Raw genomic sequence first — 57,671 nt, 5'->3', positions numbered from 1 at the left:
TAACCTTGGTTTGTAGGCCGCCGTAAACCTCTTTGAACGACATTTTTTGAGGATTAGCACCAAGTTGCTCAAACTGCGCTACCAGTACATCTGAAGCTTGAACGCGGAACTTAAGTCCCTTTGCATCCTCTGGCATCAATAGCGGTTTATTGGCCGACATCTGTTTCATACCGTTATGCCAAAACTCCAAGCCCACTAGACCGCGACGCTTCATTGCATTTTTCAGCTTGTCGCCTGCCTCTGAGTTCTGGAATTTATCAACGGCAGCGACGTCTTCAAACAAGAAAGGAAGATCGAAAATACGATACTTTTTAGTGAATTTTTCAAACTTAGACAGCGATGGTGCAGCAAGCTGAACGTCACCGTTTAGAAGCGCCTCAAGCACCTTGTCATCATCATAAAGGGTTGAGTTAGGGAAGACTTGCATACATGCCTTACCATTCATTTCAGTGTTCACCCTTTCCTCAAGCAATGATGCGGCAATGCCCTTAGGGTGCTTATCTGTGTTGGTTACATGACTGAACTTAATAACGATCTCGCCATCATCACAGTTAGCGCTGGCATTGAAGCTCAGTAACGCTAGAGCAGAAACAGAAAGTAGAGTGAGGGGTTTAAACATGGTGTATCTCCTTGATGGTCAATCTGCCCCTTCTATGGGTGCAGTTTGCCGACTAGAGAGCAAACACCGTGCCAGAAATGTTATATTTCTGTTAATTGCAATAATTTCAACACGTTACTAAATCCCTCAATTTATCGGCACTTGTGAACATGAGTAAAATGGGTGGAAAATGACACACTGAAAACCAGAAAAGGTTTACATAACCACCCATTGGAGCACCAGGGAAATAGCGCAGATTAAGTAAGATTTAACCTAGCGTTAGCCGTTAAAATTTGTGTTTAAGACCACGCCAAGATGGACGGTTGAAAACGTAGAGTAGGACAAGAATGTGTTCTTGCGATCAATATAATTTAGAGTGAGTCCGCCTCTAACGCCAAGATAGTTGTTGATCTTCAATACCACCGATCCAGAGGTAGAAACGCCCGAGCCTGAGCGCGTTTCTTTTCTCCAGATGAGATTACGCTCACCGTGATAATCAATACCGCCCAACTCAAACTGAAACGCAATCCTAGGCTCTTTGCTCAAGGGATGCTGAATGCCCACTCTATAGGTTTTCCACTCTTCGTCATCAGTCAGGTATTGATAATCAATTTTCTCAAAACTGGCGTAAAGCGTGTTGCTACCGAACACCTCTGTAATGCCAAGTTGACCGCCAACGCCACTGATACCCGCGCCGACCAAAGGTCCAGCGGTAATATGAGGAGAAAAGTGTACTTCTTTAGCGGATGTGGAAAAGGAAACGATAAGAAAGGGGATAGAAAGACAACGGATAAAATGCTTCATAGCTCGGATACTCTATGTAAGCGAAACATCCTTGTGACGCATAATGGAATTGAGCTATTCGCTCAAAATATGCGGGCTATGATAAAAGAGCACAGCACTTCACTCTAAGTAGCAATAGTAATAGCCTTAATAAGCATTAGTTATCGAAGTTGAGTGATATTTGTTCTTCCACTACTTGTTGAATAACTTGATATAGCCACTCAACAATGGGGCTCTTGCGGTGCCGTAGGTGATGGTAGCAATATAAAGGGTAGTAGCGATCTTGATCAGGAACTTGAACGTTTGGGTAAGCAATATCGTTATATCTATGTCTCGGGAAAAGGCTGGTTATTGGCATAAACATATCGGTTTGACTAATTACATCAACCAATGCGGCGCTCTCTTCAGCACGAAATCCTACGGTTAGTTTCATCCCATAACGTCCCATGACTTCCGCAGCAACCACTTTTTTGTCATTCCAACCGGGGATGATTTGTGAGGCTATTGGATAGTCTGCTAGCTGTTGGAAAACTTTTTGTTCTCTAAGTAAAGGATGTCCCTTTCTAACAGCAACACCGGCTGTCAACATAGCGACTTGATGGCGGTGGATACTCTTAGGATAAGCAATATCCCCATAATGAATCCCTATTAAAGTATCGCCGTTAGATAGTTCTTCTATCGTCTGACCAGACCAAGATACTATTGATAGTTCTGCATTCGGTGCTAACTCTTTAAATTTAAGAATTAAAGAACCCGATATCGCCATCATCGCTGGTGGCGAAAGAGCTATTTTTACTGACTGCGTGACTTCTTGTGGTGAAAAAGAATCAAGATACGACAACCCGCTAAACAATACTTCTAGGTTTGGAGCCACAACATCATATAGCCGCTCAGCGTAACCTGAAGCCGCAAGCCCACCCGTCACTTTCACAAACAACGGATCATCAAAATGATGGCGAAGTTTCTTTAGAGACTGACTCACCGCAGGCTGGGTAACATGCAGTCTTTCTGCCGCGCGGCGGGTGTTCTTCTCTTGAAACAGCACCACAAACACACGCAATAAATTAAGATCTAGATTTGCCACTAAGTCTTTTGCCATAGTCCCACCTAATAAGCATCACTTATCAATAATAACACAGTTATTGCTGTTTTCTCGGTTTCTAAAAACAGACGAAATAAGCATTGACTTAAAGTTAACTTTAACTATTAAGCTTGTGGCAAATGGACTTTCAAGGAACAACAATGAACAGAAAATTCTTACCACACCTAAGCGGATTATTCTGGGATGGGATATCGTCAGGCTTAGTCATGATGGCTCTGCCATGGTTTCTTCTGCAACAAGGCGACATGGGACTTTTTGTTGCTCTGACTACCCTAGCCTGCACACTGTCATCCTTTTTCTTAACCCCAATATTTGCCACCTTCATTGATCGCTATTCTCGCAAAGCTATCTTAATGCTGGTGCAAGGCATTCAGGTAGCCACGGCCTTGATCCTGCTTATGTTTACCCAAGAGCAGGCTATCTCCGTCTGGGTTTTGGCCTTTGCCCAGCTGGTATTCTGGTTAACCAACGATCTTGCCTGGTGCACCAACAACGCCTTTACCCAAGAGAATTACCAAAAGCATGAGTACGCCTCCTACTCCAGTTACCAAGAGATTGTATTCCAAGCCACTTCACTAGGAGCGGGTTCATTAGGTATTGTCTTTCTAGAGCTTTGGGGAATGGCTCAGTTTGCGACCTTTGCCGCAGTCGCCTCCACACTGTCACTGCTTAGCTTTTCGATTACCACCTATCATCGTCGCCCTAGAGTAGAATCCTCGCCTTCGTTTTCATCACAACTAATTGAAAGTAAAGAAGTATTTTCTCAGCAACCAAGATTCTATGCATTCTTAGCACTCTCTTGTCTTGGGTACCCAGCGCTCACCTATCTCTCTAAGTTGATTCCAATACACTTTAGCGAACAAGGCATTTCAGCCTCTTGGTTTGCAAGCTGGAGCCTGAGCTATGGCCTTGGGGCATTGATGTGCGGCTTTTTCGTCAAGGTATTGCTTAGCAAATTTGCCACGGAGAAGGCGATGATGGCGTGTCTATTCAGCGTTGGATTGCTCATATTAGCGATGGCACTGTCACCTTCACCGAAGATGATAGTGGGATTGACCTTGTTAGTTGGCTTCTTCTCTAGCTACAATCGCATCGCGCGAACCTACAAGATGAACCTGGAAGTAGATAACAACTATCGTGGTCGAATTGATGGCGGCCTTAAGCTTTTCTCTACCTTTTCACAGAGTATTAGCTACGTCATGATCGCAATACTCAGCTACTACAATGCGATTAGCCTAGGCTTCATGATATTGTCTATCGTATTGATTATTGCCAGCCTTGCCATGCATAGAATTTATCTCAGGCAAGGGCATCTGCAGTTATCAAACGCCTGCTAAACACTGACCTATATTACGGACTACGGAATGAAAAATAACGAGCAATATTACGACAAATCCTTCTCCAAGCAGACGTTTGCTTATGAAGAGTTCAGTAATATTGAATTTGAGGAATGTGAGTTTGTAGACTGCGACTTTTCTGAAGCCAAGCTTTCTAATTGCCGTTTCATTAATTGCTCGTTTGTTCGCTGTAACCTTAGCCTTATCAAGATCCCTAACAGCCGTTGGTACCAGGTCTCTTTTAACGATAGTAAATTAGTCGGCATAGACTGGACGACAGCCCATTGGCCTAGCTTCCATGCCGATTGCGAACTGTCCTTCAAACACTGCATCCTCAACGACTGCTCTTGGTTTGGTCTTACCCTCCAAGAACTGACCATCACAGAATGCAAACTGCATGACGCAGACTTCCGAGAGGGAGACTTTTCCCAATCAAGTATGACCTACTGTGACTTTAGACACAGCCTATTTATGCGCACCAACCTAGAACAAGTAGACTTCACCGAGTCTTCAAACCTTGGCATCGACTTGAACAATAACCGCTTATCTGGCGCTAAATTCTCTCGCTTTGAGGCGTTGAATTTACTTGAAAGTCTTAATATTGAGTTGGTGGATTGAGCGAAGGGGGGCTAAGATGCGGGATTGGCAGACATTCAACAAATGATGCTTCTAACTCGCTTATGCCCGTGCGACCTGAAGTCGTATGAAACGTTGTTCACCACGATAAGAGTGAACCGTCTGTATCACCAGACGACCCTAGGATCCTGAATAAAGTAGCGGATCTGACAATGTAACGAAACTAGGCCTATAGGCTGAGTGGGAACAAAATCGTGAGAGGATGTTCCTCCTGAAAACCACAATTCGGGTAAGTGCTAGGGAGTCAATATGATGAACGTATGTGAATCCATTAAAGGTGCGTTATACGATGAAGCAGCGGAAGTGGTTAATACGCTGTGGCCAAAACGGCAACGAGAGTCGGAAAGGAGTTGGGCATTGGCCTTTCGTGATCGGAGTACTCTCCGCACTAGAGTGGGCATCTAAGTTGACATTTTACGTAACATACGGAACAGGGTAAGCCTGTATCGCTCCCTATGGGGAAAGCCTTTGTAGCCGATAGTGATGCAGGTAAAGGAGGTCGGAGAAAGCAAAGGCTGTATTGTAATGATGCAGATACAGACTGGTGTCTGTCACGAAAGTGAGCCCACTTCCGACTGGTCTTCCATTGCGAGAAAGTTTGAAGAACTTTATTTAAGGAGAATCGCAAATGATGATTTCTAAAGAGATTAGTGCCTCTCCTGACAGCGCCCTATGGCAGTCTATCGACTGGAAAGCCGTTGAATCGCATGTATTAAAGCTTCAGATGCGTATCGCAAAGGCAACTAGAGAAGGTAAATACGGCAAAGCGAAAGCCTTGCAGTGGATACTAACTCATTCTCGCTCAGCCAAACTTCTTGCGGTTAAGCGAGTATCTCAAAATAAAGGCAGTAAAACGCCTGGAATAGATGGTGTCATCTGGAACACAGATGCACGCCGCATAAAAGCAGTTAATCAATTGAGTAGAAAGGCGTACAAAGCCCAACCGCTCAAGCGTATCTACATCCCCAAAAAGAATGGCAAGCTTAGACCGCTGGGAATTCCATGTATGATAGACAGAGCGCAACAAGCCCTCCACCTTCTTGCATTAGAGCCTATATCGGAAACGCTTGCCGACCCTAACAGCTATGGATTTAGGCCAAATCGTAGTACTGCCGATGCAGTTGGGCAGTGCTTCAAATGTTTGGCATTAAAGAAATCAGCCAAATGGGTACTTGAAGGGGATATCAAAGCCTGTTTCGACAAGATCGGTCATCAATGGCTTCTTGATAACATCGCTGTTGATAAGAGAATGTTGGAACAATGGCTACAGTCTGGCTTTATGGACAAAGGTCTGTTCTATCGCACCGACGAGGGAACACCACAAGGTGGAATTATATCACCAACCTTGATGCTAATGACTCTTGCAGGACTTGAGCAGCACATTAAGTCTACGGCCCTTAAAAAGGGTACTAGAGCCAATTTCATTGGATACGCCGACGATTTCGTCGTCACTTGCGCTTCAAAGGAAGTGCTGGAGAACGATATCAAACCGTTGATTGCTGACTTCTTAGCGGTTAGAGGCTTAGCATTATCCGAAGAGAAAACGCACATTACTCATATCAACGATGGCTTTGATTTTCTTGGGTTCAACCTTAGGAAGTACAAAGGGAAACTGCTCATTAAACCGAGTAAATCCAATACGTTGATGTTCTTAAGTAATCTGCGTGAACTCGTCAAAAAGCACGTAACCCTCCCAGTCAACGATCTTATCAAACTGATAAATCCGAAACTCAGAGGATGGTCGAACTACTATCGACACTGCGTAGCAAAACAGGTCTTCGGATATGTAGGTCACAAGCTATTTCATACGTTATGGCACTGGGCCAAAAGGCGTCATCCAACAAAGTCTAAAACTTGGATCGCCCTAAAATACTTCATCAACCGAAAAGGCCAATGGCATTTTCACGGTTGGCAGAAGGTCATGGATATGGATTGCCAGTTCAATCTCTTCCAAATAGCTAAAGTGCCGATAGAAAGACATGTGAAAATCCGAAGTGCTGCAACGCCATTTGACCCTCAATACCAAGAATACTTGGCAAAGAGAAAGTCTAAAAGGCTAGCTCGTAACTCTTGGAACGAACCTACTTCGACTGCTTTATAAGTTGCTGGGTATCAAACGATGCCTTCGTGGAGGCTTGAGCCTAGTGCAGTGAAAGTTGCACGCTGGGTTCTTAGAGGGGCGGCACTTGGTAACAGGTGTCGTCTACTCGACCATTCCTTGCTGGCTCTCCTAATAGAGTAACTCCCAACAATTCTTTTTATCATACTTTTTTTAATGGATAAGCAAAAGGCAAGGCTAAAGCCTTTTCGTTCCCTTTAATGCAACTGATGGTATAGCGGTTAGTTTTCTATAAAAGATCGACCGCATTCAAAGTAATGCTTCTCGAATGATGGTAAACATATTGATTAATATAGATTTGCTGCTTTTTTGAATAACGTTAAATTAATTAGGAGATCATATGCCTCAATCTGAAGTCGTGGTATTAGCTAATTCTATTAAGCATGGTCAACATTGTGTCGCTGGAAAGTGTGTTAATACGGGTAGATGGATAAGACCAGTTTCAAATTTACAAGGTGGAGAGTTAAGCCATCAACAAGCTAGAATACAAAACCCACATGGTACTTTTAGTGTTAAGCCTCTTCAAAAAGCTCGTATAGGAATTGCGCAACATGCACCTCTTCCTCACCAGCCTGAAAATTATTTGATTGATGGCACTGTTTGGGTTCAAAATTATTCATTTGATGCTGGGCGGTTGAATACTCTACTAGACACTCCAGTGGATCTTTGGGGGGATGGTAATAGAGTTGTTCATGCTCAAATAACAGCAGGTTTTTATCAAGTGCCTCAATCACTGTATCTAGTTCAAGTAGAAAATTTAAGGCTGTATTATACAGATGATGATAAGCGGAGAGCCTCGTTCTCCTATGGCGGTATTGATTATGACCTTGCTGCTACAGATCCTCGGTTTGATGAGATTGCAAGGGATAATTTGCCAACTTCAGGCATACTATGTGTTAGCTTAGGTGAGCAATATCAGGGCTATTGCTACAAACTTGTAGCAACAATTTTTTGAGGTTTATTATGCATATTTACACAATAGGATTTACCCAAAAGAAAGCAGAGATGTTTTTTGGATACTTGAAAAACTCAGAAGTTAAAACTCTTATTGATGTGCGTCTTAATAACGTATCTCAACTGGCTGGCTTTGCGAAAAGAGATGATTTGAAGTTCTTTTTACGAGAGCTTTGCGGTGCGGAATATGTTCATATGCCTGAATTAGCTCCAACCAAAGAAATTCTTAACCCTTACAAAAAAGGCGATATGTCTTGGGAGTTATACGAAGACAAGTTCTTAAACTTAATGGCCAAACGTAATGTTGAGCGTTTAGTTAAGCCATCATTACTCGATCAAGGTTGCTTATTATGTAGTGAACACGAACCACATTTATGTCATAGGCGCTTAGTGGTAGAGTATTTAAATGAGTATACTGATTTGAACCTAAAAGTTAAGCACTTGTACTAATGGCGAAGATATTGATTTTATACCCTAAACTTTTTAACTGCTATTCAAAATTTGCAAGAAAAGTGGGTAAGATAACATCGAGTTTGGATGATGTGGAGTTGATTTATCCCCATGATCCAAATCAGTTAATAGAGGAATTTTGCGCAGAGAACGCTGGTATAGCAAGCTCTAATCTTTTATCTAACTGGTCATGTGATGACATTACACATGCGATAGTTTTTGATGATGGGGAAGAGTTTGTCTCTGAAGTTGAGTTATTGAAAACTGCTCAAATACCTCTTAGGTTCATACGTATTCATATTACAAGAGTTATTAACATAAAATCTGAAACAAAGTATCAAGCTGAAAGGAATAGTCCTCACTATGAATACATCGGTAGAAGATCATACTGGGGAAATCCCTACTCAATGTTTGAGGATGGTGATCGTGATGAAGTGATAAGAAAATTTAAGTATGACTTCGATTATGATAAATTTTTAAATGTTGACAAATCAAAGGTTTACTCTTTATCTGGCAAAAGATTAGGTTGTTTTTGTAAACCACAAGCTTGTCATGGTGATGTACTAGCTGATTTTTTGAACTCTTGGGATGACGGTAAATAAACTCTCATATTACCCCTTTCAAAGCCGATGTAAGAATGGGGTTTCATGTTTTATTGATATTTATTATATCCTTCCTTATCTATTTTTTTAACATCAATTTTTATGGTGTTATGGGGTCAGGTCTCGTCGTTTGCCATACGCACGTCCCGTAATCTAAACCACAAGGGTTAGAGTAAAGTCTCTAGCTCATTTCTGTCCAAAAATGAGTTACAACACATGGAGATGGGCCTAAACGGAACAGAGCCATCAACAATGCACCACAGATAAAAACAGCTAAAATTTTCAACGCCTTAAGCTTAGATTTCATTAACCTCCTGATTTTCCTCATGTTCAATTTGAGTTACTAATTCAGTCAACCCAACCTATAGTTTATGAAGTTCTATCTTCTTACTTTCAGACTGGAGAATATCAATATGCAAACAATCAAAGTTGCCTTAGCTCAAATTGCACCGGTTTGGTTTAACCGGGAGGCAACACTGGATAAAGTCATTTCTTATATGGAAGAGGCTGCACTGGAAAACTGTGATTTAGTGGCTTTTGGTGAAGCGCTCGTACCTGGCTATCCTTTTTGGCTCGAGAGAACTGGAGCGGCAAAGTTTAATGATGATCTTCAAAAAACTGTTCAGGCTGAATACTCAAAACAGGCGGTGCAGATAGAACGAGGCGATCTTGATCCTGTATGCCAGGCCGCAAAAGCTCATCAAGTTTCAATATATCTTGGGATCATTGAACGACCAGCTGATCGCAGCGGGCATAGCCTTTATTGCAGTTTGGTTTATATCAATCAAGAAGGGAGTATTCAATCGGTTCATAGAAAATTGATGCCTACTTATGAAGAAAGGCTAAGTTGGTCTCCCGGCGATGGCCATGGCCTTGTTACGCATAAACTAGGTGACTTTACCCTAGGTGGATTGAACTGTTGGGAAAACTGGATGCCACTTGCTCGAGCCACCCTCTATGCACAAGGTGAAGATCTTCACATTGCGACTTGGCCAGGAAACTTAGCAAACACGTTTGACCTTACTCCGGTTATTGCGAAAGAAGGACGCTCTTATGTTATGTCTGTGAGTGGGTTAATGCGCCCAGCGGATGTGAGTAAAGCCATTCCTCAACTTGAACACTTGAGTGAAAGCAGTGACGCATTCTTTGCCGATGGAGGTTCTTGTATCGCTAACCCAGATGGGACCTGGTTAATCGAACCGCAAACTGAAAAGGAAGGGCTTTTTGTTGCAGAATTAGACCATCAGTTTGTTCTTAAGGAGCGTCAAAACTTTGATCCCGCAGGGCATTACTCTCGCCCTGATGTCACTTGTTTATCTGTGGATCGAACTCGCCAGAGCACCGTTATATTTAAAGACTAGAGTTTCCAGTGTCGGTGTGAAGTTTGAACACATTGGGTTAGTCATTTTAAGGCGAGATCACCTCTACGATACTCACCCTCTCAACTCTTAGTGAAGCATTTCTCTAAATGCTTCACTAAGCAATCAGCTATTGGAAAGAGTTCCGGTTTGAATCGCCAGAGCTTCTGGATAGCCCCTATCTCGAGCCAGCTGTTTAGCTCGCACTTCAATTCTTTCAGGAGATAAAGCTGACAAGTTTGGGTGAGCGTGCTCGACACTGATATCCGATGCCATTGGTGTTTGCTCAGAGCTATGCAAACCTTGTAACTGCTCTTTAATTTTTCGTGCCGCTTGGAAAGCCGATGAGGCTTTTACCAACTCAATGCGCGCATAGTTGTTTTCGGTAAATGAGACGTCTGCTACGCGTAGCCTCGGATCATCCCCTGGAATTTGCTGAGCGCCAAAAAGCGGTTTCCCACCTACAGTCGCCTTGGTAAAGGTGGGAATATGCTGACTCATGTGCCCTATCGCGTTTTGGGTGCGCTGTTGAATCGCAGACTCTGGCCAACCATGAGTAATCTTTGCTTCAAGCTCTAGCGGTAACCTAGGCTGTGAGCTTGGTTCTTCGCTTGCAACTAAGCCATTATCAAACAAAGTAATGGATTCTGTCATACCGTGGACTTGAAAGTAGCCATTACTGTAGGGCGTTAGCTGCGCCATTCCTTGAGGCGTGCCTCGCTCGCCATGAAAAATCACCTCAGGCCAATGTATGCCACTGTTCTCCCAGTGCGTTATGAATGCGGATTTAAATTCCACTAAACGCTTTTGCGACTGGTTGGTTAGATCATCAATGGTGCCCGTTTTATAACCAGTGGAATTGACCAAATAGTCTACGACTAATTGTTGCTTATCACCCTGTTTTGGTTGATAAGTTAAATGCCACTGATTATTTACATAGCGTGCATCTTCTAAGCGACATCCTGTCATCAGGTGTGCTTTAGGGTGATGCTCTAAGGTCAGGGTGACACTGGCTGCCAGACGAAAAACACTAAGACCAAACTCTTGAACCACTAATACCGGGTATTTAAGATTATCTAGGTCCACATGCTGAGCGAAGGGAATCATCCAGTCGTCATGACTCGATGGATTTTGAGGTTGCTCACTCTCACGAAGCGCCACTAACTGTGCGCGACTGTATTGAGCGTAATAGTGTTCAGGCTCGCCTAACACACAATTCAATGGGTCTTGCTCGACCAAGTATTGATAGCTTTCTTGGATAACGGATAGACGAGGCAACAAGGATAGAGGATCGCTACTGTCAGTGAGTGGCGTTGCAATCACCGTTGGACGAGCATTAACTGCATTGGGAAAAAGGCGAACCGTCTCAATAGACTGCTTAAGTAGATCTACGCATTGCTGCTGAGAAATCTCACGATAAAGGTTGCCACCAGCATGCAGATGGCAGATAGGTGGACCATTGACTAAGCCATCACTTTGTTCAATCAAAGTGACTTCTATACCTTGTTCAGCGAGATGTAACGCTGCCGTAGAACCCGCGATTCCGCCACCAATTACAGCAACACGAAGCGGAGTTTGCCCTTGTTCAGCCACGACCTATCTATCCTTTATTCTTAATGCACACTAATTCGACTACTAGGCACGAATCAAATTTTTGCATACTCTACAGGCGATAGCGGATTATTGGAACCATGTCAGTGCGTTACATTGTAAAACATCTTAATGTATTTTCTGATATCTGCGCGAACGCCTTATTGATACAGGTCTTGGTAGTTTGGGATGTGGCTTTCCCATAGTGCTGGAGAGCCAATGTGTTGCTGAACATATTGGATAAACTCACTCACCAACAGGGTCTGTGTTCGGTGAGGATAGATAGCGTAGATCCCTGTCTCCATAGTGGAGAGCTTATGATCTGTCAGCAGTGGCACTAGCTTAGTGTCAGAGATAGGTTGGTCAAGATTAAACAAGTCGATGAGCGCATAGCCTAGGCCATCCTTTACCGCGCCCATCATAGTGCGCACGTCACTGATTTTATAATTCCCCTGCATCCTTAGCGTTACCATATTGGTCGAGTGCGCAGTCTCACTTATACGAATCCTATCTAGAGTCACACTGCCATTGCTGTACACCACGGCTGGTAACTCCAACAGCTGTTGTGGTGTTTTTGGCTCTCCGTATTGCTCGATAAACTGCTCTGAGGCCACCAACGCAAAATTGGTATTGGCAATCTTCTTCGCAATCAAATTGGACTCTCTGAGTTTGCTAATGCGAAACGCAAGATCAAAGTGATCAGCAATGATATCCACTCGCTTATCATCTAGAGAAAGGGTGACCTGAACGTCGGGGTATTGCTTCATAAATCGCGTCACTACCGGTTGCAGATACTCCTGCCCAAAGAAGATAGGTGAGGTAATACGCAGCGAGCCCTTAGGAACCGACTGATAGCTATCCGCGATGCTATGAATGTGCGCCAAGGTATCAAGCAGGGTATGGGTTTGCTCTAGGATCTCCTCACCCGCCGAGGTAATCGAGAACGAGCGTGTTGAGCGGTTAAGTAGCTGTACTCCAAGAGTCACTTCTAGCTTCTTGATCTGCTTCGACAGCGATGAGTTATCCATATCGTGCAGAGCAGCGGCCTTTGAAAACGAGCCTTGCTGCACCACGTCTCGAAACAGCGCCAGTTGTGTGGTCAGTGACATGCAGGCCCCTACCTAAAAAACTTCTTGTTTAAAAACAGAAGTATAACCCATCTTTGCTTGATACCGACACTGGACAACGTAGGCCAGCATTGTGTGGCTAAAAATAGTGCGAGATGGTCAAGTAGCGTTGCCTAATGTGCTCTATCAATAGCTTGACCTTGTTTGGCGGTTGCCTCGTAAAGGGATACACAGCGTAGATGCCTAACTTCTTTCCCACCAAATCAGGAAAAATGTCCACCAGCTGCCCGTTACGAAAATCATGATAAACCAAACACCTTGGCACATAGGCGATACCATGCCCTCCTAATGCAGACTTGCGCAGCGCAGTGGCATTGTTGGTAGAGAAACTTCCTGAGACCGTCACAATGTAGTTGCCCTTATCGCCCTTAAACTCCCACTCACTCGCACCTGTGGTTTGGTAGGCGTATTGCAGGCAGTTGTGCTGGGTAAGATCTATAGGCTTGATTGGCTTGCCATGCTTGGCTATGTAGGAGGGAGAGGCGCAAACCACCCATTGAGAATCAATGATATGGCGAGCAATCAAGCTTGAGTCTTCAAGATAGCCGGTGCGGATCACCAAGTCATATCCACCAGAGATCAGGTCCACAAATCGGTTATCTAAAGACATGTCCACTGATAGCCCTGGATGCAAATTGCAGAATTCAGCAATAGCATCGGCCAGAATCAAATCCCCCGAGATCGTGGGGACTGACATTTTAAGATGCCCAGAGATACTTTCTCCAAAACCGGAAACCGCGTCCTTTGCTTCTTGAGTGGCCTCGGTCACATTTTTTGCTTTATGCCACAAGGTCTTCCCCGCTTCCGTCAGACTCAATTTACGCGTTGTTCGATATAATAACTGCGCGCCTACATCCTCCTCCAACCTGGCAATTCGTTTGCTAACTACCGAATTTGTAAGGTTATTTTCCTCTGCCACCTTACTAAAGCTCCCCAGTTCTATGACCTGAGAAAATAGAATTAGATCATCTGCTCGCATCTTATTATGCCAATTTTGGAATTAATCATTTTCATTATTTCGCTATATCAATAAAAAAGAAAGGTCTAAATTCACACTCGCTTAACAAACCCATTACAAAAACACATTCCTGAGCTGGTGATGATGTACAGCCTAAATAAAACTAGAGTACGAGGATGTACCCATGAGTGAAACACTATTGGCCTTGTTGGCCTTCTCGCCAATCGTTGTGGCGGCGATATTACTGGTCGGCCTCAACTGGCCCGCTAAAAAAGCCATGCCCGTGGCATTTACTTTAACAGTGGTGATAGCGCTAGCGTTCTGGGACATGTCCGCAAACAGGGTGCTTGCTTCTATCTTCCAAGGCTTAGGCATTACAGTGTCGGTGCTTTGGATTGTCTTCGGTGCCATCTTCTTACTCAACACTCTAAAGCACACCGGAGCCATTACTGTTATTCGCAACGGCTTTACGGATATCTCCAGCGATCGCCGTATACAAGCCATCATCATTGCATGGTGTTTCGGCTCATTCATTGAGGGCGCGTCTGGCTTTGGTACGCCTGCGGCCATTGCCGCTCCTCTGCTTGTCGCAATTGGCTTTCCTGCTTTAGCTGCGGTCCTTATGGGGATGATGATCCAGTCTACGCCTGTGTCATTTGGCGCGGTTGGCACCCCTATCATCGTAGGTGTCAACAAAGGGCTAGATACGCACAACATAGGTGAGTCACTTATCGCTCACGGCTCGACTTGGGACGCCTACCTACAGCAAATCACCTCTAGCGTTGCTCTAATACACGCGGTAGTCGGCACGCTTATTCCAGTGTTGATGGCAATGATGCTTACCCGCTTCTTTGGCAAAAATAAGAGCTGGAAAGAGGGATTAGACATTCTGCCGTTTGCCCTATTTGCAGGCCTTGCATTTACCATTCCTTATGCATTAACCGGTGTATTTCTTGGCGCTGAATTCCCATCTTTGATTGGCGGTATGCTTGGACTCGCCATTGTGGTTACAGCAGCGAAAAAGGGCTTCTTAGTACCGAAAAAACAATGGGATTTTGAGAGTGAAGATAAATGGCCAGCAGAATGGTTAGGCTCTCTAAAGATTGAACTGAAGCAAAAGACCACTGGCGCGCCAATGAGCCTAACAAAGGCATGGGCACCTTATGTGATGCTAGCCGTGATCCTTGTGGCGAGTCGCGTTAGCCCTGAATTCAAGGGCATGTTAAAGAGCGTCAGCCTATCCTTCGGTAATATCCTTGGTGAGACAGGCGTGAGCACAGCGATTCAGCCGCTTTATCTTCCCGGTGGCATCTTAGTCTTGGTTGCCCTACTCGCGGTCATTCTACAATCTGGAAACCTAAAGCCATTAGCGAGCGCGTTTGGAGAATCAAGCAAAACACTGATAGGCGCGGGCTTTGTGTTGTTGTTTACCATCCCTATGGTGCGAATCTTTATTAACTCTGGCATTAACGGTGCCGACCTAGCCAGCATGCCGGTCACTACGGCAAATTTTGCCGCTGATATTGTCGGCTCAGCCTTCCCTATGCTTAGTGCTACCGTAGGTGCGCTGGGTGCCTTCATTGCAGGCTCTAATACCGTATCCAACATGATGTTTAGCCAATTTCAATTTGAGGTAGCCCAAACACTAACTATCTCTAGTGCGGTAGTCGTGGCATTGCAAGCGGTTGGCGCAGCGGCTGGCAACATGATAGCGATTCATAATGTGGTAGCGGCATCGGCTACGGTGGGCCTTTTGGGTCGCGAAGGTGCGACCTTGCGCAAGACCATTATTCCCACCATCTATTACCTTGTAATGACAGGGATTATTGGCCTCACTCTCATTTATGGATTTCACTTTACAGATGCACTCATGAAATGACTTTTATGAGCTAAAGTAAGTACTTAGCTAATAGTTTAGTTAAGTACTTACTCCATACGTATCGGCTTTACCGCTCATTTAATCTAAGCCGTCGACACCCAAATTTTGATACAAGAACAAAGACATAAAAGAGCTGACATATGATCATTTCCGCCTCTACCGATTACCGAGCTGCAGCAAAAAGAAAGCTACCTCCTTTTTTGTTTCATTACATTGACGGTGGCTCATATGACGAGCGAACCCTAAGAAATAACACCCAAGACCTAGGTGACGTCGCACTGAGACAGCGAGTGCTCAATAACATGTCTGAGCTCAGCCTTGAGACCGAGCTATTTGGAGAGAAGCTAGCAATGCCCATTGCCCTAGCTCCGGTTGGGCTAACGGGAATGTATGCGCGCCGAGGAGAAGTACAAGCGGCGAAAGCGGCCGAGAAAAAAGGCATCCCCTTTACCATGTCGACGGTGTCAGTGTGCCCAATCGAAGAGGTCGCGCCTGCCATCAATAGACCCATGTGGTTCCAACTCTACGTATTAAAAGATCGTGGCTTTATGAAAAACGTACTAGAGCGAGCCAAAGCCGCTGGGGTTAAAACGCTCGTCTTTACCGTTGATATGCCGGTGCCCGGTGCGCGCTACCGAGATATGCATTCCGGTATGAGTGGTCCTCACGCGAATCTACGCCGCATTGCACAATCTATGCTTCACCCTAGTTGGGCTCTTGATGTGGGGCTTTTGGGTAAACCTCATGATCTTGGCAATATCTCAACTTATAGAGGTGAGCCAACCAAGTTAGAAGATTACATTGGCTGGTTAGGCGCTAACTTTGACCCGTCAATTTCCTGGAAGGATCTTGAGTGGATCCGCGATAGCTGGGACGGCTCTATGATCATTAAAGGTATTCTCGATGAAGAGGATGCAAAGGATGCCGTACGTTTTGGTGCCGACGGAATTGTGGTTTCAAACCATGGCGGTCGTCAATTGGATGGCGTGCTATCGAGTGCTAAGGCTCTCCCCGCAATCGCTGATGCGGTAAAAGGCGACCTAAAGATCTTGGCGGATTCTGGTATTCGTACCGGTCTTGATGTGGTTCGCATGTTGGCGCTCGGCGCTGACTGTACCTTGCTGGGTCGCTCTTTCGTTTATGCACTGGCCGCTCAAGGTGGGCAAGGCGTCGAGAACCTACTCGATCTCTATAACAAAGAGATGCGCGTCGCCATGACGCTCACTGGCGCAAAGACCATCAGTGACCTCTCACAAGACTCGTTAGTTAAATCCATTTAATGGTTGCACACTATTTTGACTAGGACGCATTCAATGACCCAATTACTTTCCTCTGACTCTTTTCAACAGCTCGAAGCCTTGCTGGCATCAAAAATTGCGCCCGAACGCATCGTTACTCAGGAAGCCAAGCGCCTTGCCTATGGCACTGATGCCAGTTTTTATCGTTTGATTCCAAAGATAGTGCTGCAGCTGAAAGACCTAGATGAAGTAATTTTTGCCATCAATAGCTGTCGAGAGTTTGGCATTCACTGCACCTTTCGTGCGGCAGGTACGAGCTTGTCGGGTCAAGCATTGTCGGATTCCGTCTTAATTACCTTAACCGATGATTGGCGAGGGCATGAGATCGTTAACAATGGACAGCAGATTGTACTGCAACCTGGCGTTATAGGTGCCGATGCAAATAAATACCTCGCTCCTTACCAGAGAAAAATTGGGCCTGATCCTGCCTCCATCAACACCTGTAAAATAGGCGGTATCGCGGCTAACAATGCCAGTGGCATGTGTTGCGGTACTGCTCAGAACTCTTATAAAACCGTTGCCAGCATGAAGTTGGTGTTTAGTAATGGCACACAGCTTGATACAGGTAGCGCAGAAAGTATCGCCGCATTTAAATCAGCGAACCCAGAGCTGATTCAAGGCATCACTTCGTTGTGCGAGAGCGTATCAAACAACACCGAGCTATCAGAAAAGATCAAACACAAATACCGCCTCAAGAATACGACAGGTTATGCACTCAATGCTCTAGTGGATTATCACGACCCTATCGATGTTATTGAGCATTTGATGGTGGGATCAGAGGGAACCCTTGGCTTCATTTCAGAGATCACCTACAACACAGTAGCGGAGCACCCAAACAAGGCCTCAGCACTGCTTGTATTGCCGACCATTGAAGAAGCAAGCCTAGCCGTTACCACTTTATCAAAGTTGCCTGTCGCGGCTGTTGAGCTAATGGATGGGCGGGCACTTCGCTCTGTGGCAGATGAGCCAGGAATGCCCGGATTCATTAAGCATCTAGACTTAGATGCCACGGCTATCTTGATAGAGTCTCACGCCCATGACCAACAGCAACTTGATAAGCAGTGCTCGCAAGTCATGCAAGGCTTAGAGACTTATAACATCATAGAATCAGTACCCTTCACCAGCGAATCTGCAACCGTTGCGACCCTTTGGGGTATACGCAAGGGCATGTTCCCTGCGGTAGGTGCTGTGCGCGAAGTGGGAACGACCGTCATCATCGAAGATGTCGCCTTCCCTGTTGAAAACTTGGCTAATGGCATTCGCGACCTTCAATCCTTGTTCGATAAATACCACTACAGCGAAGCCATAATTTTTGGTCATGCACTAGAAGGCAACCTGCATTTTGTGTTTACTCAAGGCTTTGATTCTCAGTCGGAAATTGATCGCTATGGTCAGTTTATGGATGACGTAGCGGACCTTGTTGCAGTTAAATACCAAGGCTCATTGAAGGCTGAGCACGGCACGGGAAGGAACATGGCTCCGTATGTCGAGCTTGAATGGGGTAAGGAAGGCTATGCCTTGATGCAGCAGATTAAAGCCTTGTTTGATCCTAAAGGGCTCTTCAATCCTGGAGTCATCATCAATGACAACCCCCATTCGCACATAGAAAACCTAAAGCCGATGCCTGCCGCAGACTCCTTGGTTGATCGCTGTATCGAGTGTGGTTTTTGTGAACCTGTTTGCCCTTCAAGGACGCTGACCTTATCCCCACGACAACGCATCGTGTTGTATCGCGAGCTTCAGCGCAGAAGAAACGCCGGAGAGGATACTAGCGCCTCAGAGCTGGAAGAAACCTTTAATTACCAAGGCATAGATACCTGCGCAGCAACCGGACTTTGTGCAGACCGTTGCCCTGTTGGCATTAATACGGGCGACCTGATTAAGCAGCTACGTATCGAGAAGTATCAGAAATACACCTCTATCGCTAAATGGACAGCGGATCACTTTGCAACCACCAGCAAGCTGGCGAAAACCGGGCTCTCTGCTAATCAAGCCGCCTCAAAGCTGATGGGTGAGAAGGCCGTTGGCAAAATGACCAACGGACTTCGTAAGCTCACTAAGCAGGCCACACCGGTTTGGTTAAAAGAATACCCACAAGCAAATAAGTTTGATTTGGCAAGGGAAGCATTAACACAACAGACTTCAAACAAGAAAGTCATCTATATGCCCTCTTGCGCCAGCCGCAACATGGGGCAGCAAAATGACGCCCAAGACCAAAGGTCGCTCACTGAGGTGACGCTATCGCTATTAAACAAAGCGGGCTTCGAGATCGTTATTCCACAACAGCTTAATGAGCAATGCTGTGGCATGCCTTATGAAAGCAAGGGGATGAATGACCTTGCCCAAGAAAAATCTAACCAGCTCGAAGCTGTTCTTTGGCAGGCAAGTGAAGAAGGAAAATACCCAGTACTGATGGATACCAGCCCTTGTGCCAAGCGCAGTATTGAGCACTTCTCAAAGCCATTAGAAGTTCTTGAGCCCGCTGGGTTTGCGGAGGCTTATTTGCTTGAGCATCTAGACATCAACCCACTCAACGAACCTGTCATGCTACATGTCACCTGCAGCTCAAGACGAATGGGACTAGAACAGACCATGATGACACTAGCCAATGCCTGTACATCTAAGGTTATTGTACCCGAGCATATACAGTGTTGTGGCTGGGCAGGAGACAAAGGCTTCACCACCCCAGAGCTCAATGCGGCAGCGGTTCACCCACTTAAAGACCAAGTACCAAAGGATTGCACTAGAGGCTTCAGCAACAGCAGAACCTGTGAGATAGGGTTATCCCATCACAGCGGTGTTCCGTATCAATCCATTTTGTATTTGCTGGATGAGGTTTCAGTGGCGAAATAGGTGTATAGGCTGCCTTGTTGCGTGGCAGTAGCAATGACATTGGCCGTAGTCGTGAGGACGTCATACTAGAAGATACGAAGTATCTATCCAGTATCTTAGAGCCTGCGAAACCCTACCATAGGCACGCGCTAAGATTCTGAATCAAGTTCAGAATGACGGACTGTAGGGACTACACCCGCTCAGCTCTACCAACGTCACCAACGTCATACTGGAAGATACGAAGTATCTATCCAGTATCTTAGAGCCTGCGAAACCCAACCATAGGCACTCTCTAAGATTCTGAATCAAGTTCAGAATGACGGACTGTAGGGACTACACCCGCTCAGCTCTACTAACGTCACCAACGTCATACTGGAAGATACTCAGTATCTATCCAGTATCTTAGAGCCTACGGAACCCGACCAAGGGCACTCTCTAAGATTCTGAATCAAGTTCAGAATGACGGACTGTAGGGACTACACCCGCTCAGCTCTACTAACGTCACCAACGTCATACTGGAAGATACTCAGTATCTATCCAGTATCTTAGAGCCTACGGAACCCGACCAAGGGCACTCTCTAAGATTCTGAATCAAGTTCAGAATGACGGCCTTAGATACCATTACCCTCACAACAAACGGTGTCACCAGCGTCATACTGGAAGATACGTAGTATCTATCCAGTATCTTAGAACCTACGAAACCCAACCAAGGGCACTCTCTAAGATTCTGAATCAAGTTCAGAATGACGGCCTTTGACGCCATTACCTATGCAACGGACATCGTCATACTGGAAGATACGTAGTATCTATCCAGTATCTTAGAGCCTGCGAAACCCGACCATGGGCACTCTCTAAGATTCTGAATCAAGCTCAGAATGACGGCCTTTGACACCTTAACCCTCACAAAAAAAAGAGCCACATTCTCATGTGGCTCTTCAATTCATTGTCGATACAACCTTATCGGTTATTCGTCATCAAGGTCTACAAGCTTGGTGCTACCACCGTGTGCTTTTTCACGTAGTTTCTGAATGATGGCGTAGAAGCCTGGGATCAATAAGGTACCGGCTAGAAGTACACACAATAGACCGCCAACTAGAGAGATACCTAGTGAGTTCTGGCTGATGTGACCTGCACCTGCGGCAAACACTAGTGGGAAGATACCTAGGATGAATGACCAAGAGGTCATGTTCACCGCTCTAAAGCGAAGGATACCGCCCATAACGGCTGCTTTGTCGATCTCTAGATCGTTTTGCTCACGCTCATTCTTCGCAAATTCCACAATCAAGATTGCGTTCTTCGCGGCCAGTGCTATGAGTAGAACCAAGCCTATTTGCGCGTACAAGTTCAGAGGTATGCCTGCTAGGTTAAGCGCTAAGAACGAACCAAGAGTTGCGATCGGTACTACCAAGATGATCGCAATCGGAATAGTCCAACTCTCATACTGAGCCACCATGAATAGGTAGATAAAGATCAGAGCCAATGCAAACGCGTAGATTGCCTGGTTACCCGCTAGCTTCTCTTGGTATGCCATGCCAGTCCACTCGTACTGGTAGCCCTGTGGAAGCATTTCTGCTGCTACGCGCTCCATTGCTGCAATAGCATCACCACTAGAGAAGCCTGGTGCAGGTTGCCCCTGAATCACCGCAGAGCGATACATGTTATAACGCCATGCAACATCTGGCTCAAACACCTGTTCATGAGTGATCAAAGTACTTAACGGAACCATCGCGCCTTGGTTGCTGCGCACGAAGAAGCGACCTAGATCATCCATCGAACCACGGTATTCACTATCAGCCTGCATGGTCACCCTGAAGTTCTTACCTAGCATAGTGAAGTCATTCACGTACATTGAACCAAGGTTACCCTGAAGGGTTTGGAAGATATCCGTTAGAGATACACCAAGCTGTTTCGCTTTCTCACGATCAATGTCTACATAGTAGTGCGGCACATTGGCGCGGAAGGTACTGAAGGTATACGCAATCTCTGGCTGTTTATTGGCTTCTTGAATCACATCGTTCATCAATTGCGCCAAGTCCGTACGGCTACGACCTAGCGTATCCTCAAGTACAAACTCAAAACCAGACGCCGAACCCATGCCAGGAACCGCTGGAGGACCCATTGCGAATACTACTGCATCCGGGATCTTGTTCGCGGCAATACCATTGATACGGTTCGAAATAGCAAACGAAGAATGCTCACCATCTAACGCAGCACGCTCATCCCATGTCTTCAACTTGATAAACAGAGAAGCACCGTTAGAAGCCGCTGCGCCCGTCATAAACGCATAGCCCGTTGCGGCTGTAATGCCTTCAACGCCCGGCTCTTGTTCAATCAGCGCCACTAACTCATCAGTCACAGCCTCAGTACGAGACAGAGACGCGGAATCAGGAAGCTGCACGTTGACTAGCAAGATGCCCTTGTCTTCTTGAGGTACGAAGGCTGTTGAGGTGTTTTTACCAAAGTAGGTTACCGCTGCCACCGCTGCAATGAAGAACACGAACAACAAGATCGCTTTCTTCACCAAGAAGCCTGCAAGGCGACCATAGCCTGCTGTAACCTTGTCTAAGCCATTGTTAAATGCCTTGTACCAGTTAGAGGTGTTACCACCGCCTTGCTTCAGTACCAATGAACACAGTGCAGGAGATAGTGTCAATGCGTTGATCGACGAGATCACAACCGAGATACAGATAGTCAGTGCGAACTGGCGATACATGATCCCGGTGATACCAGGCAACATAGCCACTGGCAAGAATACCGCGAGCAATACCAAGGTAGAGGTGACAATCGGACCAGTTACCTCTTTCATCGCCATCAAGGTAGCCTTGCGCGGCGTGAGAGAAGGATCCTTACGCATCGTGGTATCAACGTTTTCGATAACCAGTATCGCATCATCCACCACGATACCGATGGCGAGTATGAGACCAAATAGGGTTACTGTATTGATGGTGAAACCGGTGATTTGCATAACCGCAAACGTACCGATAAGAGATACCGGAATCGCAACAACAGGAATCAAGGTTGCACGCGCACTACCCAAGAACAGATAGGTTACAGCGATTACCAACAAGATCGCTTCAATAAGGGTCTTTACTACCCCTTTGATGGATTCTTCAACGAAAATAGTAGTGTCGTAGCTGCTCTCGTACTCCATTCCCTCAGGGAAGTTAACGCTGAGGTTGTCCAGCATCTCCATTACTAAGCCGCCACTTTCAAGGGCGTTAGCATCAGATTGAAGATTCAAGATAACGATAGAAGCGTCTTGGCCACGGAACTGACCAGAGCCGTCGTAGAACTTCTTACCGAGTTCAACACGAGCCACATCTTTCAAGTAAACCGCTGAACCGTCTTGATTAGCGCGAAGCATGACATTTTCAAACTCTTCAACGCTCTCTAGTCGGCCTTTAGTTACCAAGTTAAAGGTAACATCTGTCGCCGCTTCATACGGTGGTGCGCCTACTTTACCTGCGGCTACCTGTATATTTTGCTCAGACAATGCGGCATAAACATCCGGCGTCGTTAGACCCAAGCTTGCTAGCTTCTCTGGATCTAGCCAAACACGCATTGAGAATTCACCACCACCTACAACGCTCACCTCACTGATGCCTTTAACACGCGCCAGCTGGTCTTTAACATTGAGATTGATGTAGTTGATCAAGAATTGATCGTCGTAGGTACCTTCAGGTGAATAGAAGTTCAATACCATCAACATATCAGGAGAGCGCTTCTTAACCGTCACACCCACAGAGCGAACTTCAGGAGGAAGCTTAGACTCTATCTGGGTGACACGGTTTTGCACGTTCACCTGTGCCATATCAGGGTCTGTACCAACCTCGAACGTCACGTTTAGGTTATACGAACCATCGTTAGCACTCTTTGAAGACATGTAAATCATGCCCTCTACGCCATTCACCGAGGTTTCTATTGGGTCGGCTATGGCCTGTTCAACAGTTTCGGCACTCGCACCTGTGTAGTAAGCCGTTACGCTTACCGAAGGTGGACTGATTCTCGGGTACTCAGACACAGGCAATACTGCTAGTGAAATCGCACCCGCCAGCGTCAAGATAATGGAGATAACCAGCGCAAACTTAGGGCGCTGGATAAAAAATCGACTCAACATACCGTTACTCCGACGCTTCTGGTTTCGCGTCAGCTATTTGCACAGCCAAGCCATTACGTACGCGCTGAAGCCCGCCAACGATAACCTTATCGGCCTCTCCAAGACCTGTTTTAACAATCACACCCTCTGGTGTTTGTACGCCTAGTTCAACATTACGTCTTTCTGCTACGTTGCCGTCGGTTACGATCATCACAAAATCACCGGCGATATCAGTCTGAACCGCACGACGTGGGATCACAACGGCAGGTTGGCTTTCTGTCGAGGCAATAACAACATTGATATGTTGTCCCGGTAATAAAGTATGCTTGCTGTTTGGCACTGATGCGCGCACAGCCAAGGTACCTGTGGTTAGGTCGATACGGTTACCCACGAAATCTAATGTGCCTTTCTCAGGGTGTTGCTGACCATCTTCAAGGTTCAGCGTTACCTCTACTTCACCACTACTAGACTCGCCGTCGCCTTCGTATTTATCGACGCCAAGTTGCAGACGCTCTCGCTCGCTCAACTGGAAAGAAGCATGCACAGGGTCAAGGCTAACTAAGGTCGTTAAAGTGCCAGAAGAAGCAGACAGCAAATCACCAATGCTCACCTTGGTATCGGCGATACGTCCAGAGAAAGGAGCAGTAATCTTGGTATATGATAGATTGACTTCTGCTAGTAACAATTGCGCCTTAGCCGCTTCAAGTTGCGCAGCCGCACCTAATTGCTCTGCTTGACGAGCGTCATACTCTGACTGTGAGATATTGCCCTTCGGTAATAGATTCTTCGCACGCTTATAATCGTTTTCTGCACGCTTTAAATTCGCGGTTGCCTGTGCAACAGAGGCTTTAGCACTCGCTACTTGAGCTTCAAACGACGAAGGTTCGATTGTATAAAGAAGCTGTCCTTTCTCTACTATTTGGCCTTCTTGGAAGTGGCGCTCTTTTAAGTAGCCAGTAACCTGTGCAGTAATGTCTACATCCTCGACCGCTTCTACGCGACCTACATAAGCCTTACTTGGCTGATGGGCAATAACTGCTGCCGGTTCCACAATTACAGTTGGTGCAGTTGCAGATTGCATAGGCTTCTGAGCCTCGCCACAACCAACTAAAAGCAAAGTGCTTGCCAAGCTCGCTGCCAGTAAAGATTTTTTCATTGAACAACCTTTTTCTAAATCAATAATCTTTTCGATATAGGACTTCATTTCAACATATCAAACAGATGAATAGTCGTTCAGTGTATTCGCGAAAATCAACGACCTTAACCTGTGATATGTAACCAATTGTTTCAAGTATGGTGTAATTTAGAAATCAGCACGAAAATTTAGAGCCCAAAACCTAAAAAAAGAAAAATAGAGGTCTTTTGATTTTTAGATTCAGTCAGATTGCAGCTCTTGAACCAACTCTAACCAGTCTTTTATCTCTTCTTTAAAGTGCTGCTTTTGTTCCGCAGAGGCGGTAGATATGATGGCTAATATACTTTGATTGGCTAATGCTCTGTTGCGCTCCAATTTGCCTGTGAGCTCATTTGAATAGCCTTGCTCTGGATTGTTGATAAGGGTTGTTAACTCTTTTTGATAAAAAAACGGGTCGTCTCTGCGTGCGAACATGGTCTTAATACGGTCTCGAGTTTCGATCCGATAGAGCCCCCAATCCTGGTGGGTTCGCTCTATGCTTGATGACCACTCATAAGCGATGTTTTTTTGCTCGATCGATAAAGTTCCCAACCACCTACGCAAATTTTTCTCAATTCGTTCCTTATAACGGGTTCTCGTCTCCCGCTCGCTCGTTTGAGAATATTTTTCAGAATACTCCTCATGCTGTTCGGTTAAATTCTGCAAAAACTCGTCGATCTGCTCTTTTGACATAGATCGAGACAACGAATACAGCTCGGGGGTTATCTCATTTGCAAGGCGTTTGATGTGTGTTCTAAACATCTGGTGCTGCTCAATCAAGAACTCTTCATCAATGAGTGATAGGTCTGCATCATAGAGGGATTGCAGTTGTGCTTCATAGCGCGGAAGCTCTTCAGTTTTGTGCCACTCGGTAAATTGCTTTAATTGAAGTTCGAGTATTTCTTCTTGATCGCCATCCAAGCTGACATAGTCTTCAATGAACTCCAAAACGGCCCAATCTAAATTGCGATACATAAGCTTGGCTGTACACGCTGTAAGGGTCAACAACAATGCGCTCACTAATAGTGTTTCCAGCCACTTATGTCTTTGCATTATCATACGGCTTAACTGCTGCATCGCGTGTCCTGCTCCTAATTCAACAACTATTGCTCTTTATACCGAGCATGTATCACTTAGATCTCTAATCTTCAGTATTATTTAGCCTTTAACATTGTGCTAGCTTGGGGCTCAAATAAGTCGTAAGCACAAAAAAACCACGCCGAGGCGTGGTCTTAAATTCAAGAATAGAGTTGGCCTATGGCACCCCGTGCCCTTTTGAAGCGATCCATACGCGGTACCATTGTTCATTGGTCATCGTTAGTTCAAGAGACTTAACGGCAGACTCAACGCGGTCAATCTTGCCTGAGCCAATAATCGCTAGTGGCTTAGAAGGTAATTTGCGAACCCAAGCATAAATCACCTGATCGATGCTGCTTGCACCTAGCTCTTCCTTCAAGGCTTCAAGCTCTTCTCTAACACGCACCGCTTGTTCACTAGTACCGCTAAAGATGCTACCACCACCTAAACAAGACCACGCCATTGGGCGAGTGCGCAATGTTTGCATCAGATCTAAGGTGCCGTCTTCAGTAACATCAAAGTTCAGTGGGTTTATCTCAACCTGATTGGTCACCAGTGGTGCGTCCAAACGAGATTGAAGCAATTCAAAGCCGCGAGGCGTAAAGTTCGACACGCCGAAATGTGAGACCTTCCCTGACGCTTTAAGATCAGCGAATGCATCAGCCACTTCGTCTGCGTCCATCAGCGCGTCGGCACGATGTAGCAGCAACACGTCGATGTTATCCACTTGCAAGTTACGCAATGAGTTTTCAACAGAAGCAACAATATGCTGCTTTGACGAGTTATAGTGATTGACCTTGCGCTCAGGTGTCTTATCACCACACAACATAATATTGCACTTAGTCACGATCTCAATCTGCTGACGAACGCTCTTATCCAGCGCCAACGCTTCACCAAACAAACGCTCACACTCATAGTTGCCATAGATATCCGCGTGATCAACCGTCGTTACACCGAGACCCACATGCTGCTTCAAGAAATCAAGGCGCTGCTGAGGGTTCATACCCCAATCACCAATACGCCAATAACCTTGAACAAGTTCGGATAAATTTGGCCCTTGAGGGGCTATAGATACTTTCTGTACCATGAAAAACTCCAAGAGGTAAGTTAAGTCCGTAGACCTTTGTTGCCCATCCTATTCGTAGAGCGGATTAGGCTCAATTGCAGAGTTTTCGATTGAGGGGTTTAAATGACAAAGTGTGAAGTATGCATCGAATTATTGTGGGCTTGGCACGTTTGGTGGGGATGATGTATGGGGTGCGTGCTCACCAAGATCCTAGATAGTTGCTTTGCAACTTCCAGGATGACGCTCTCAACCGTCATCCTAGAGTGCTCCTATCGAGAAATCAAGGCGCTGCTGAGGGTTCATACCCCAATCACCAATACGCCAATAACCTTGAACAAGTTCGGATAAATTTGGCCCTTGAGGGGCTATAGATACTTTCTGTACCATGAAAAACTCCAAGAGGTAAGTTAAGTCCGTAGACCTTTGTTGCCCATCCTATTCGTAGAGCGGATTAGGCTCAATTGCAGAGTTTTCGATTGAGGGGTTTAAATGACAAAGTGTGAAGTATGCATCGAATTATTGTGGGCTTGGCACGTTTGGTGGGGATGATGTATGGGGTGCGTGCTCACCAAGATCCTAGATAGTTGCTTTGCAACTTCCAGGATGACGCTCTCAACCGTCATCCTAGAGTGCTCCTATCGAGATGTATGGACTCCCTCTCCTTGAGGAGCTACGGTCTTAATCCGACTAAAGATTAGCCAAAGGAGCCCATACATGACTAAGCCTAATCTATTAGCTATTGATTTAGCAAAGAATGTATTCCAAGTTTGCAAACTCTGCCCTAACGGAAAAGTCATTTACAACCGCGAAGTCAGTCGAGCAAAACTCAAAGAAATTCTGATAAATGAAAAACAAGCCCTCGTGGCTATGGAAGCCTGTGGCAGTGCACACTACTGGGCTCGATTCGCAATTAGCGCAGGCCACATTGTAAAAGTCATCAACGCCAGAGCCGTAAAAGCATTTCAAACCAAGCAAAAGACAGATAGGAATGATGCTTTAGCCATTGGTGTTGCAGCACAGCAAGAGCACATCCATGGTACTCATATTCACTCAACTGAGGAGCAGGCACTTCAATCGTTAGAGCGTATGCGACACTTGGCTAAGGTTCAACTAGTCGCACAAAGTAACCAGATGCGAGGAGTATTAGCTGAGTTCGGAGTTATTCTACCGCAAGGCCTATCTAAGTTAAGAAAGGAAATCCCTTTCATCCTAGAAGATGCTGATAACTCTTTACCTGATAGTTTTAGAACGGCGCTACACAGGTCATGGTCACATTTATTGTGCCAAATTGAACACTTGCAAGAACTAGATAGGCAGCTCGAATCTTTGGTTAAGTCGCATCATATTTGCAAAAAGCTGATGAAGCTAGAAGGGGTCGGTCCGTTAGGGGCGCTAGGGTTAGCGTTACGATTAGGGCGAGGTGAAAACTTTTCTAATGGCCGAGAAGCATCCGCTAATATAGGGCTAACACCTAAACAGAACAGTTCCGGCGGGAAAGAGCGTATTGGACATATATCTAAGTACAGTGCGGATAAGCGACTTCGTTCAATTTTATTTCAAGGAGCGCTTTCCGTTATCACTCATGTATTAAACCGTCCAGCGACAACAAACAAAGAGCAGTGGTTACAAGCGCTAGTCGAACGGCGAGGAAAAAAGATCGCTGCAATTGCTTTAGCGAACAAAACCGTTCGAACCGCTTATGCTTTATTAAAGAATGATTCGGACTATCAGCCAATTAAATTGTCATGATAGACCGAGCATTGTCAACGAAGAGCGATGTAAGACAGGTAAGACCGACCAGTATGAGCTAGATAAGATTCGAGGCAGTAGACTTGCCGATATCGAGAAATAGCCTACTGGTGCGACTACATTTTAGGGCGAGGTAGCTCCTCAATAAAGCCCGTATATAAGTGCGCATCTATACTTGTTTTCCAAATTCTTTGTTGATTTACCGAGGGGGTCCATATAAGGATCTAATTGGTCCACCAGCGGTAAAGGTCTCCGATAAAACACCTCGGAGACGACGGTTTGAGTTGGGCTGTGTCGTTATTGGACATACTCCCGTTCATCTAGGTTCGTCAATAATTCAGCACGTACCTTGCCAAAGCGACAACGCAGCGACTTTACACCACAAGCCGTCATCCTCGAGTGCTCTTATCGAGGATCTAATTGGTCCACCCACTGAAAAGGTCTTCGATAAAAACACCTCGGAGACGACGGGGTGAGTTGATGTTGTTCCGTTGTTAGAGAGTTCGTGTGATAACATTGCGTGCACAGAACGTTGTCAGCTCAGCCACTCCTCATCGCTGATAAATAATCTCAATGGTGCTTCCATCACTGCGCCACTGTGCAAAACGTTTTTGGTCACCGCTTCGCCAATAAAGAACCCTTGATTGGGTCGCAGGATAGCGATTAATTAGCTGCAGTACTTCTCTATCCACCTCTGTTTCTGATTTGTTGATCAGCGCCAATTCAACATCGAGCGTCACGCCATCAATCACCACTTTCATTAATTGAAAGCCATCTTGTCGAAGCCCTAGTTGCAGGTTATTGAAATAGGTAAGGCTAAACTCACCATTTAGCTCTAAAACAGGTTCCTGGGCATGGTCAAAGGTTACCTCTGCGTACATCGGGGTATGATGAATTTTCACCTCATCGGTACAAAACAGCGGTTTATCGTCTTCTGCACAATCAAACCATTCACCGGACTGGCGAAAATCCGTCTCACTCCAGGGTGAGTACTGAGCTGAAATAAAGGGGTAGTACCAAGTAGGATTAGTCGCTGCTAATAACGGCCAAGACAAGAAGAAAAAACTAGCAAAAATAGATAACCGAAACAGACGCATAGATGTGAGCTTGATGGCATAAGTGGTGAGATACTATAGCAAAAAGTGAGGCGCAAATAATCCCTCAAACCGCCTCAACCTTTGCGCAGTTGATGATCTCGCTTACAAAATCTAACCACTTTAATTGAGCTCCATCCTAGCCTTGGTCATTCTAAGCCCAATCGATAAATCAGGGATTGAGTATTAATGACCATGAACAAAAGCCTAGCATGTTGCGCTGTATTATCAGCCATCACTCTCTCAAGTAGCCTTGCGTATGCAGACCCAAATGTCTCCATTGCCACCACAACCACCGCTAGAGATTATCCATTAAATGCGAGCGAGCCTCTCGTTGTCACGCTCAATAAAGACAGCTACGTATTTAAGGTCACCGGTATTGAGGGGGAGTGTGTTGCACCAGAAGAGCAACGTATTCGTTTTAATACTCCCCTTGGTTTGAACTGCAATGCAGAAACAGAACTGCCCATTAAGATCCGTTTTTCTGGCGATTACGCCATCGCCTATGACGACCAACAGCAAACGCTGTCCATAAAGCGTCAACCTAAGAAGTCCACTAAGAAAGCGTTCGTTCGCCCTCTTCCTAAGGTAGGCTGCGAAACCTATACCGACATGCCTGCCGTAATTAACGTCGCAGGCACCTTTGAAGATGGCACTGAGCTTAAAGAGACCTTTAGTGGGCAAACCGCAACAGTGAAAAATGGCACCGTTACTTTCAACCCTACTCGAGAGACTGGCGCTGTCATGCTCATCGAAAGGGTTACGACCAAATCTAAAGCCGATAAAGCGTTGGATTGGCGGAATGCCAATATCTACTTCGTCATGGTGGATAGATTTAACAATGGCGAGAAGAGTAACGATAACAGCTATGGTCGCCTTAAGGATGGCCAACAAGAAGTCGGCACTTTCCATGGCGGTGACCTAAAAGGTGTTATAGAAAAGCTGGATTACATTCAATCTCTAGGAACAGATGCTATTTGGCTATCGCCTATTGTTGAGCAAGTACACGGCTTTGTCGGCGGTGGCGACAAAGGCTCATTCCCATTTTATGCCTACCACGGGTATTGGGCGCGAGACTTTACCAAGATTGATCAAAACTTCGGCAACGATGAAGACTTAAAGACATTGGTTACCGAGGCACATAAGCGAGGCATTAAGGTCATGCTTGATGCCGTCATTAACCACCCAGGCTACGCTACGCTTGCGGATATTCAACACGATAACTTGCAAGTACTCACCCCTGACGCAAAAGGTAAAGACCTAACACAATGGAAGCCAGAGTCTGGTAAAAACTGGCACTCTTCCCATGATCTTGTCGACTACAAAAGTGAGAACTGGTCGCAGTGGTGGGGAGCCGATTGGGTTCGCTCTGGCTTACCTGGTTATGACAGCCCGGGAAGCAGCGATAAAACGCTCACCCTAGCAGGGCTACCTGACTTTAAAACCGAGTCGGATAAGGCGGTAACGCCACCACAATGGTTATTGGATAACCCTGGCACCCGAGTAGTTGAGAAAGACGATTATCGTGTGGCTGACTACTTGGTAGAGTGGCAAACCGACTGGGTTAAGCGCTTTGGCATTGATGCATTTCGTGTAGATACAGTGAAACACGTTGAGGGTGATGTGTGGCTAGACCTTAAGGCGAAAGCCAGTGAGAATCTCGCTCAATGGCAAAAAGAGAACAATCGACCTCAAGAGTCCTTTTGGATGATGGGTGAAGTATGGGCACACTCAGCGTATCGCTCGCCATATGCCGATGAAGGCTTTGATGCGTTGATTAACTTCGATATGCAAAAGCAGCTAGATCGTGGAGCCGTTTGTTTCTCTGATATGCGCAAGACCTACACAAACTACAGCACAGAGATCCAAGAAAATCAGGGCTATACCCCAGTAAGCTACATGTCTTCACATGATACTGAATTGTTCTTCGCTCGCTTTAAATCATTAGAGATGCAGCGCAATGCAGCCAATGCCCTATTGCTATCTCCTGGCGCAATTCAGATCTACTACGGTGATGAAGTGGCACGCGATATCGGCCCATACGCCGATGACTTCCACCAAGGTACGCGTTCCGATATGGTTTGGAAGCTAGATGCAGAGCGACAAGCACTTCTTGCACACTGGCAAACACTAGGCCAGTTCCGTCAACGTCACCCGGCAATTGGTGGCGGAGTACATAAAGACATCAAGCAAGATCGTGGCTATGGATTCTCTAGAACCTTAGAGGATGATGCTGTGCTTGTTTATTACTCTGGCAAGTAAACCCTGACCACCAAAAAAACTAAGCCCTGCACTCGCAGGGCTTAATTTCTATATTCTCATTACGGCAACTAAAAACCGCTCTCTTCAGCATCTTGCTTCTTGATCGCTTTATGGCCATCTTCTGACACGCCCTGCTTCCAGTAACTACTGATATAGATATCTTGCTTATCGATTTCTTTATCATTTCTGAAGTACTGTCTCAGTTCTCGCATAGAGTCGAAGTCTGTAGCGACCCAGACAAATGGATTTCCATCAAGCCATGTCTGTGCTTGGGCATGCTCGCTTAGTGAGCCTTCTGCGTGGATCCATATCGCTTGCATATTCGAAGGGAGTTCAATGGACTGAATATCCTCTTGCTCATGAACCTGAATGACAGCATAGCCCTTAGCATCAGAAGGAAGAGTGCGGGCCTTTGCAGATAGTGCCGGAAGGCCTGTCATATCCGCTACCATGAAGAACCAATCCGCCTCTAAATTAATATCAGCTATTGGGCCTGGCCCCATGATGCTAATTTCATCGCCGACCTTAGCGGTGTTAGCCCAGCGGGCCGCAAAACCACATTGTAAGTCGTGGGTAATATGGCGGACAAAGTCGACTTCAATAGTGCTTTCATCAGGGAAAAAGCGACGTATGGTATACGTTCGCATAACAGGTCTTTGCCCTTCCACCATAGCTGCAATCGTGTTGCCTTCAGAATCAAATAAGAACTTTATATAGCTCCCCTCACAATCTTCAGGAAACGCCGCTAACGCCTCACCCTTCAATCGAATTCTCTGCATATTGGGGGAGATTTGATCAGAACTGACTACAGTGACGCGCTTTGGTGATGGTTTTTTTCGGCTCATATTCACTACTCTGTTAACTACCTGATTCTTTTAGATTAGAGCTTGTTTTACAAAGAGGCGAGAAAGAATCGGTATCTAGATTAATCAATCGACACGCCCTCCCGCTTTTTGGGTCTATCAAACTCCCACTGGATTATCTAAATGATAACTATTTGTATTATTGATAACAAGAAAGATTATCTATATGACAACATCTTTTATCCATTTAACTTAACTCATTGAAATTATGTGATTAATTTTTCTGGCACGGCACTTGCTATATCTAAGACATCAATGAACTAATCATTTTGACAAGAGAGCAGCATGTACCAGATGTTTTTAGAAAACAGAACAGAAGAAGCTTTTATTGAAGAGCTGCATTGCAATGCAAGAGAGTGCTGCGAAGTAAGACACACCTATGCCATAGGTTATTTCATTGCGAGTGTGCTTAATCGCCTAAGTAATGCATGGGTGAGTTGCTCTACTAAGTCATAACAACTGAATACTTTTATATCTAATCACACAGGTGAAAATTATGAGCCATTTACGAATCCCAAAAGATTGGACCATACAACGCTCGACCCCTTTCTTTACTAAAGAAAACGTACCTCAAGCATTGTTAACCCACCACAATACGGCGGCAGAGGTGTTTGGACAGCTTTGTGTAATGGAAGGTAGCGTAACCTATTTTGGCTTTGCTGATGAGCATGCAACTGAGCCAGAATTAACGGTCGTTATTCATGCCGGACAGTTTGCTACTAGCCCACCACAATACTGGCATCGCATTGAAATGACAGATGATGCCCAATTCAATATCAATTTCTGGTCCAATGCAGACAAACGCGATCAGCCTATGTTCCACGCAAAAAAATCTTAACCTTAATTCATGAGAAAGGAGCAATGGCATTGTGAAAGCGCCATTGCTCTATTTTAATTAGCCAACAAACTTGGCCAGTTAACATCCGCATTAGCAACGTTTCTAGGGATGTCTTTTTGCCATTTGGCTTGAATGGATTTGTTGTAGTTTAGGTAAAGCTTATCGTCGTGAATATACCAAGCATTCGGGTCTATCTTGGCGGTGTATCCCTGACTCACAGCCCAAGCACAATAGCCGCCATATTGCGGTGCGTATTTCTCAGGATTCTCGATAAAGGCACTTTGGTTTTTACTTGAGGAAAAGTACCAAGTCGCATCATTCCATTCATACTGATATTGTTTGCTTCCCTCTACAGGTTTGCCCTCTGCAAAATAAGCAACGGGATCATAGCCCTGAATCGCCTTACCAAAGAAGTCACTATAAACGGGCTCAATCGCCAATGCTGGGCGGGTCAACGTAAACACCATAACTAGTGCACTTAGTAGTCGAAGCAAGCTCTTCAGTCTCATGATCATTCCCTATACGTTGTTATTGTCCTCAATATAGAAATGATAGATGAGCAGAAAATTTCAGCATGTTATTCAAGAGCGAGTAAATCAGATAAAAAAATACCTAGCCAAAGCTAGGGTCTGTTGACCTTTTGCGATTAAATTTTGCTCGACCAGAAGTCATTTAATCAAGGCGAGGGACTTGCCGCCTAGTCATCTAAGCAAAAGTCGCTCAACGATGAGTAAATGGGTTCTGGTCGAGCCCTTCGGGTAGCGCTTTGTTGGGCATTTCTACCGCGTTAGTCACTTTTCATGTGGAACCACCACACCTAAAAGCGACTGCCTTGTATTAATACCCAACAAATCGCTACAAAAATAACCTCAAAAGATCAACAGACCCTAGGTACTAAAGAAAGTTATTTGGTTACGAGCTTTAGATAGCCCAGCCACCTGCATAGAAGGCAACTAGAACGATAGTGATCAGCACGATACCTAGGTTTAGCTTCTTCCATTCTCCAGCGAACACGCGCCCTACAACCAAGCACAGGAAGCCAAGCATAATGCCCGTTACTATGTTACCTGTCAGTACGATGAACACGGCACAAACAAGACCGGCAAGTGCATCTACAGAGTCGTCGAAGTCTAGCTTGCGAACGTTGCCCAGCATTAGTAGGCCCACGTACATTAGCGCAGGCGCCGTTGCATAGGCAGGCACTAGGTAGCTAATTGGAGCCAAGAAAAGTAGGAATAAGAAAAGCACACCTACCACTACAGCGGTTAAACCCGTTTTACCGCCCGCTGCTGTACCTGCTGCTGACTCAATGTAAACCGCCGCAGGAGCGCCACCTACAGCGCCAGAAACGATACTTGAAACAGAATCCGAGGTCAGCGCTTTGCCACCATCGATAATGTTGCCGTCTTTATCAAGAAGGTTTGCTTGACCGGCTACCGCGCGAATCGTACCCGTCGCATCAAAGATAGCGGTCATCACCAAAGCAAGCACACTTGGCAAGACGATAGGGTTAAGTGCACCCATGATATCCATAGTGCCAATCAACGAGTTTTCACCGCCAATGCTTGGAAGGGCAAAGAAGCCTTGATATTGCACTGAAGGGTCAAAGATCAAACCAAATACCGAGATAGCGATAATGACTAGCAAGATACCACCAGGAACCTGACGCTTCTCTAGGCCAAAGATAGCCGCTAGACCTAGCATTGACATGATCACAGGGAAAGACGTGAATTCACCCAATGTTACCGGCAAGCCCTCTACTGGGTTCTTGATAACAAGGCCAACACCACTTGCTGCAATAAGAAGCAAAAACAAGCCGATGCCGATACCTGTACCGTGGGCGATACCAGCAGGTAGGTTCGTTAAGATCCACTGACGTACACCGGTAACCGTGATCGCAGTAAAGATAACACCCATTAAGAACACTGCGCCTAGAGCAACAGGAATAGAGATGCCCTGTCCTAGAACCAAGCTAAAAGCAGTAAAGGCGGTTAATGAAATAGCACAGCCAATCGCCATTGGCAGATTAGCCCAAAGACCCATCAACAAAGAGCCAAACGCTGCTACTAAACACGTTGCGATAAACACTGAGCCTTGGTCAAAGCCCGCAGCACCTAACATGCTTGGTACCACAATTACTGAGTACACCATCGCCAAGAAGGTTGTTAAACCCGCTACCACTTCACGGCGTACATTACTGCCACGTTGTGAAATCAAGAAGAAGGTGTCTAACCAACTGCCTTTTGCAGATGCACCGTTTGCTTGGGGTGCGCTATTCTCGGACATGCTATTTCCTTTGTATTGCTAGAAAAACGAATAAATAGAAGCGTTCTTCATCAAAAATGTGAGTAAAGATTTCAGAGGCGAGAAAATACAGGTAAACGTTTGCGTGTGCAATAGTTACAACTGAAGGTTTCATCTTTGGAACGAAAAAAGGAGGTTTAGCGGATACTACGACTTGAGTGGTGGTCCCCACTTTCCAGCCACAGTAGGTTAACCATGCTAATTGCAGCCATCACTTAGAATAATTATGAGCTCCAATTCTTGAGAAAAGGCTTACAGTAATAAGCATCCGTTACTTATGTGTATGTGGACTAAGCCCAACTCAAATATCGAAACAGGAAAGCAGACTCTCAAGCTCATTCTTAGCCTAGACTTCCTAAGCAATCTTTTATCTTTAGCGACACTTTTGTCATCATCCTTTTCGATTTTGGTTTTTTTTGAAGATAATCAGTTTTTTGCTCTTCTCTGTACCTGAGTAATTTAAGTGTATTTATACACAAAGTACTACGGGAAAAGCTTAGATAGAAAGCACAAGTGCCCTCTGAAGAATAGATCTTTCACTCACTATTTCGCTGAAAAGCGTCGAGATCGCTTAAGCAAGAACTTCAAAAATAAACTAACAATTTACGTGCATAAACATAAATGCCGCTCTAATTTAACGAAATTAGAGCGGCTAGTTAAATTACTAGATCAATCTTATCGTTCAAGTAAGTTTAAAGTAACGGTCAGTTCGTCGAAATCTTCTAACACTGGGTGTTCAGACTCAATGTGATCTGCACCAGCAAGACTGGACACTTCATTAAGCGACATTTTGTTGTTCAAAGTTAACTGGGCTTAGATACCCAAGAGCACTGTGCCTTCTCGTCCGATTATAATCAACCTCTATGTACTCGAAGATCGTTTGCCGCATCTGGTCTCTCGTCATAATCGGCTCATATTGGATCGCTTCTACTTTCATTGAATGGAAGAAGCTCTCAACACAAGCATTGTCCCAACAGTTTCCTTTCCTACTCATACTTTGCTTTAGATTATAGCCCTTTATGATGTTTCGATAATCTTTTGAGCAGTACTGACTACCTCGATCACTATGAACGATAACCTGCTCAGGGAACCCGCGACGGAACAAAGCCATTGATAATGCATCGCAGACGAGCGTAGCTGTCATTCTAGTATCCATGGACCATCCGATTACTTGTCTTGAGTAAAGGTCAATAATTACCGCCAAGTACAGCCAGCCTTCGCTTGTCGCAACATAGGTGATGTCTCCCGCCCACTTTTCATTGGGAGCCGCTGCGTTAAAGTTCTGAGCCAACAAGTTTGGAGCAACAGGCATTTGATGCTTGCTGTCTGTAGTGCACTTAAATTTGCGTGCCGCTTTCGGCGTTAAATCTTGACGCTTCATACTGGCCGCAATGGTTTTAACATTGTGGTTATTACCGCTTTCAGACAGTTCTTTTTGGATTCGCCTTGAGCCATCTCGGCCCTTGCTGTTGTCAAAAGCTTCTTTGACTTTTGTATCAAGCTTTTGACGTATTGCCTCGCGTTGAATGGCCTTATGGCGATGTTTAATCCAGTAATAAAACCCACTTCGGGATACCCCTAACACCTTAGCCATACGCACGATATTGAAGCAAAGCAGGTGTTCGAGCATAAATTCATAGCAATTTACTTTAGATTTTTCGCGAAGTAGGTGGCGGCCTTTTTTACAATTTCTAGCTCTTCTGATTGCTCAGCCAATTGCCTTTTGAGCTTGGCAACCTCTGCGGCTAGCTCTTGCTCTCGCTGACTCGTATTGGTGTCTTTCTTCGAGTTCTTCCGCCACCCATAGATTTGAGATTCATGTAAAGAAAGCTGTCTTGCTGCAGCAGCTACTCCGACTTTCTCTGCTAGCTTCAAAGTTTCTGCTTTAAATTCAGGGGAATGTTTAATTCTAGTTTTCTTAGTTGTCATTGTTCACCTCGTTAGTGATTGTACTCACTTAACTCGGTGTCCAAAACTGCTGGGGCGGATCAATGCTGTAGAGTCAACGCTATTTGAGTACTCAGCTCAATACAGTGGCGACCTTCCAAAATACGGTGATCCATACCGCTCTTCCGATCATGATCCTGCGATTGTTGTTTTTCAATTCAAAACCAATGGCAATGGCAATGGCAATGGCAATGGCAATGGCAATGGCAATGGCAATGGCAATGGCAAATAGTTAACTAAATAGATTTAGTATTCAAACATAAAAGGGCCTCAAGTTACTCATCTAGCTTGAAGCCCTTTTTTATTCTAAGGAGTTATTGACCAAAGTATTGAGTAAATAAGTCTGTGTTTTCTCTAGTATTCGGAGGTGTCATATTCTTGGCAAGTATTTCCTGTGATAAGGCTCCTAAGTCTGAGTAGTCCGAATCGTTCATACCACCTGGAGTAGTAATCAATTGTACAAAATATGGGATGTTGTTTGGAACAAACTGTACCGTAGTCTGGTCTGCAGCAGTGTGAGTATAACCAAAAGTATGAGTCAACTCATGCAATAGCAAAGGAGCAGTTTGATTAATGGGAGAATTAGTAATTTCGACTGGATTCAAAAATAGTTCAGGCGAACCCATTTGGCCCCAAGCATTACCACCCGAGCTTAGCTCCTTGCCGGTACTAGGGTCAATTTGGTTTTCAAATGCTTCCAGCTTATAAGAGTTATCCCCTTTTTGCAGAGCATCAGAAGCAACATCAATAAATGCTTGATAATCCGCAGGTACAGATGCTGCATCTCCGATACCACCGGTAAACGTTTGAGGATCTAATAAACCAGTTTCTTCATTAAAGCGCTTAGCAAAACGAGGTGAGTTAACAACGAACGCAACTCGTCCCCATATCTTAGCTACTTTAGCTTGTGAGTTAGCATCCCACGCTGAATGCTGGATATGATGTATTTGCGAGTTATGAATCTCGTCAGCGTTACTTTCATATTTGAAATTAATGCCTGTAAGAATTCGATCTGAGTTCTTAGCAACCGCCATTGCATCATCAGGGTTATGCTTAATCACGTAGTCAATATCAGCTTCATCGAGGCCCAACTGGCGTAGGCTTTCTTTCTCTGCATTCTGAGTTAATTTATCTTGAGCTCGTTCAACCTCATCATGAATCTTATGACCAACCTCATGAGCAGCATCACCTATTTTATGCCCTGCATGGTCAAGGTCTGCCTTTACTTTATCGCTATCACAACCATTCAAAACAAGTGCCGAAACCACCGCTAATACTAAACCTTTAACCTTCAAATTCATCGTAAATCCTCTACATAATAAAAGTATCAAAGGCGCATTTTGATACGGCTTACTGCGCTCTGTTGAATAACTGATAATCAGTATGTACGAAGATTTGAGAACCTGAAAACTAAACTATGATTGCAAAAATGAACAGCCTATCGACTCATTTTTGGTATGTTGCGGAACACTAAAACTAACCCTGACAGCACTGTAATTTTAAAGCAGATCTCAGAGGTTTTATGAATTGAAGCGAACACAGAGCTTTGAGTAACCACTGCTCCTTGTGATTGAAGGTGTAAGATTTCGGGTATGAAATAAAAGCCAAATAGTAAGCCTGTGCCTACCATCAAACTCATGCTAACCAGCGCTATCCAATCGGAGTCTTTCTTCCAATAGCTCCACAACTCATAAACCAAAGAAAATAAGCAAACAGCGATCAATGGATAAGACAGACGTACAAAGACTTCGGTCATCATCAAGCCTTCTTGAAAGCGACTAAGTACTGATTCGCCTAACCATGAAGAAGAATTAAAGATCACGGGGGCGACCACTGCGCCCGCAAACAATGAAAAGGCAATAACACTGGTCAATGCGATGACGTAAACAATTGAAATTGTTCTAGTAAGTAGATTCATAATGGAAAATGCACTTCAAAGAAAAAGCTCAGCATAACGACTGAGCTTCTATGGGGTTAGAGGTTAAAATTCAAACTCATCGGCTATATCAACGCCCTTAGTGGCGAGATAGGCAAACAGTGAATCAACCGTATTATTAATAATACGATCCGCTGGATAATCAACATCAGTGATTAAGGCTCTAGCTTTATCAAAACGTCCTAGATCCCAAGCGTTATGTGCATCTGAGCCAACACTTAACGGAGCGTCATATTTCTTGGCAAGTTCGGCTATTTTGTGACAGTTTGCATAGCTGGCTTTTCGAGCAAACAGGAATGAGCTGTTGTTGATCTCTAGTGCAACGTTTTCCCTTGCAGCTGTCTTGACGATCTCTTCGATGTGGATAGGAAAATTCACATTACCTGGGTGCGTCACCACATGGATCTTGCCGCTCTTTATGGCATTGCTCATTGCTTCTGTATTTGAGTCGATGTCTCTTGGTGCGAACACTGGGGTATGAAAACCAGTAAGTATGATATCTAGGCTAGAGCGAATAGACTCATCAATATCGATATTGCCCTGCAAGTCTTTGATATTACTTTCTATACCACGAAGGATCCCTACTCCATCGGCGACGCGAGGAAAGGTTAAACTGTTCACAAAATGCCATTTGTGGGGAGCGTCTTCCATATCAGGGCCGTGGTCAGTATTAGCGAATAATCGAATACCGCGCTTGGGCGCTTCTCTAACATAATCATGTATGGTGCTGTATGCGTGATCACTCGCTAACGTATGCGTGTGTAGGTCCACCTCTAGCTTATAGGTCATTGTTTTTTCCTTTACCAAACTATCACTACCTAGATAATGAACTATTTGTGTTTCAAAGAAAAATCAATACGTTACTTTTGCTAAGATTTTCTAAATTAAGGCGTTGATATCAGCCAATCTACTCAATCTGATGGCTGTGCTCTATGCGATGCTCATAAGCGAGCTAGTTGAAAGTATGTTGATAAAACATCAGCAAGAAAGGTTTAAAACGAAGGGGGATTGGCTTGGAGTCTAAGAAAAAAAGACACTTCCATGTGCTGCAGCTCTAGTGGCATTTCTGCATCAATATCCAATATTGGGAAAATAATTACATACTAGGACTTGTAGTAAATATGCAATTTTGCAACTTATAGTGCTGCTTAATAATTGTTGTTTTTAGTGTTATTCGTATTTGTTTATCCCCTACAGATAAACAAACAAGGCGAGTTAGCTATAGATTTTTATTACACCAACAAACAAAAACCGCTAGTAACTACTACGCCTGTTTGACTCATAAGTAATCTAAGATACTGGTCAACGCAAAAGTTATTAAACAATACTGCGTGTCAGTTAATTATCAGAAAACTATCTCGTTCTAGTGCGGAGAAGTGTACTTACATGTTTGTCATAGATATATAACGTAGGCTTAAGAACATACATTAATGATATTTATATTTGCGCTGTGCTGGTGATTTAAAGACATAAAATCGATGTACTGTAAGCGTGTCATGAACACCGCATTCTAATCTTTCAGCACGAAGAATAAGATCATCTCTCCAACCCAAAGGAGAGTTGAAATGGCAAAACGACGCACCAACCTAGAATGGCAATCACTGTTTGAACAATATGAAAGTAGCAGTGTTACCCAACGCGCTTTTTGTGAAGAGCATGGACTGAGTTTATCCACGTTCTTCGCCAAACGGCGTCAACTCCAAACAGCAAACCAATCGGAATCTGTCGGATTTGTTAGAGCCGAAATCGTTGAAAAGACAACCAAGTATCAGGCCCAGATAGCTACGGCGAACATGACACTTCTCATCAATGATGTGGAGCTGAGCATTCCTCAAGGCACGCCAGCCACCTATCTTGCTGAACTCATTGGAGCGTTGTCATGAAAGGTATGCTCAGCGCTCCAGACATTTACCTTTATCGTGAAAGCGTCGATTTTAGAAAGTCCATCAACGGCCTTGCAGCGATTATCGAAAATGATACTGACTTGCCTCTTGGCAGCGGTGCGCTGTTCCTGTTTACCAATAAACAGCGCGATAAGATTAAAGTGTTGTACTGGGATAAAACAGGCTTCGCCCTCTGGTATAAACGCCTTGAAAAAGCCAAGTATAAGTGGCCTTCAAAAGAGAAAAATCAGGTGTTTACCCTCACTCAATTTGAGCTTGATAGACTGCTTTCAGGCTTCACAATTATCGGCCACGAACCCATCAAAATAAACGATTTTACAATGAGTTAATCGAGAATAAAGCCTTATTCTCCAAGCGTTAACGGCACGATTTTAGTATAATCAATGCTATGAAAAAGACGCCAAATATCAACCCAGAAAGCCAAGATGTTGCCGAGCTACAAGCGATGGTAGCTGCTCTGATGTCGGAGAAAAATGAGTGGAAACAAGAGCGCCAATCGCTGCTTGAACAACTCAAACTCGCCTTCGACCGTCAGTTCGCGAAACGCTCGGAGGCATTAAAGCCTTACGATGAATCACAAGGTGACCTCTTCAACGAAGCGGAGTGTGAAGCCGTTAAAGAAGACGAGGTTGAGGTGACAACCACGACCACAACGAAAAAGCGCGGTAAACGTAAACCTCTGCCTAAGACCTTGCCTCGTGAGGTTATCGAACTTGATGTAGACGACCATGAAAAGCAGTGCGCTTGCTGCAATCATAGCCTGCATAAAATCGGTGAAGACCGTAGCGAGAAGCTAGAGTTCACGCCAGCGGTACTCAAAGTGTTGGAATATGTTCGTCCTAAGTACGCTTGCCGCCAGTGCGAGAAAACAGGTGACAGCAGCCGTATCGTTCAGAAGCCATCCCCTCAGAGTCTCATCCCTAAAAGCTTCGCCACAGAAAGCTTGCTGACCAACATCATTCTTGGCAAATACCAATACGCGATGCCACTTTATCGCCAAGAATCGCTGTTTACCCAGTCGGGTATCGAGCTATCACGCACCACCATGGCAAGGTGGGTTATCCAAGTCAGTGAGAAGTTCGCCCCGCTGTATGCGGCCTTAAAGGAGAACCTGCTTCAACAAGTGGTGGTTCAGGCGGATGAAACGCCGCTCAATGTGCTCAAAGAAGAGAAGAAGTGTTATATGTGGCTCTACTGCTCAGGCGCTGACTCACCCGAATCGGCACTGCCGAATGTGAAAAATATTGCCTTGTACGACTATCAAAACAGTCGCGCGAGGGCGTGTCCCGTGGACTTTTTAGGTGACTACAACGGTTATCTACAAACCGATGGCTACGCGGCTTATGATGGTCTGCATCACGTCACCAATGTAGGGTGCTTAGCGCATGCTCGTCGCAAGTTCATGGATGCGAAGAAGCTTCAAGGGAAAGGTAAATCAGGCAAGGCTGATAAGGCGCTGGCTAAAATCCAAAAACTCTACGGGATAGAATCACGCTTAAAAGGTGCGCCTGCCCAAGAGCGAAAAGCAGAGCGTCGAGCGCTTGCCAAGCCGATACTGGATGAGCTTTACCAATGGATGACGACCCAGAAGGTGATTGGCTCTAGCCCACTAGGCAAAGCGATAAAATATACGCTTGGGCAGTGGTCAAAGCTTATTCGTTATATCGACGATGGTCACTTATCTATTGATAATAATCGCGCTGAACGCGCAATTAAACCACTGGTCATTGGCAGGAAGAACTGGCTGTTCTCTAACACACCAAACGGTGCTGATGCGAGCGCGATGCTTTACAGCATCATCGAGACCGCGAAAGCCAACGGTCTTATCCTCTACGACTACATGGTCAAGTGCATGAAAGAGCTGGCGAAAGCTGAGCCTGATATCGACGCACTCCTGCCTTGGAACTTCAAACACTGACAAGTCGCCCCGTGGGTTCATGGGGCGGATACGATGTACTGTTATAGAATCATCTGTCTAGATTCAGGCAGATCGCACATTTGCTTTACGTGGCCTTCTTGCTCGGCATCGCGGATCAAGCGTTCACCTAAGGATATGCCCTCAATATACATCTCATGCTCTTCACTAAAGGTAAATTCTTCACCCGATATTTGAATTGATAGTCTCTCTATGTTTTCACGCATATCTAAGGTCAACTCTTGAAAAAGCTCTGCAGGCATTTTGCCAAGTTCAACACAGTATTGATTGATTGTATCTACTGCTCCTACCGCCATAACAGCGTTGTTACGGCTAAACAATGACTCACTGTCATAGTCCTCAGCAGTTACAGGCACAGATACGGAAGTTGCGATGACAACAAATAGTGATGAGAGTGACTTTTTCATATGGTTGCTCCCAGAGGGTGTCATAGAAGTGGTCCCCGATTTTCGGACATGACTTTAAGTGATTGATCTGTTTTGATAGTACCCAGAAATACTGGAGCAGATTATGACTAGAAAACGCAGAAACCACTCTCCCGAATTTAAAGCTAAGGTGGCATTGGCTGCCGCTAAAGGTGATAAAACTGTCGCTGAGTTAGCACAGAAGTACAACCTGCACCCCAACCAGATCTCAACATGGAAGAAAGAGCTGCTTGAAAATGCAGCCATGATCTTTGCCTCTGAAAGTCAGTTGGGCAAAGACAATTCTGAAGAAGTGGACAAACTTCACGCTAAGATCGGTCAATTGACCATGGAAAATGATTTTTTGGCGAAAGTGCTCGGTCGTTAGATCGAGCACAGCGAAAGAGTTCGCTGGATAAATCCACCCAACTACCGATAAAGCGCCAGTGCGAGCTTCTTAATATTGCTCGCTCTACGGCTTATTACCAACCCATCGGACTTTCTACTGAGGAGATTGAATTGCGTCGAATGATTGACGAAATTCACCTTCAGTATCCGTTCATGGGCAGTAGGCGTGTTCGAACTGAGCTGGCTAAAAAAGGCCATAAGGTTAATCGCAAGCGTATCGTTCGGATCATGCGTGAAATGGGCATTGGAGCGATTTATCCCAAGCCAAAAACGACACTGGCGAACAAAGCACACAAGGTTTATCCCTACCTATTGCGTGACATCGAAGTTACTTACCCCAACCAAGCTTGGGCTATTGATATCACGTACATTCCGATGGCTAAAGGGTTCCTGTACTTGGTTGCCATTATCGATTGGTACAGCCGTAAGGTGTTGTCTTGGCGCCTCTCGAACACCATGGATACAGGCTTTTGTATTGATGCTCTTGAAGATGCGCTTCAACACTACGGACCACCCGATATCTTCAACTCAGATCAGGGCAGCCAGTTTACCAGTACTGAGTTCACACAGAAGTTGCTCGACCATAGCGTACGGATCAGCATGGATGGGAAAGGCCGTTGGATCGACAACGTTTTTATCGAGCGATTATGGCGAAGTCTGAAATATGAGGAGGTTTACTTAAAAGCTTACACCACGCCCCGTGAAGCCGAACTTGAAATCGGCCACTACATGGTGTTTTATAATGAGGAGCGTAACCATCAAGGCCTCAATGACCTAACCCCTGATGAAGTCTACTTCGGTAGGCAGAGATACGCTGCATGAGCTGGATCAACCACTTAAGGAATTAGCTTATGTGTCCAACCATTGGGGTCCACTTCTCATTAACACACCTATGAACGAGGATTAGATGTGAATACCTAAGGTTAAAAAACTATGCAGACGTAAATAACTTACTGATAAACAAAAATAACTGGAGTTACTCGTCGTTTTTACAAAGCCCAAGAACTACAGATAGTTTTTTATCCATGACGGGATAAGTCGTTTTTTCGATATTGGCGGAAACAGTAGGAAGCGAAGAGAAAAGTAATAAGCCAATAATTGCGAGAGTGTTAATGAGGTAATTATTTCGAGTGCTTCTATTCATGGGTAAACCTTAGAATAATTTGAAGCAAATCCATTTGCTTTATTTACTAGTTGTAAATCAACACCTAGCCAAGTGTTGTTGCTAGTATTTTATTAGAATTGGTAAGCAACACCTAGTGTAACAATGTTGTCATTGTCGCCAATGTTTGAGTATTGGTTCTGTAGGTCACTAGTATTCAGGTAAGTGTAGCTAACGTACGGTCTCCAGTTGTCCATTTCTGCAGATAGAACAACTTCATGTTGGTTTGTATGGTAGTCGCCATCAGTATAGAAATATTGGTTACCAATATGTACTACACCAGCATTTGAACCATCGCTGTTTTCATGCGTGTAGGTGTAGTCTAGGCTAACCATACCGAAAGAAACCGATGAACCTGCAATGAACTGGTTGCTGTTAATACCATTGTCACTTAGTAAATCCAATTCAGAACGCTTGTATGCGTAACCACCGAATACGTTGAAGTTATCAGAAATGTTATAAGTAACCACAGCTTCTGCTAGTGCATCAGCACCTGTATCCCACTTGCTCAGCTCACCATAAAGGTTCAGCTCTACTTGATCAGACATATGGAAGTCGTAACCGTAACCTGCTGCCAAGTACCCTTGATCATCAAAAGCAATGTTTACATAGCCATCTTCAGACGTCTGAATAGTTGCGCCCGCTTCTGTTGCGTATTCGCCGTTGTCAGCTGCATTAGATGCAACGTTTTGTTCTAGGTAAACTTCAACTGGCGCTGCGATAGCTGTTGCAGAAACAAGTGCTGCAATAGAAGCAGATAGAAGGGTTAGTTTTTTCATTGGAATCTCCAGTGTTTGATACAAAGAGCTATGTGCTCAGAACATGGAGGGGATTATGAGATAAAGGTCACATTAGATATATAAAGCCATTTTGGGTTAAGACATAAACTGAGCTGATATTTATTGAATGGAGTGATGATTGGCTAGCGAATGGCAATAGGATAAGTAAAAAATAGTAAGTGCATGAAATTAAACATAAAGTGAACCAGCACAGCAGCCCAAAGGCGGCCGGTCAGGTAGAACGCCATTCCATAACAAGCACCAGCGATGGTAGCGAAGCCAATCAATAACCAGCCTCCGGCAAGGTGAGCAATCCCAAACAAAATACTTGCGGCAATTAAGCCAGTTTTCCAGCCCAATTGTTTACTTATTTCTTGCTGTATGAACCCACGAAATATGGCTTCTTCTGCCACGCAGGATAACAGCAAATTGTTTAGCAAGAACAGCCACCACCAGTTCGGCAATGACACTTCAACCCCTAGCCCACCTAAAATCACGGCAATAGGTAATAAGCTAGTTAGAACGAGTAAGGATTTGACTAGTGACTGCCACTCAACGGACTTAGCTTTACCTAGTAATCCAGGAAAGGCCAACAATAAAACAAAGAAGATAAGAGGCTTATCGAGGTTAAGGTACATGGTGAATGGGATACTGGCAGGGCCTGTTTGCACCTTATCCAACACCAGTAAATTGGCAAAACCAGGGAGCCAATGCAGCGCCATGCCCAGCGACCAAACAATCGTCACAGTTAGGGCAAGGTATTTTTTAAACCCTTTGTTCCTTGAGACTTGAGAAGCAATAGCAAAGGCAAGCACGGTAACGAGCAGCCCTGTTATAGAAAGGCGAGCCTCAAACCAAGCCCCTAATAAAGCAACTGCAAGAGTGGCAAAAGCTGCGCGCTTTTTGCCAATCAAAGCAAGTGCTATAGCGATTGCGAGGGGTATCCAAACCCAGATAGAGCTGTCAAAGGCCATGATGGGAGCTACAAATTGCTATTTTTGATGCTGTTTGAAGATAGCCTTGATCTGTTCTCTTTTCTGCTTATGGTTTTCATCGTGCAGGTAGCGTCTGTGGTAGATCATTCGATAATGCAGGTGATTCAACGGTATAGGGTATGTATATATTTTAAGCCCCAGCATTGGAGCGATTCGCTCGGCTAAGCTGCGGTTAGCGGATGCAATATAGTCGCTATCCGAGGCCAGCATTAGCATTCCTGAAATCGAGCAGGTTTCCACCTTAACAGAGCGCGGTGCCACTGGCTTATCAGAAAGGAAATCTATGGTATTCATCTCACTACGACGAATCTTAAGGGCAATGTGTTGCTCTCTATAGAAATCCTCATAGGTCATAGTCTCTCCGATTCTCGGATGATCTGCGCGAGTTAAGCAAACAGGCTCATCGGTAAAGACTTCTTCCACCACGAACGAATGACGTTTGTTGTGCAAGACATCAATAAGTAGGTCTACCTTTTGACTGGTTAGATCGTCGAATACTTCATTCTCATCAAGTGGAGCATCCGAAAACTCCATTCCAGGGAGGTCTTTTAGCAGGTGTAACACCGTTTCACTGCAATGCACTTTTAGCGCATCGTCTTGAGCCTCAACGGTTTCTAAAACCGACAGCGGTGATTCTATCTTATTAGCCAGAGCTACAGCCGCGCCCGTTGGCGCAATACCCCGCCCCTCTCGCACAAACAACGCCTTACCCACTACAGCCTCTAAACGCTTTAGAGCAGCGCTTACCGCTGGTTGAGTAAGATCGAGTTGTTCAGACGCTTGAGTTATAGACCGGCAACGATACACCGTGAGAAACGTAGTAAGAAGATTAAGATCCATCGATTCAACAAGACAAAGAATTATAATTAAATCATAGATATATATAGACGGTATCTCAAGAAGAAGCGTCTTGTTAACTCACATTTATTCACCGCGTCATCTATACTCAAAATCAACGTACCCTTAATTTGCCTGTGTTTAGAAGCAACGATGAAAAACAAGGGCTTATCGTTAAAAAATAATGCAATTTTTCAATAGTTTCGATTAAGCTTAGGGCCATCAATGACCCTAGCAAATCATTACGTTTATTAGGGCCTAAAACCGCCTGAAAATTCAGACGGTTTTTTATTTTAACTTATTGATATTATTATTTTTCGACTCATTCACATCGAAAATAAAAGTATCCAGCCTAGGCAACTAGGTGCGTAGGAGAAATACAGACGTTGAACGCTCAACAACACAATGAACAACCTGTAATCCGTTTAACAGGCGTAAGCAAAAGCTTTGATGGCAAAGAAATCATCGGAAATCTAAACCTAGATGTGAACCACGGTGAGTTCCTTACCATTCTTGGTCCATCAGGTTGCGGAAAGACGACTGTTTTACGCATGATTGCGGGATTTGAAACCGTCGACAATGGCAACATCCTTCTTGCTGAGCAAGATGTTACCGACGTTCCTGCAGAGCAAAGACACGTAAATACGGTTTTTCAAAGCTATGCGCTATTCCCGCATATGACGGTATTTGAAAACGTAGCGTTTGGTTTACGCATGCAAAAAGTCGCCGAAGCCGACATCGAACCTCGAGTGACGGAAGCGTTAAACATGGTTCGCTTGGGCGCAATGAGCCAGCGCAAACCTAGCCAGTTATCTGGTGGCCAGCAGCAACGTGTTGCCATAGCACGCGCGGTAGTCAACAAGCCAAAAGTTCTGTTGTTGGATGAGTCCTTATCTGCGTTGGATTACAAGCTCAGAAAGCAGATGCAAATGGAACTGAAACAACTTCAGCGCCAGCTTGGCATTACCTTCATATTTGTTACACACGACCAAGAAGAAGCGCTGTCTATGTCAGACCGCATCATTGTTATGCGAGACGGCGTGGTTGAACAAGATGGCACGCCTCGTGAAATCTACGAAGAGCCAAAGAACCTATTTGTGGCTCGCTTTATTGGTGAGATTAACGTCTTTGATGCTGTCGCTAAAGAGCGTTTAGACGAGAAACGCATTCGCGCAACCATCGAGGGTGTGGAATCGGTCGTCTACTATGACCAAGCCATTACCGAAAATGAACAACTACGGGTGCTGCTTCGCCCAGAGGATTTGCGATTGGAAGAGATTCGCGAATCTGAGCAAAAAGGTATTGTTGGCCACGTCATTGAGCGCACCTATAAAGGAATGACCTTAGACTCGGTGATCGAGCTAGAGTCTGGACTTAAGGTGATGATCAGCGAATTCTTCAATGAAGATGACCCAGATGTCGACCATTCCCTAGGCCAAAAAGTAGCTATCACTTGGGTGGAGAGTTGGGAGGTCGTCTTGCATGATGAGCAAGAGGTTTAATCTTCAGAACGCGATCATCACGCTGATCGTTGGTTGGTTAACACTGTTTGTTCTTGTACCCAATGTAATGATCATTGGTACCAGTTTTCTAACTCGTGATGAAGCCAACCTAATTGAGCTGACATTTACCTTAGACAACTATGCTCGTCTAATGGATCCCTTGTACGCCAAGGTGTTGTGGCACTCGTTTTACATGGCGATTATCGCGACATTCATGTGCTTGATCATCGGCTATCCGTTTGCCTATATCGTCGCTAAGATGCCACCTAAATGGCGTCCCTTTATGCTGTTCTTGGTTATCGTGCCATTTTGGACTAACTCTCTAATTCGCACCTATGGATTAAAGATAGTGCTAGGCACTCAAGGCATCTTAAATAAGTCTCTGATGGCAATCGACATCATAGATAAGCCAATGCGCATCATGTACACAGAAACAGCGGTAATGATTGGCCTCGTCTACATACTGTTGCCCTTTATGATACTGCCTCTCTATTCAGCCATAGAGAAGCTTGATGATACCTATATTGAAGCGGCTAAAGACCTAGGAGCGAATAAGCTACAAACCTTTACTCGTGTTGTGTTGCCGCTAACGATGCCAGGCATTATCGGTGGCTGTTTGTTGGTTCTGCTACCTGCACTCGGTATGTTCTATGTCTCCGATCTACTGGGCGGCGCGAAAAACCTACTCATAGGTAATGTGATTAAGAGCCAGGTACTCAATGCTCGGGATTGGCCGTTTGGGGCGGCCACCAGTATCGCTCTTACCCTTGCGATGGCCATTATGCTTTATGCGTATTATCGCGCTGGAAAGTTATTAAATAGAAAAGTGGAGCTGGATTGATGGGGCGCACACTCAGATTTAGTTTTATGACCTTGGTGTATGCGTTCTTATACCTGCCCATTATTGTGCTGATCGCGAACTCCTTTAATGCCAGCAAATTTGGTATGAAATGGGGAGGCTTCACCACAAAATGGTATGAAAGCTTACTCAACAACGATAGCTTGATGCAGGCGGCATGGCATTCATTAAACATCGCCGTATTTTCGGCAACCGCAGCCACTATTATTGGTAGCTTGACCGCCGTTGCGTTGTTTCGCTATCAGTTCAAGGGCAAGCGAGCGGTGAACGGCATGCTGTTTGTGGTAATGATGTCTCCTGATATTGTCATGGCGATCTCTTTACTCGCGCTGTTTTTGGTCATTGGGGCACAACTCGGCTTCTTTACCTTGTTGATAGCCCATATTACCTTCTGCCTGCCCTTTGTAGTGGTGACGGTATACAGTCGCCTGAATGGATTTGATGTAAAAATGCTGGAAGCGGCCAAGGACCTTGGCGCAGGCGAGTGGGTGATCCTAAAGCAGATCATTCTGCCCCTAGCTATGCCTGCGGTTGCTGCGGGTTGGTTACTTAGCTTCACACTGTCACTCGATGACGTGATAATTAGCTCTTTTGTTACCGGCCCTGCCTACGAGATTTTGCCCCTAAAGATCTACTCTATGGTTAAAGTGGGCATTTCTCCTGAGGTGAATGCGCTGGCAACGGTAATGCTGATTGTCTCTCTAATACTGGTAATAATTTCCCAGCTTCTCGCACGAGAAAAAGTGAAATAGTCTAAAATTATCGGGTATTTAAAACCCTGCTGGTCAGATCTGGCCAGCAGATAAGTTTACATTGCTCATACCGACTGAACCGTGAAGGCAAAGTCTTCGAGCGATAATTAAATGGAAACGTAATGAAAAGTAAACTCTATGCTAGCGCCCTTTGTGCGGCGACACTGTTCTCTTTCCCTGCTCTATCTGCAGATAAAGAGCTGTATTTCTACAACTGGTCTGAATACATTCCAAATCAAGTGCTAGAAGACTTCACAAAGGAAACTGGCATCAAGGTGATTTACTCCACCTACGAGTCAAACGAGAGCATGTATGCCAAGCTGAAAACTCAAGGCTCTGGCTACGACTTAGTGGTCCCATCCACTTACTTCGTATCAAAGATGCGTAAAGAAGGCATGCTTCAAGAGATCGATAAAACCAAGCTATCTCACTTTGCCGATCTAGACCCTAGCTACCTAAACAAGCCATTTGACCCTAACAACAATTACTCTATCCCTTATATCTGGGGCGCAACTGGCATTGGTGTAAACTCCGACATGGTTGATAGCTCAACAGTCACCAAGTGGGATGACCTATGGAATCCTGAATGGGAAGGTCAATTGATGCTGATGGATGACTCTCGCGAGGTATTCCATATCGCACTGACTAAACTGGGTTACTCTCCAAATACCACCAACCCTGAAGAAATCAAAGCGGCTTACGAAGAACTGAAAAAACTGATGCCGAACGTATTGGTATTCAATTCCGACTTCCCTGCTAACCCTTACATGGCTGGCGAAGTCTCGCTAGGTATGCTGTGGAACGGTTCGGCTTATATGGCTCGCGAAGAAGGTGCGCCAATCGATATCATCTGGCCAGAAAAAGGCACTATATTCTGGATGGATAGCTTAGCCATTCCGTCAGGGGCGAAAAACACCGAAGCGGCTCACAAGATGATCGACTTCTTACTACGCCCAGAAAACGCGGCCAAGATTGCATTGGAGATTGGCTACCCAACCCCTGTTGCTACTGCGCATGATCTACTTCCAAAAGAGTTCGCTGAAAACCCTAATGTATACCCACCAAAAGAAGCATTAGAGTCTGGTACTTGGCAGGATGAGGTTGGCGAAGCCAGTGTGTTGTACGAAGAGTACTTCCAAAAACTTAAAGTAGAATAGAAAAACTAAGGCCCGTTAAATGCACCATTTAGCGGGCCTTTTAGTTTTCACCGCATTATCGTGAACGCTACATTATGTAGTGTAAGCCCTAGAAGAAATACATTAAAAGCGGAAGGCCGAGACCTACTATTTTTTGGCATTGTCGCAAAGTGATCACACTAAGTTCAAGTTCATCCTATAGACTGCCTCTGTGTTTACTACCAAAGGTCTTCCTTAATGTCTAAAGTGTCTCTTAACACTCTTTCCGCAATCTACAACTATGTGAATTTAGCAAAGAAGCTACGGGCAACATCCGGTGAAGTAGCCGTTAGGGATAGTCAAAGATTGATAGATAACGCACTGTTACTTACTGATTTAAGTGTCAAAGACACGAAGAAACAAGAATGTTTCGAGTCCAATATGCAATTTCTAGTTTCTTTCTTAGAAGAAGAATTAGCCAAGCGTCAGCTACAAATTGATGTTTTGAAATAACAGATTCTGTATTCCTGCCAGTAGTAGGCGCTATACACCTAAAATTCTCATCGTTTTAGATGCTTAGCGCTATCAATACACGTCATCCTCACTCCAATAGCCTATTCTTTATCTGTCTGCTATTTACTTCGTCAGTTGAACAGGGATTGTGCTCATGAACAAAATTACCTTAGCTATTGCCAGTGTTTTAATTTTATCTTCTAACCATACCTTAGCCGCAAAGCCTGAATGGGCTGGTAAGGGCAAACCCGATATCGAACAGGTTAAATCTGTCTCTGATGCTGAGAATATGGAAAGTGAAATTGAATCGACTGAGGAAGAACTTGATCAGTTGATTGAACAAAAAAAAGAGAAAGCTAAAAAGAGCAAGAATAAGAAAGAGAAGCAGAAATTTGAAGATGATGTGGAATCATTAGAACAAGAGCGTGAAGAACTTGAAGAGAGTAAAGAAAAGCTAGAAGAGAAAAAAGCTGGGTTAGAAAAACAGCAACAAAAGAAATCGGAACAAGAGCGCAAAGAAATGGATAAAGGTTCTGACACCGGACAACAGAAACGAGAAGAAAACAGTAAAAAGTGGTGGAAGTTCTGGGAATAAACTCCCTATTACCAAACCAAATAGAACACTAAAGGGTCAAGTGGCAAGCATTAACTACCTTGCCATATCGACCCAAAGTACTAACAAACGTATCGACACTCAATCGGTGTCAAAACTTTCTTATTGGCTTTGTGCAGCTTTAACCAATGTTGCTATGATAAAAACGCCGAATAGCACATGCAGATTAAACGCCCATGCGATCATCGCAATGATAAACGCTACTAAAGTGCCGCCTTGATTACCCCAAAACATCATTTTCTTGTTCATAACCCGGTAATCCTCCCATTAATAACGGCACTTGTTCGTAGAATTTATGCGGCTATTTTCAGTGGTGGATGCCCTCCATTCGCTTTGTGTGGGCGTTCATGGTTGTAGAACCAAAGCCAACGAGTTGCTTTATCTTGTACTTCCGCTATCGAATCAAATAGATACTTGCTTACCCAACTAAATCGGACGGTTCGGTTGAAACGCTCAACATAAGCATTTTGCTGAGGATTACCTGGCTGTATATAGTCAATACGAATACCTCGATTTTTAGCCCATTCAATAAAATGACCGCTGATAAACTCCGGCCCATTATCACAGCGAATGGCGATAGGCTGTTCTCGTTGCTCGATTATCTGCTCTAGAGCCCTAACAACTCTTTCTGCTGGTAAAGAGAAATCAGCTTCGATAGCTAATCCTTCACGCTTAAAGTCATCAATGACATTAAACAGGCGGTAATTACGTCCATCGGAAAGTTGATCGTGCATAAAATCAATAGACCAAACTTGATTCGGCTTGATCGGGTCTTTTAGTGGCTCTGGTACATTACGATTTAGTCGTCTTCGCGGACGGATACGCAGATTTAGAGCCAGTTCGCAGTATATGCGATAGACCCGCTTGTGATTCCAAGTATGCCCCTTAACATTGCGAAGATAGTTAAAGCACAATCCAAAACCCCAGTCAGACTCGTCTTCGGCCAACTCAGTAAGCAACTGAGCTATCTGTTCATTCTCAGGTTGCCCTTTTGATTGATACCGATAGCAAGTCTCACTGACACTAAACCAACGGCAAGCCTGTCGTATGCTAATTGTGTTGTTCGCCACCGAGTGCTGAGCCATCTTGCGACGCTCACAGGGCTTCACCACTTTTTTGCCATGGCTTCAGATATGACTTCGGCTTTTAAGCGCTCTTCCGCGTACATCTTTTTAAGGCGACGATTTTCATCTTCAAGCTCTTTCATTCGAGCCATAAGGGAAGCGTCCATACCTCCGTATTTTGAGCGCCACTTATAGAAGGTTGCGCTGCTCATACCATGCTCTCGGCAAAGCTCTGGGATCGGGGTTCCCGCTTCTGCATGTTTTAAGATCGAGAGGATCTGACTGTCCGTGTATCGTGATTTTTTCATGTTGAATCTCCTGTATTAACTATACGAGAAAATTCTACTTTTTCATGCTGTTACTTTTTGGGGGGATTACCACCCCACCACCTATTTGCAGAGAAGACTAACAAAGTGGGTCAATAGGCTATCCGTTGGGCTTATCCATTATGCTTTTCGGGTTCATTATCATTATGCAACAAGTTACCCAGTAACACATTGATACTGTTCGCATTTTAAACGAAATTCTCTGCAAAAAATGAAAGGGCTAGAGTTACTCTACTTCCACCTGTGGTCTAAATACCATTTCATGAACAATGACATCTTCTGGGAGCTTAAGTAGTCCAAGAATGGTGCTCGCAACACTTTCTGGCTTCATATATTCAGGTCTTTCAGCCTCTCTAAAACTGGTGTCTGTGCCCCCTGGAAGCAGGTTTGTTACCTTGATGCCATGAGGTTGAGCTTCTTTCATCAGCACGCCCGTAAAGCCAGCCAATCCTTGCTTCATGGCGGTATACACCGACATTGTCTCACTCGCTCTCGTTGCTACTGTGCTGGTGACATTCACTATGTACCCAGACTTCTGTGCTTTCATTAACGGCAAGGCCTTGTTGGACAATAGCATTGGGGCTCTTAGATTGACGGCGTATTGTAAATCTAGCTCTTCAGTAGAAAACTCATCCACAGGGCATTTACGCGAGTTCATTCCGGCATTATTGATGAGTACATCTAGGCCGTTCAGATCACGAACCGCTTGATCAAACATCTCAACCACTTGGTTGGATAAGCTAAGGTCATACGCGCCAATATGACAGCCTGTTAAGGTTTTAAGCTCAGCAAGCTTGTCTTGATTTCGGCCTGTTGCAAATACTTGGTAGTTCTCAGCGCAAAGCTGTTTAACCAATTCAAAGCCAATACCACTACTTGCACCTGTTACGATCACTTTCATTTTACTCACCTTATCTGCGCCAAAAATCACTCATTTGTGTCATACCCCAATTTACCCTTTTCTTGTATTTAATAAATAAAGACTTCTATTGATGTGACAAAGATAGACACAAGTAATTGCGTTATTTTGTTAATTGGCTTTGCAGAAGGTAACACGCATAAAAAATGCCACCCGAAGGCAGCATTATTTACTTACTGTGGTTGATTCAAATATCGAATCCAATTCAGCGCCACTCGGTCTGATTTGATCTGATTGGCTTTTTGCGCATGCTTCAGCGCCTGCTCTCGATCGCCTAAGCGATAATACGCTTCAACATTCGTTAGCTCTCTTCTTGAGCTCTCTTCAACCTTATTTAACTGGGATATCGCCGTCTTATATTGTTTGTTTTGCATAAGCAATTGAATGTAAGACCAACGATAATCGCTATCTTTGCTGGATGCTCTAGCCCAAGCATTAAGAGACTCTTCCCACTCTCTTGCCTGTTGCCAGTACTGCGCTTCAATAGCGAGATCCTTCGCTTTCGTCTCATTGCCTTTATTCAAATCATGGAATATTAAAGCCGACTTTTCTGGCACACCTTGCTTGGAATAAAGCTGAGCCATCATTCGATACTGATCTTTGGTTAGCTCAAAACCCGCTCGCTCATACTGCTTAAGTGTTGAGAGCGCTTGTTGATGGTTCCCTACTCTCAAATACAGGTTGAGTGTTTGTGCCCACCAGCGTTCGGCTTCTGGCTCTAACCCTCTTAATGCCAGAGTAGTTTTTAGAGCATTGTTCCATTGCTTCAAGGAAAGCTCCGCGCCCAAGCGCAGATTTAATACTGATGTGGTCGTTTTGCCACCTGCAGAGTAATAGCTCTTCGATGCAGTCAATACTGAAGGCCAATTTTCCATCTGATAGTTAGCTTGCCCGACGCGAAGCCAGATCTGCTGAATCGTCTCTGGTCCCAAAGATTTCTGAGTTTTATTCTGAGCAATCACTTGATGGTAGTTGTTTAGTGCTTGGCTCATTTTGCCATTTGATAACTGAATATCCGCCAACATACGCTGAGTTTCGATATGTTGCTCAGCAGGCAGTCCTTTCAGCTCGACAGAATGCGATAGTGCTTTTTCTGCGTTCTCACTTTGCTCTTCTTGCCAATACAAGATACCCAGCATTCGCTGCACATAAGAGGTATCAAAGGCTCTACTAGAATCTACGCTCTCTAGAACCTCGATCGCCTTTGCATCATCGCCTTGATTTTGCAGTTCATAGGCTTGATGCACTCGATTGGCAGTAGAACGGCTCAGTTCTTGAGCATTCACATTTGAGCCAAATAAAAGAGCCATCAGCACGAGAGTTAAAAATGATTGGTTCATCATTGCAGTTTAAACTCCAGCTTCACGGTTTGACCTTCTCGAGGCGTCGCCTTGCCATTCACTACCAAGGGTTGGTACTTCCAGCGCTGTAGCGCTCTGGTCGCTTCTCTATCAAACACTCGGCTAGGCTCACTCTGCACCACTTCAATGTTGATAGGGTTCCCTACTTCATTGATGGTAAAGCTCATTACAACATAGCCTTCTATCTTGCGAC

Annotated in this window: 52 protein-coding genes and 1 pseudogene (2 of these 53 cut by a window edge); 25 read left to right on the top strand and 28 right to left on the bottom strand. The window is 44.8% G+C overall.

What is annotated here, in order from left to right:
- The 3 genes from A6E01_RS14340 to A6E01_RS14330 all read right to left on the bottom strand — a co-directional run.
- Window positions 1-619, bottom strand: the 5' portion of a protein-coding gene (locus A6E01_RS14340) for a TRAP transporter substrate-binding protein (protein WP_017029870.1). The gene continues 377 nt to the left of window position 1, outside the view; only the first 619 of its 996 coding nucleotides appear in the window; the start codon lies at window positions 617-619; the stop codon falls past the left edge of the window.
- 258 nt (window positions 620-877) lie between these two features.
- Window positions 878-1,402, bottom strand: coding sequence for a hypothetical protein (locus A6E01_RS14335; RefSeq protein WP_017029869.1), 525 nt, complete (start codon window positions 1,400-1,402; stop codon window positions 878-880).
- 136 nt (window positions 1,403-1,538) lie between these two features.
- The gene (locus A6E01_RS14330; protein WP_065210520.1) at window positions 1,539-2,480 is read right to left on the bottom strand and encodes a LysR family transcriptional regulator; all 942 of its coding nucleotides are present in this window, start codon (window positions 2,478-2,480) and stop codon (window positions 1,539-1,541) included.
- A 143-nt stretch (window positions 2,481-2,623) separates the two neighbouring features.
- Here A6E01_RS14330 and A6E01_RS14325 point away from each other — a divergent pair, with 143 nt between their 5' ends.
- The 7 genes from A6E01_RS14325 to A6E01_RS14295 all read left to right on the top strand — a co-directional run bounded on the left by A6E01_RS14325 (window position 2,624) and on the right by A6E01_RS14295 (window position 9,942).
- Window positions 2,624-3,820, top strand: a complete 1,197-nt coding sequence (locus A6E01_RS14325) for an MFS transporter (protein WP_065210519.1) — start codon at window positions 2,624-2,626, stop codon at window positions 3,818-3,820.
- A gap of 27 nt (window positions 3,821-3,847) precedes the next feature.
- Window positions 3,848-4,438: a pentapeptide repeat-containing protein gene (locus A6E01_RS14320; protein WP_017029866.1), complete on the top strand. Its 591-nt coding sequence runs from the start codon at window positions 3,848-3,850 to the stop codon at window positions 4,436-4,438.
- Window positions 4,439-5,084: 646 nt separating this feature from the next.
- Window positions 5,085-6,557, top strand: a complete 1,473-nt coding sequence (gene ltrA, locus A6E01_RS14315) for a group II intron reverse transcriptase/maturase (RefSeq protein WP_065210518.1) — start codon at window positions 5,085-5,087, stop codon at window positions 6,555-6,557.
- A gap of 358 nt (window positions 6,558-6,915) precedes the next feature.
- The gene (locus A6E01_RS14310; RefSeq protein ID WP_065210517.1) at window positions 6,916-7,530 is read left to right on the top strand and encodes a dual OB domain-containing protein; all 615 of its coding nucleotides are present in this window, start codon (window positions 6,916-6,918) and stop codon (window positions 7,528-7,530) included.
- A gap of 8 nt (window positions 7,531-7,538) precedes the next feature.
- Window positions 7,539-7,979 (top strand): DUF488 domain-containing protein, encoded by a 441-nt coding sequence (locus A6E01_RS14305; RefSeq protein ID WP_065210516.1) that lies wholly within the window; start codon window positions 7,539-7,541, stop codon window positions 7,977-7,979.
- A complete protein-coding gene (locus A6E01_RS14300; protein WP_065210515.1) occupies window positions 7,979-8,581 on the top strand; it encodes a DUF4326 domain-containing protein in 603 nt (200 codons plus the stop codon). Before A6E01_RS14305 ends, A6E01_RS14300 begins: the two co-directional genes overlap by 1 nt.
- Window positions 8,582-8,994: 413 nt before the next feature.
- Entirely contained in the window at window positions 8,995-9,942 is a 948-nt protein-coding gene (locus A6E01_RS14295; protein ID WP_017030219.1) for a carbon-nitrogen hydrolase family protein, read from the top strand.
- 123 nt (window positions 9,943-10,065) lie between these two features.
- Here A6E01_RS14295 and A6E01_RS14290 read toward each other — a convergent pair whose 3' ends face one another.
- From A6E01_RS14290 to A6E01_RS14280, 3 genes are all read right to left on the bottom strand, one after another.
- Window positions 10,066-11,532 carry an FAD-dependent oxidoreductase gene (locus tag A6E01_RS14290; protein ID WP_065210514.1) on the bottom strand — a complete coding sequence of 489 codons (1,467 nt, stop codon included), beginning with the start codon at window positions 11,530-11,532 and terminating at the stop codon, window positions 10,066-10,068.
- Between the two features lie 158 nt (window positions 11,533-11,690).
- Complete coding sequence (locus tag A6E01_RS14285; RefSeq protein WP_017030221.1) at window positions 11,691-12,638, bottom strand: LysR family transcriptional regulator; 948 nt, start codon at window positions 12,636-12,638, stop codon at window positions 11,691-11,693.
- Window positions 12,639-12,735: 97 nt separating this feature from the next.
- Window positions 12,736-13,635 (bottom strand): LysR family transcriptional regulator, encoded by a 900-nt coding sequence (locus A6E01_RS14280; RefSeq protein ID WP_065210513.1) that lies wholly within the window; start codon window positions 13,633-13,635, stop codon window positions 12,736-12,738.
- 163 nt (window positions 13,636-13,798) lie between these two features.
- Between A6E01_RS14280 and A6E01_RS14275 the strand changes: the two genes are divergently transcribed.
- The 3 genes from A6E01_RS14275 to A6E01_RS14265 all read left to right on the top strand — a co-directional run bounded on the left by A6E01_RS14275 (window position 13,799) and on the right by A6E01_RS14265 (window position 19,644).
- Complete coding sequence (locus A6E01_RS14275) at window positions 13,799-15,493, top strand: L-lactate permease (RefSeq protein WP_065210512.1); 1,695 nt, start codon at window positions 13,799-13,801, stop codon at window positions 15,491-15,493.
- Between the two features lie 140 nt (window positions 15,494-15,633).
- Window positions 15,634-16,773: an FMN-dependent L-lactate dehydrogenase LldD gene (gene lldD / locus A6E01_RS14270; protein WP_017030224.1), complete on the top strand. Its 1,140-nt coding sequence runs from the start codon at window positions 15,634-15,636 to the stop codon at window positions 16,771-16,773.
- A gap of 33 nt (window positions 16,774-16,806) precedes the next feature.
- Entirely contained in the window at window positions 16,807-19,644 is a 2,838-nt protein-coding gene (locus tag A6E01_RS14265; RefSeq protein WP_065210511.1) for an FAD-binding and (Fe-S)-binding domain-containing protein, read from the top strand.
- A gap of 943 nt (window positions 19,645-20,587) precedes the next feature.
- Here the strand turns inward: A6E01_RS14265 and A6E01_RS14260 are convergent.
- The 5 genes and pseudogenes from A6E01_RS14260 to A6E01_RS21295 form a co-directional block, all read right to left on the bottom strand.
- Window positions 20,588-23,740: an efflux RND transporter permease subunit gene (locus tag A6E01_RS14260; protein ID WP_065210510.1), complete on the bottom strand. Its 3,153-nt coding sequence runs from the start codon at window positions 23,738-23,740 to the stop codon at window positions 20,588-20,590.
- Between the two features lie 4 nt (window positions 23,741-23,744).
- Window positions 23,745-24,875 (bottom strand): efflux RND transporter periplasmic adaptor subunit, encoded by a 1,131-nt coding sequence (locus A6E01_RS14255; protein ID WP_065211015.1) that lies wholly within the window; start codon window positions 24,873-24,875, stop codon window positions 23,745-23,747.
- A gap of 219 nt (window positions 24,876-25,094) precedes the next feature.
- Window positions 25,095-25,970 carry a DUF6279 family lipoprotein gene (locus tag A6E01_RS14250; protein WP_065210509.1) on the bottom strand — a complete coding sequence of 292 codons (876 nt, stop codon included), beginning with the start codon at window positions 25,968-25,970 and terminating at the stop codon, window positions 25,095-25,097.
- Window positions 25,971-26,148: 178 nt separating this feature from the next.
- The gene (locus A6E01_RS14245; RefSeq protein WP_065210508.1) at window positions 26,149-27,057 is read right to left on the bottom strand and encodes an aldo/keto reductase; all 909 of its coding nucleotides are present in this window, start codon (window positions 27,055-27,057) and stop codon (window positions 26,149-26,151) included.
- 255 nt (window positions 27,058-27,312) lie between these two features.
- Window positions 27,313-27,423: pseudogene (locus A6E01_RS21295) on the bottom strand (aldo/keto reductase); the annotation flags it as partial.
- Window positions 27,424-27,750: 327 nt separating this feature from the next.
- Here A6E01_RS21295 and A6E01_RS14240 point away from each other — a divergent pair.
- On the top strand, window positions 27,751-28,785 hold the full coding sequence (locus A6E01_RS14240; RefSeq protein WP_065210145.1) for an IS110 family RNA-guided transposase: 1,035 nt from the start codon (window positions 27,751-27,753) through the stop codon (window positions 28,783-28,785).
- Window positions 28,786-29,336: 551 nt separating this feature from the next.
- Here the strand turns inward: A6E01_RS14240 and A6E01_RS14235 are convergent.
- The gene (locus tag A6E01_RS14235) at window positions 29,337-29,882 is read right to left on the bottom strand and encodes a hypothetical protein (protein ID WP_065210507.1); all 546 of its coding nucleotides are present in this window, start codon (window positions 29,880-29,882) and stop codon (window positions 29,337-29,339) included.
- Window positions 29,883-30,068: 186 nt separating this feature from the next.
- On the opposite strand from A6E01_RS14235, the gene A6E01_RS14230 reads away from it, so the two are divergent.
- Complete coding sequence (locus tag A6E01_RS14230) at window positions 30,069-32,141, top strand: alpha-amylase (RefSeq protein WP_065210506.1); 2,073 nt, start codon at window positions 30,069-30,071, stop codon at window positions 32,139-32,141.
- A gap of 68 nt (window positions 32,142-32,209) precedes the next feature.
- Here A6E01_RS14230 and A6E01_RS14225 read toward each other — a convergent pair whose 3' ends face one another.
- On the bottom strand, window positions 32,210-32,986 hold the full coding sequence (locus tag A6E01_RS14225) for a siderophore-interacting protein (protein WP_065210505.1): 777 nt from the start codon (window positions 32,984-32,986) through the stop codon (window positions 32,210-32,212).
- A gap of 303 nt (window positions 32,987-33,289) precedes the next feature.
- Here A6E01_RS14225 and A6E01_RS21455 point away from each other — a divergent pair, with 303 nt between their 5' ends.
- Window positions 33,290-33,460: a hypothetical protein gene (locus tag A6E01_RS21455; RefSeq protein WP_167714326.1), complete on the top strand. Its 171-nt coding sequence runs from the start codon at window positions 33,290-33,292 to the stop codon at window positions 33,458-33,460.
- Window positions 33,461-33,500: 40 nt separating this feature from the next.
- Window positions 33,501-33,842: a TehB family protein gene (locus A6E01_RS14220; protein ID WP_065210504.1), complete on the top strand. Its 342-nt coding sequence runs from the start codon at window positions 33,501-33,503 to the stop codon at window positions 33,840-33,842.
- 53 nt (window positions 33,843-33,895) lie between these two features.
- Here the strand turns inward: A6E01_RS14220 and A6E01_RS14215 are convergent, their stop codons facing one another.
- From A6E01_RS14215 to A6E01_RS14205, 3 genes are all read right to left on the bottom strand, one after another.
- Window positions 33,896-34,351 (bottom strand): YHS domain-containing (seleno)protein, encoded by a 456-nt coding sequence (locus A6E01_RS14215; RefSeq protein ID WP_065210503.1) that lies wholly within the window; start codon window positions 34,349-34,351, stop codon window positions 33,896-33,898.
- Window positions 34,352-34,763: 412 nt separating this feature from the next.
- Window positions 34,764-36,128: an NCS2 family permease gene (locus tag A6E01_RS14210; protein ID WP_065210502.1), complete on the bottom strand. Its 1,365-nt coding sequence runs from the start codon at window positions 36,126-36,128 to the stop codon at window positions 34,764-34,766.
- A 796-nt stretch (window positions 36,129-36,924) separates the two neighbouring features.
- Window positions 36,925-38,075, bottom strand: a protein-coding gene (locus tag A6E01_RS14205; RefSeq protein ID WP_102489714.1) for an IS3 family transposase whose coding sequence is annotated in 2 segments (ribosomal slippage) — window positions 36,925-37,832 and window positions 37,832-38,075 — 1,152 coding nt in all. Because the reading frame shifts where the segments join, the coding sequence is not laid out codon by codon here.
- 83 nt (window positions 38,076-38,158) lie between these two features.
- On the opposite strand from A6E01_RS14205, the gene A6E01_RS21290 reads away from it, so the two are divergent.
- Window positions 38,159-38,329: a hypothetical protein gene (locus tag A6E01_RS21290; RefSeq protein ID WP_156744625.1), complete on the top strand. Its 171-nt coding sequence runs from the start codon at window positions 38,159-38,161 to the stop codon at window positions 38,327-38,329.
- Between the two features lie 78 nt (window positions 38,330-38,407).
- On the opposite strand, the gene A6E01_RS14195 is transcribed toward A6E01_RS21290, so the two are convergent.
- The 3 genes from A6E01_RS14195 to A6E01_RS14185 all read right to left on the bottom strand — a co-directional run bounded on the left by A6E01_RS14195 (window position 38,408) and on the right by A6E01_RS14185 (window position 40,818).
- Window positions 38,408-39,394 carry a hypothetical protein gene (locus A6E01_RS14195; protein ID WP_065210501.1) on the bottom strand — a complete coding sequence of 329 codons (987 nt, stop codon included), beginning with the start codon at window positions 39,392-39,394 and terminating at the stop codon, window positions 38,408-38,410.
- Window positions 39,395-39,531: 137 nt separating this feature from the next.
- The gene (locus tag A6E01_RS14190; RefSeq protein ID WP_065210500.1) at window positions 39,532-40,011 is read right to left on the bottom strand and encodes a DUF4149 domain-containing protein; all 480 of its coding nucleotides are present in this window, start codon (window positions 40,009-40,011) and stop codon (window positions 39,532-39,534) included.
- Window positions 40,012-40,074: 63 nt separating this feature from the next.
- Window positions 40,075-40,818: a phosphatase gene (locus A6E01_RS14185; RefSeq protein WP_065210499.1), complete on the bottom strand. Its 744-nt coding sequence runs from the start codon at window positions 40,816-40,818 to the stop codon at window positions 40,075-40,077.
- A gap of 776 nt (window positions 40,819-41,594) precedes the next feature.
- On the opposite strand from A6E01_RS14185, the gene tnpA reads away from it, so the two are divergent.
- From tnpA to tnpC, 3 genes are read left to right on the top strand one after another with little or no spacing between them, the layout of a single operon-like run.
- Window positions 41,595-41,912 carry an IS66 family insertion sequence element accessory protein TnpA gene (gene tnpA, locus A6E01_RS14180; RefSeq protein WP_017037717.1) on the top strand — a complete coding sequence of 106 codons (318 nt, stop codon included), beginning with the start codon at window positions 41,595-41,597 and terminating at the stop codon, window positions 41,910-41,912.
- On the top strand, window positions 41,909-42,262 hold the full coding sequence (gene tnpB / locus A6E01_RS14175; RefSeq protein WP_017037716.1) for an IS66 family insertion sequence element accessory protein TnpB: 354 nt from the start codon (window positions 41,909-41,911) through the stop codon (window positions 42,260-42,262). Before tnpA ends, tnpB begins: the two co-directional genes overlap by 4 nt.
- Window positions 42,263-42,321: 59 nt before the next feature.
- Window positions 42,322-43,851 carry an IS66 family transposase gene (gene tnpC / locus A6E01_RS14170; RefSeq protein ID WP_065210482.1) on the top strand — a complete coding sequence of 510 codons (1,530 nt, stop codon included), beginning with the start codon at window positions 42,322-42,324 and terminating at the stop codon, window positions 43,849-43,851.
- A 41-nt stretch (window positions 43,852-43,892) separates the two neighbouring features.
- Here the strand turns inward: tnpC and A6E01_RS14165 are convergent, their stop codons facing one another.
- Window positions 43,893-44,276: a hypothetical protein gene (locus A6E01_RS14165; RefSeq protein WP_017029834.1), complete on the bottom strand. Its 384-nt coding sequence runs from the start codon at window positions 44,274-44,276 to the stop codon at window positions 43,893-43,895.
- Between the two features lie 103 nt (window positions 44,277-44,379).
- On the opposite strand from A6E01_RS14165, the gene A6E01_RS14155 reads away from it, so the two are divergent.
- Window positions 44,380-45,503 (top strand): IS3 family transposase gene (locus tag A6E01_RS14155; protein ID WP_102477418.1). Its coding sequence is split into 2 segments (ribosomal slippage): window positions 44,380-44,632 and window positions 44,632-45,503, totalling 1,125 coding nucleotides; the frame shifts between segments, so codons are not numbered across the junction.
- A 414-nt stretch (window positions 45,504-45,917) separates the two neighbouring features.
- On the opposite strand, the gene A6E01_RS14150 is transcribed toward A6E01_RS14155, so the two are convergent.
- From A6E01_RS14150 to A6E01_RS14140, 3 genes are all read right to left on the bottom strand, one after another.
- Window positions 45,918-46,622 carry a hypothetical protein gene (locus tag A6E01_RS14150; protein WP_017029835.1) on the bottom strand — a complete coding sequence of 235 codons (705 nt, stop codon included), beginning with the start codon at window positions 46,620-46,622 and terminating at the stop codon, window positions 45,918-45,920.
- A gap of 143 nt (window positions 46,623-46,765) precedes the next feature.
- Window positions 46,766-47,596: a CPBP family intramembrane glutamic endopeptidase gene (locus A6E01_RS14145; protein WP_065210498.1), complete on the bottom strand. Its 831-nt coding sequence runs from the start codon at window positions 47,594-47,596 to the stop codon at window positions 46,766-46,768.
- Between the two features lie 18 nt (window positions 47,597-47,614).
- Window positions 47,615-48,457 carry a LysR family transcriptional regulator gene (locus tag A6E01_RS14140; protein ID WP_026026255.1) on the bottom strand — a complete coding sequence of 281 codons (843 nt, stop codon included), beginning with the start codon at window positions 48,455-48,457 and terminating at the stop codon, window positions 47,615-47,617.
- A 383-nt stretch (window positions 48,458-48,840) separates the two neighbouring features.
- Here A6E01_RS14140 and potA point away from each other — a divergent pair, with 383 nt between their 5' ends.
- The 6 genes from potA (at window position 48,841) to A6E01_RS14110 (ending at window position 53,790) form a co-directional block, all read left to right on the top strand.
- Complete coding sequence (potA, locus tag A6E01_RS14135) at window positions 48,841-49,956, top strand: spermidine/putrescine ABC transporter ATP-binding protein PotA (protein WP_017029838.1); 1,116 nt, start codon at window positions 48,841-48,843, stop codon at window positions 49,954-49,956.
- Complete coding sequence (potB, locus tag A6E01_RS14130; RefSeq protein WP_026012755.1) at window positions 49,940-50,797, top strand: spermidine/putrescine ABC transporter permease PotB; 858 nt, start codon at window positions 49,940-49,942, stop codon at window positions 50,795-50,797. The genes potA and potB overlap by 17 nt, the downstream gene beginning before the upstream one ends.
- Window positions 50,797-51,567, top strand: coding sequence for a spermidine/putrescine ABC transporter permease PotC (gene potC, locus A6E01_RS14125; RefSeq protein ID WP_017029840.1), 771 nt, complete (start codon window positions 50,797-50,799; stop codon window positions 51,565-51,567). The genes potB and potC overlap by 1 nt, the downstream gene beginning before the upstream one ends.
- A gap of 122 nt (window positions 51,568-51,689) precedes the next feature.
- Window positions 51,690-52,724, top strand: coding sequence for an extracellular solute-binding protein (locus A6E01_RS14120; RefSeq protein ID WP_017029841.1), 1,035 nt, complete (start codon window positions 51,690-51,692; stop codon window positions 52,722-52,724).
- Between the two features lie 216 nt (window positions 52,725-52,940).
- A complete protein-coding gene (locus tag A6E01_RS14115) occupies window positions 52,941-53,195 on the top strand; it encodes a hypothetical protein (protein WP_017029842.1) in 255 nt (84 codons plus the stop codon).
- 154 nt (window positions 53,196-53,349) lie between these two features.
- Window positions 53,350-53,790 carry a hypothetical protein gene (locus tag A6E01_RS14110; protein ID WP_065210497.1) on the top strand — a complete coding sequence of 147 codons (441 nt, stop codon included), beginning with the start codon at window positions 53,350-53,352 and terminating at the stop codon, window positions 53,788-53,790.
- 120 nt (window positions 53,791-53,910) lie between these two features.
- Here A6E01_RS14110 and A6E01_RS21450 read toward each other — a convergent pair whose 3' ends face one another.
- The 5 genes from A6E01_RS21450 to A6E01_RS14085 form a co-directional block, all read right to left on the bottom strand.
- Complete coding sequence (locus A6E01_RS21450) at window positions 53,911-54,057, bottom strand: hypothetical protein (RefSeq protein ID WP_017029844.1); 147 nt, start codon at window positions 54,055-54,057, stop codon at window positions 53,911-53,913.
- Window positions 54,058-54,101: 44 nt separating this feature from the next.
- Window positions 54,102-55,180, bottom strand: a protein-coding gene (locus tag A6E01_RS14105) for an IS3 family transposase (RefSeq protein WP_167714325.1) whose coding sequence is annotated in 2 segments (ribosomal slippage) — window positions 54,102-54,931 and window positions 54,931-55,180 — 1,080 coding nt in all. Because the reading frame shifts where the segments join, the coding sequence is not laid out codon by codon here.
- 244 nt (window positions 55,181-55,424) lie between these two features.
- Window positions 55,425-56,099: an SDR family oxidoreductase gene (locus A6E01_RS14095; RefSeq protein WP_017029845.1), complete on the bottom strand. Its 675-nt coding sequence runs from the start codon at window positions 56,097-56,099 to the stop codon at window positions 55,425-55,427.
- 191 nt (window positions 56,100-56,290) lie between these two features.
- Window positions 56,291-57,460: a tetratricopeptide repeat protein gene (locus tag A6E01_RS14090; protein WP_017029846.1), complete on the bottom strand. Its 1,170-nt coding sequence runs from the start codon at window positions 57,458-57,460 to the stop codon at window positions 56,291-56,293.
- Window positions 57,457-57,671, bottom strand: the 3' end of a protein-coding gene (locus A6E01_RS14085) for an energy transducer TonB (protein WP_017029847.1). Its footprint extends 409 nt past the window's final position; the window shows 215 of its 624 coding nt (coding positions 410-624); its start codon lies off the right edge, out of view; its stop codon occupies window positions 57,457-57,459. The genes A6E01_RS14090 and A6E01_RS14085 overlap by 4 nt, the downstream gene beginning before the upstream one ends.

The sequence above is a fragment of the Vibrio breoganii genome (assembly GCF_001677275.1).
GTDB classification, from domain to species: Bacteria; Pseudomonadota; Gammaproteobacteria; order Enterobacterales; family Vibrionaceae; genus Vibrio; species Vibrio breoganii.
The sequence above is the reverse complement of the archived record's forward strand: the minus strand, read 5'-3'. Positions and strand labels throughout refer to the sequence as shown.

Excerpts from the sequence above, each read along its gene's own strand:
- A6E01_RS14335 (WP_017029869.1), bottom strand. The coding sequence starts at position 1,402 with ATGAAGCATTTTATCCGTTGTCTTTCTATCCCCTTTCTTATCGTTTCC.
- A6E01_RS14330 (WP_065210520.1), bottom strand. The coding sequence starts at position 2,480 with ATGGCAAAAGACTTAGTGGCAAATCTAGATCTTAATTTATTGCGTGTG.
- A6E01_RS14325 (WP_065210519.1), top strand. The coding sequence starts at position 2,624 with ATGAACAGAAAATTCTTACCACACCTAAGCGGATTATTCTGGGATGGG.
- A6E01_RS14320 (WP_017029866.1), top strand. The coding sequence starts at position 3,848 with ATGAAAAATAACGAGCAATATTACGACAAATCCTTCTCCAAGCAGACG.
- ltrA (WP_065210518.1), top strand. The coding sequence starts at position 5,085 with ATGATGATTTCTAAAGAGATTAGTGCCTCTCCTGACAGCGCCCTATGG.
- A6E01_RS14310 (WP_065210517.1), top strand. The coding sequence starts at position 6,916 with ATGCCTCAATCTGAAGTCGTGGTATTAGCTAATTCTATTAAGCATGGT.
- A6E01_RS14305 (WP_065210516.1), top strand. The coding sequence starts at position 7,539 with ATGCATATTTACACAATAGGATTTACCCAAAAGAAAGCAGAGATGTTT.
- A6E01_RS14300 (WP_065210515.1), top strand. The coding sequence starts at position 7,979 with ATGGCGAAGATATTGATTTTATACCCTAAACTTTTTAACTGCTATTCA.
- A6E01_RS14295 (WP_017030219.1), top strand. The coding sequence starts at position 8,995 with ATGCAAACAATCAAAGTTGCCTTAGCTCAAATTGCACCGGTTTGGTTT.
- A6E01_RS14285 (WP_017030221.1), bottom strand. The coding sequence starts at position 12,638 with ATGTCACTGACCACACAACTGGCGCTGTTTCGAGACGTGGTGCAGCAA.
- A6E01_RS14280 (WP_065210513.1), bottom strand. The coding sequence starts at position 13,635 with ATGCGAGCAGATGATCTAATTCTATTTTCTCAGGTCATAGAACTGGGG.
- A6E01_RS14275 (WP_065210512.1), top strand. The coding sequence starts at position 13,799 with ATGAGTGAAACACTATTGGCCTTGTTGGCCTTCTCGCCAATCGTTGTG.
- lldD (WP_017030224.1), top strand. The coding sequence starts at position 15,634 with ATGATCATTTCCGCCTCTACCGATTACCGAGCTGCAGCAAAAAGAAAG.
- A6E01_RS14265 (WP_065210511.1), top strand. The coding sequence starts at position 16,807 with ATGACCCAATTACTTTCCTCTGACTCTTTTCAACAGCTCGAAGCCTTG.
- A6E01_RS14260 (WP_065210510.1), bottom strand. The coding sequence starts at position 23,740 with ATGTTGAGTCGATTTTTTATCCAGCGCCCTAAGTTTGCGCTGGTTATC.
- A6E01_RS14255 (WP_065211015.1), bottom strand. The coding sequence starts at position 24,875 with ATGAAAAAATCTTTACTGGCAGCGAGCTTGGCAAGCACTTTGCTTTTA.
- A6E01_RS14250 (WP_065210509.1), bottom strand. The coding sequence starts at position 25,970 with ATGCAGCAGTTAAGCCGTATGATAATGCAAAGACATAAGTGGCTGGAA.
- A6E01_RS14245 (WP_065210508.1), bottom strand. The coding sequence starts at position 27,057 with ATGGTACAGAAAGTATCTATAGCCCCTCAAGGGCCAAATTTATCCGAA.
- A6E01_RS14240 (WP_065210145.1), top strand. The coding sequence starts at position 27,751 with ATGACTAAGCCTAATCTATTAGCTATTGATTTAGCAAAGAATGTATTC.
- A6E01_RS14235 (WP_065210507.1), bottom strand. The coding sequence starts at position 29,882 with ATGCGTCTGTTTCGGTTATCTATTTTTGCTAGTTTTTTCTTCTTGTCT.
- A6E01_RS14230 (WP_065210506.1), top strand. The coding sequence starts at position 30,069 with ATGACCATGAACAAAAGCCTAGCATGTTGCGCTGTATTATCAGCCATC.
- A6E01_RS14225 (WP_065210505.1), bottom strand. The coding sequence starts at position 32,986 with ATGAGCCGAAAAAAACCATCACCAAAGCGCGTCACTGTAGTCAGTTCT.
- A6E01_RS21455 (WP_167714326.1), top strand. The coding sequence starts at position 33,290 with ATGTACCAGATGTTTTTAGAAAACAGAACAGAAGAAGCTTTTATTGAA.
- A6E01_RS14220 (WP_065210504.1), top strand. The coding sequence starts at position 33,501 with ATGAGCCATTTACGAATCCCAAAAGATTGGACCATACAACGCTCGACC.
- A6E01_RS14215 (WP_065210503.1), bottom strand. The coding sequence starts at position 34,351 with ATGAGACTGAAGAGCTTGCTTCGACTACTAAGTGCACTAGTTATGGTG.
- A6E01_RS14210 (WP_065210502.1), bottom strand. The coding sequence starts at position 36,128 with ATGTCCGAGAATAGCGCACCCCAAGCAAACGGTGCATCTGCAAAAGGC.
- A6E01_RS14195 (WP_065210501.1), bottom strand. The coding sequence starts at position 39,394 with ATGAATTTGAAGGTTAAAGGTTTAGTATTAGCGGTGGTTTCGGCACTT.
- A6E01_RS14190 (WP_065210500.1), bottom strand. The coding sequence starts at position 40,011 with ATGAATCTACTTACTAGAACAATTTCAATTGTTTACGTCATCGCATTG.
- A6E01_RS14185 (WP_065210499.1), bottom strand. The coding sequence starts at position 40,818 with ATGACCTATAAGCTAGAGGTGGACCTACACACGCATACGTTAGCGAGT.
- tnpA (WP_017037717.1), top strand. The coding sequence starts at position 41,595 with ATGGCAAAACGACGCACCAACCTAGAATGGCAATCACTGTTTGAACAA.
- tnpB (WP_017037716.1), top strand. The coding sequence starts at position 41,909 with ATGAAAGGTATGCTCAGCGCTCCAGACATTTACCTTTATCGTGAAAGC.
- tnpC (WP_065210482.1), top strand. The coding sequence starts at position 42,322 with ATGAAAAAGACGCCAAATATCAACCCAGAAAGCCAAGATGTTGCCGAG.
- A6E01_RS14165 (WP_017029834.1), bottom strand. The coding sequence starts at position 44,276 with ATGAAAAAGTCACTCTCATCACTATTTGTTGTCATCGCAACTTCCGTA.
- A6E01_RS14150 (WP_017029835.1), bottom strand. The coding sequence starts at position 46,622 with ATGAAAAAACTAACCCTTCTATCTGCTTCTATTGCAGCACTTGTTTCT.
- A6E01_RS14145 (WP_065210498.1), bottom strand. The coding sequence starts at position 47,596 with ATGGCCTTTGACAGCTCTATCTGGGTTTGGATACCCCTCGCAATCGCT.
- A6E01_RS14140 (WP_026026255.1), bottom strand. The coding sequence starts at position 48,457 with ATGGATCTTAATCTTCTTACTACGTTTCTCACGGTGTATCGTTGCCGG.
- potB (WP_026012755.1), top strand. The coding sequence starts at position 49,940 with ATGAGCAAGAGGTTTAATCTTCAGAACGCGATCATCACGCTGATCGTT.
- potC (WP_017029840.1), top strand. The coding sequence starts at position 50,797 with ATGGGGCGCACACTCAGATTTAGTTTTATGACCTTGGTGTATGCGTTC.
- A6E01_RS14120 (WP_017029841.1), top strand. The coding sequence starts at position 51,690 with ATGAAAAGTAAACTCTATGCTAGCGCCCTTTGTGCGGCGACACTGTTC.
- A6E01_RS14115 (WP_017029842.1), top strand. The coding sequence starts at position 52,941 with ATGTCTAAAGTGTCTCTTAACACTCTTTCCGCAATCTACAACTATGTG.
- A6E01_RS14110 (WP_065210497.1), top strand. The coding sequence starts at position 53,350 with ATGAACAAAATTACCTTAGCTATTGCCAGTGTTTTAATTTTATCTTCT.
- A6E01_RS21450 (WP_017029844.1), bottom strand. The coding sequence starts at position 54,057 with ATGAACAAGAAAATGATGTTTTGGGGTAATCAAGGCGGCACTTTAGTA.
- A6E01_RS14095 (WP_017029845.1), bottom strand. The coding sequence starts at position 56,099 with ATGAAAGTGATCGTAACAGGTGCAAGTAGTGGTATTGGCTTTGAATTG.
- A6E01_RS14090 (WP_017029846.1), bottom strand. The coding sequence starts at position 57,460 with ATGATGAACCAATCATTTTTAACTCTCGTGCTGATGGCTCTTTTATTT.